This window comes from Arthrobacter sp. TMN-50 (assembly GCF_054511125.1).
The window spans coordinates 453,083-503,121 of the sequence record NZ_JBTNDG010000002.1 but is presented as its reverse complement, the minus strand read 5'-3'; the positions used below and the strand labels follow the sequence as shown (position 1 = coordinate 503,121).

Annotated in this window: 38 protein-coding genes and 3 tRNA genes (1 of these 41 cut by a window edge); 15 read left to right on the top strand and 26 right to left on the bottom strand. The window is 63.4% G+C overall.

What is annotated here, in order from left to right:
- Nucleotides 1-373 precede the first annotated feature (373 nt).
- From glgB to ACX80A_RS06325, 3 genes are read right to left on the bottom strand one after another with little or no spacing between them, the layout of a single operon-like run.
- Entirely contained in the window at nt 374-4,009 is a 3,636-nt protein-coding gene (glgB, locus tag ACX80A_RS06335) for a 1,4-alpha-glucan branching protein GlgB (RefSeq protein WP_459258817.1), read from the bottom strand.
- Nucleotides 4,009-5,775 (bottom strand): maltose alpha-D-glucosyltransferase, encoded by a 1,767-nt coding sequence (gene treS, locus ACX80A_RS06330; RefSeq protein WP_459258816.1) that lies wholly within the window; start codon nt 5,773-5,775, stop codon nt 4,009-4,011. The genes glgB and treS overlap by 1 nt, the downstream gene beginning before the upstream one ends.
- Complete coding sequence (locus ACX80A_RS06325; RefSeq protein ID WP_459258841.1) at nt 5,775-7,832, bottom strand: alpha-1,4-glucan--maltose-1-phosphate maltosyltransferase; 2,058 nt, start codon at nt 7,830-7,832, stop codon at nt 5,775-5,777. The genes treS and ACX80A_RS06325 overlap by 1 nt, the downstream gene beginning before the upstream one ends.
- A gap of 178 nt (nt 7,833-8,010) precedes the next feature.
- Between ACX80A_RS06325 and glgP the strand changes: the two genes are divergently transcribed.
- Complete coding sequence (gene glgP, locus ACX80A_RS06320) at nt 8,011-10,623, top strand: alpha-glucan family phosphorylase (RefSeq protein ID WP_459258815.1); 2,613 nt, start codon at nt 8,011-8,013, stop codon at nt 10,621-10,623.
- Nucleotides 10,624-10,726: 103 nt separating this feature from the next.
- Here the strand turns inward: glgP and glgX are convergent, their stop codons facing one another.
- The 6 genes from glgX to ACX80A_RS06290 form a co-directional block, all read right to left on the bottom strand.
- Entirely contained in the window at nt 10,727-12,787 is a 2,061-nt protein-coding gene (glgX, locus tag ACX80A_RS06315) for a glycogen debranching protein GlgX (protein WP_459258814.1), read from the bottom strand.
- A 22-nt stretch (nt 12,788-12,809) separates the two neighbouring features.
- Complete coding sequence (gene rlmB, locus ACX80A_RS06310; RefSeq protein ID WP_459258813.1) at nt 12,810-13,796, bottom strand: 23S rRNA (guanosine(2251)-2'-O)-methyltransferase RlmB; 987 nt, start codon at nt 13,794-13,796, stop codon at nt 12,810-12,812.
- A 92-nt stretch (nt 13,797-13,888) separates the two neighbouring features.
- Nucleotides 13,889-15,343: a cysteine--tRNA ligase gene (cysS, locus tag ACX80A_RS06305; RefSeq protein ID WP_459258812.1), complete on the bottom strand. Its 1,455-nt coding sequence runs from the start codon at nt 15,341-15,343 to the stop codon at nt 13,889-13,891.
- A 32-nt stretch (nt 15,344-15,375) separates the two neighbouring features.
- The gene (gene ispF, locus ACX80A_RS06300; RefSeq protein ID WP_459258811.1) at nt 15,376-15,885 is read right to left on the bottom strand and encodes a 2-C-methyl-D-erythritol 2,4-cyclodiphosphate synthase; all 510 of its coding nucleotides are present in this window, start codon (nt 15,883-15,885) and stop codon (nt 15,376-15,378) included.
- Nucleotides 15,882-16,607, bottom strand: coding sequence for a 2-C-methyl-D-erythritol 4-phosphate cytidylyltransferase (ispD, locus tag ACX80A_RS06295; protein ID WP_459258810.1), 726 nt, complete (start codon nt 16,605-16,607; stop codon nt 15,882-15,884). The genes ispF and ispD overlap by 4 nt, the downstream gene beginning before the upstream one ends.
- 62 nt (nt 16,608-16,669) lie before the next feature.
- The gene (locus tag ACX80A_RS06290) at nt 16,670-17,152 is read right to left on the bottom strand and encodes a CarD family transcriptional regulator (protein WP_026551934.1); all 483 of its coding nucleotides are present in this window, start codon (nt 17,150-17,152) and stop codon (nt 16,670-16,672) included.
- Nucleotides 17,153-17,416: 264 nt separating this feature from the next.
- Here ACX80A_RS06290 and ACX80A_RS06285 point away from each other — a divergent pair, with 264 nt between their 5' ends.
- On the top strand, nt 17,417-17,962 hold the full coding sequence (locus tag ACX80A_RS06285) for a hypothetical protein (protein WP_459258809.1): 546 nt from the start codon (nt 17,417-17,419) through the stop codon (nt 17,960-17,962).
- 3 nt (nt 17,963-17,965) lie between these two features.
- Here ACX80A_RS06285 and ACX80A_RS06280 read toward each other — a convergent pair whose 3' ends face one another.
- Together ACX80A_RS06280 and ACX80A_RS06275 are read right to left on the bottom strand one after the other, a co-directional pair.
- The gene (locus ACX80A_RS06280) at nt 17,966-18,646 is read right to left on the bottom strand and encodes a response regulator (protein WP_459258808.1); all 681 of its coding nucleotides are present in this window, start codon (nt 18,644-18,646) and stop codon (nt 17,966-17,968) included.
- On the bottom strand, nt 18,643-19,833 hold the full coding sequence (locus tag ACX80A_RS06275; RefSeq protein ID WP_459258840.1) for a sensor histidine kinase: 1,191 nt from the start codon (nt 19,831-19,833) through the stop codon (nt 18,643-18,645). Before ACX80A_RS06275 ends, ACX80A_RS06280 begins: the two co-directional genes overlap by 4 nt.
- 236 nt (nt 19,834-20,069) lie before the next feature.
- Between ACX80A_RS06275 and phoU the strand changes: the two genes are divergently transcribed.
- Nucleotides 20,070-20,729: a phosphate signaling complex protein PhoU gene (gene phoU, locus ACX80A_RS06270; protein WP_459258807.1), complete on the top strand. Its 660-nt coding sequence runs from the start codon at nt 20,070-20,072 to the stop codon at nt 20,727-20,729.
- A 111-nt stretch (nt 20,730-20,840) separates the two neighbouring features.
- Here the strand turns inward: phoU and ACX80A_RS06265 are convergent, their stop codons facing one another.
- From ACX80A_RS06265 to ACX80A_RS06255, 3 genes are all read right to left on the bottom strand, one after another.
- Nucleotides 20,841-21,590: a phosphoglyceromutase gene (locus ACX80A_RS06265; protein ID WP_459258806.1), complete on the bottom strand. Its 750-nt coding sequence runs from the start codon at nt 21,588-21,590 to the stop codon at nt 20,841-20,843.
- A gap of 66 nt (nt 21,591-21,656) precedes the next feature.
- A complete protein-coding gene (locus tag ACX80A_RS06260) occupies nt 21,657-21,980 on the bottom strand; it encodes a DUF2516 family protein (RefSeq protein ID WP_459258805.1) in 324 nt (107 codons plus the stop codon).
- A gap of 9 nt (nt 21,981-21,989) precedes the next feature.
- Nucleotides 21,990-23,174 (bottom strand): trans-sulfuration enzyme family protein, encoded by a 1,185-nt coding sequence (locus ACX80A_RS06255; RefSeq protein ID WP_459258804.1) that lies wholly within the window; start codon nt 23,172-23,174, stop codon nt 21,990-21,992.
- Nucleotides 23,175-23,249: 75 nt separating this feature from the next.
- Between ACX80A_RS06255 and tmk the strand changes: the two genes are divergently transcribed.
- From tmk to ACX80A_RS06230, 5 genes are all read left to right on the top strand, one after another.
- The gene (gene tmk, locus ACX80A_RS06250) at nt 23,250-23,894 is read left to right on the top strand and encodes a dTMP kinase (protein WP_459258803.1); all 645 of its coding nucleotides are present in this window, start codon (nt 23,250-23,252) and stop codon (nt 23,892-23,894) included.
- Nucleotides 23,891-25,054, top strand: a complete 1,164-nt coding sequence (locus ACX80A_RS06245) for a DNA polymerase III subunit delta' (protein ID WP_459258802.1) — start codon at nt 23,891-23,893, stop codon at nt 25,052-25,054. Before tmk ends, ACX80A_RS06245 begins: the two co-directional genes overlap by 4 nt.
- Nucleotides 25,051-26,607 carry an alpha/beta hydrolase gene (locus ACX80A_RS06240; protein ID WP_459258801.1) on the top strand — a complete coding sequence of 519 codons (1,557 nt, stop codon included), beginning with the start codon at nt 25,051-25,053 and terminating at the stop codon, nt 26,605-26,607. The genes ACX80A_RS06245 and ACX80A_RS06240 overlap by 4 nt, the downstream gene beginning before the upstream one ends.
- A gap of 95 nt (nt 26,608-26,702) precedes the next feature.
- A tRNA-Thr gene (locus ACX80A_RS06235) sits at nt 26,703-26,778 on the top strand.
- 237 nt (nt 26,779-27,015) lie between these two features.
- On the top strand, nt 27,016-28,596 hold the full coding sequence (locus ACX80A_RS06230; protein ID WP_459258800.1) for an alpha/beta hydrolase domain-containing protein: 1,581 nt from the start codon (nt 27,016-27,018) through the stop codon (nt 28,594-28,596).
- A 90-nt stretch (nt 28,597-28,686) separates the two neighbouring features.
- Here the strand turns inward: ACX80A_RS06230 and ACX80A_RS06225 are convergent, their stop codons facing one another.
- Nucleotides 28,687-28,887, bottom strand: a complete 201-nt coding sequence (locus tag ACX80A_RS06225) for a carbon storage regulator (RefSeq protein WP_459258839.1) — start codon at nt 28,885-28,887, stop codon at nt 28,687-28,689.
- Nucleotides 28,888-29,146: 259 nt separating this feature from the next.
- Between ACX80A_RS06225 and ACX80A_RS06220 the strand changes: the two genes are divergently transcribed.
- On the top strand, nt 29,147-29,494 hold the full coding sequence (locus tag ACX80A_RS06220) for a flagellar assembly protein FliW (RefSeq protein WP_459258799.1): 348 nt from the start codon (nt 29,147-29,149) through the stop codon (nt 29,492-29,494).
- A gap of 207 nt (nt 29,495-29,701) precedes the next feature.
- Here ACX80A_RS06220 and ACX80A_RS06215 read toward each other — a convergent pair whose 3' ends face one another.
- The 3 genes from ACX80A_RS06215 to ACX80A_RS06205 form a co-directional block, all read right to left on the bottom strand.
- Complete coding sequence (locus tag ACX80A_RS06215; RefSeq protein ID WP_459258798.1) at nt 29,702-30,541, bottom strand: aldo/keto reductase; 840 nt, start codon at nt 30,539-30,541, stop codon at nt 29,702-29,704.
- A gap of 115 nt (nt 30,542-30,656) precedes the next feature.
- Nucleotides 30,657-31,109: a hypothetical protein gene (locus ACX80A_RS06210; protein ID WP_459258797.1), complete on the bottom strand. Its 453-nt coding sequence runs from the start codon at nt 31,107-31,109 to the stop codon at nt 30,657-30,659.
- A 185-nt stretch (nt 31,110-31,294) separates the two neighbouring features.
- The gene (locus ACX80A_RS06205; RefSeq protein ID WP_459258796.1) at nt 31,295-31,540 is read right to left on the bottom strand and encodes a hypothetical protein; all 246 of its coding nucleotides are present in this window, start codon (nt 31,538-31,540) and stop codon (nt 31,295-31,297) included.
- A 408-nt stretch (nt 31,541-31,948) separates the two neighbouring features.
- Between ACX80A_RS06205 and ACX80A_RS06200 the strand changes: the two genes are divergently transcribed.
- The gene (locus ACX80A_RS06200; RefSeq protein WP_459258795.1) at nt 31,949-32,689 is read left to right on the top strand and encodes a GAF and ANTAR domain-containing protein; all 741 of its coding nucleotides are present in this window, start codon (nt 31,949-31,951) and stop codon (nt 32,687-32,689) included.
- Nucleotides 32,690-32,712: 23 nt separating this feature from the next.
- Here ACX80A_RS06200 and ACX80A_RS06195 read toward each other — a convergent pair whose 3' ends face one another.
- From ACX80A_RS06195 to ACX80A_RS06175, 5 genes are all read right to left on the bottom strand, one after another.
- Entirely contained in the window at nt 32,713-33,084 is a 372-nt protein-coding gene (locus tag ACX80A_RS06195) for a DUF1622 domain-containing protein (RefSeq protein ID WP_459258794.1), read from the bottom strand.
- A gap of 8 nt (nt 33,085-33,092) precedes the next feature.
- Nucleotides 33,093-33,638 (bottom strand): hypothetical protein, encoded by a 546-nt coding sequence (locus tag ACX80A_RS06190; RefSeq protein WP_459258793.1) that lies wholly within the window; start codon nt 33,636-33,638, stop codon nt 33,093-33,095.
- A 159-nt stretch (nt 33,639-33,797) separates the two neighbouring features.
- Complete coding sequence (locus ACX80A_RS06185; RefSeq protein ID WP_459258792.1) at nt 33,798-33,986, bottom strand: YbdD/YjiX family protein; 189 nt, start codon at nt 33,984-33,986, stop codon at nt 33,798-33,800.
- Nucleotides 33,986-36,307 (bottom strand): carbon starvation CstA family protein, encoded by a 2,322-nt coding sequence (locus ACX80A_RS06180; protein WP_459258791.1) that lies wholly within the window; start codon nt 36,305-36,307, stop codon nt 33,986-33,988. The genes ACX80A_RS06185 and ACX80A_RS06180 overlap by 1 nt, the downstream gene beginning before the upstream one ends.
- 212 nt (nt 36,308-36,519) lie before the next feature.
- A complete protein-coding gene (locus ACX80A_RS06175; protein ID WP_459258790.1) occupies nt 36,520-37,503 on the bottom strand; it encodes an NAD(P)H-quinone oxidoreductase in 984 nt (327 codons plus the stop codon).
- 62 nt (nt 37,504-37,565) lie between these two features.
- Between ACX80A_RS06175 and ACX80A_RS06170 the strand changes: the two genes are divergently transcribed.
- Nucleotides 37,566-37,653: transfer RNA gene (locus ACX80A_RS06170), tRNA-Ser, on the top strand.
- Nucleotides 37,654-37,891: 238 nt separating this feature from the next.
- Nucleotides 37,892-40,981, top strand: a complete 3,090-nt coding sequence (locus ACX80A_RS06165; protein WP_459258789.1) for an ExeM/NucH family extracellular endonuclease — start codon at nt 37,892-37,894, stop codon at nt 40,979-40,981.
- Between the two features lie 55 nt (nt 40,982-41,036).
- Here ACX80A_RS06165 and ACX80A_RS06160 read toward each other — a convergent pair whose 3' ends face one another.
- Nucleotides 41,037-42,965, bottom strand: a complete 1,929-nt coding sequence (locus ACX80A_RS06160; RefSeq protein ID WP_459258788.1) for an FAD/NAD(P)-binding protein — start codon at nt 42,963-42,965, stop codon at nt 41,037-41,039.
- A gap of 105 nt (nt 42,966-43,070) precedes the next feature.
- On the opposite strand from ACX80A_RS06160, the gene ACX80A_RS06155 reads away from it, so the two are divergent.
- Both ACX80A_RS06155 and ACX80A_RS06150 read left to right on the top strand, forming a co-directional pair.
- Complete coding sequence (locus tag ACX80A_RS06155) at nt 43,071-45,164, top strand: prolyl oligopeptidase family serine peptidase (RefSeq protein ID WP_459258787.1); 2,094 nt, start codon at nt 43,071-43,073, stop codon at nt 45,162-45,164.
- Nucleotides 45,165-45,228: 64 nt separating this feature from the next.
- Nucleotides 45,229-45,316: transfer RNA gene (locus ACX80A_RS06150), tRNA-Ser, on the top strand.
- 84 nt (nt 45,317-45,400) lie between these two features.
- On the opposite strand, the gene ACX80A_RS06145 is transcribed toward ACX80A_RS06150, so the two are convergent.
- Nucleotides 45,401-47,515: a RecQ family ATP-dependent DNA helicase gene (locus ACX80A_RS06145; protein ID WP_459258786.1), complete on the bottom strand. Its 2,115-nt coding sequence runs from the start codon at nt 47,513-47,515 to the stop codon at nt 45,401-45,403.
- Between the two features lie 120 nt (nt 47,516-47,635).
- Between ACX80A_RS06145 and ACX80A_RS06140 the strand changes: the two genes are divergently transcribed.
- On the top strand, nt 47,636-49,042 hold the full coding sequence (locus ACX80A_RS06140; RefSeq protein ID WP_459258785.1) for a phosphomannomutase/phosphoglucomutase: 1,407 nt from the start codon (nt 47,636-47,638) through the stop codon (nt 49,040-49,042).
- A gap of 92 nt (nt 49,043-49,134) precedes the next feature.
- Here the strand turns inward: ACX80A_RS06140 and ACX80A_RS06135 are convergent, their stop codons facing one another.
- On the bottom strand, nt 49,135-50,039 hold the final stretch of the coding sequence (locus tag ACX80A_RS06135; protein ID WP_459258838.1) for a phosphoenolpyruvate carboxykinase (GTP). It continues 925 nt past the right edge of the window; the window shows 905 of its 1,830 coding nt (coding positions 926-1,830); its start codon lies beyond the right edge, outside the window — the gene reads right to left on this strand; the stop codon is at nt 49,135-49,137.

Here is a 50,039-nt window from a genome sequence, read left to right as displayed (position 1 = left end):
AAAAACAACCACACAACACCACCAAAACGGCATCATGCAGCCAAATTCAACCAATCAATAAAACAATCGGTATCAACAAACATGGCACACTATTGAGTTCTCAAACAACAGACACACCCGGCACCAAACAGAACCAAACAGTCCCATCATCGCTCCGGAGCAACTTTTCAAACTTACCCGCTGATCATCTTTGGGTCAAATCGGCTGATCTTCCAATCTCTGGGCCATCGTGCACTCGGAGACGAACCGTAGTTCTGGTGGTTGTCAGCCGGTCGATTCCCTCGACCAGCGCGGATATAAACTCTAGCACCCTTCGGCCGGGGTTGTAAATCGGGTTGCGGGGCCAGTTCGAAAAGCCCGGCCCCGCACCGATCTAGGCCTTTTTCGGAGCCAGGTACACCACCCCTAGTGGAGGTACCCGGAGGTCAGCGTACGCAGGCTGTCCACTCCACGGTCCTTCGACTGCGTTCACGCCGCCAATGTTCCCCACACCGGATCCACCAAACTCTTCGGCGTCGGTGTTCAGTACTTCTTCCCACTCACCAGACCAGGGGAGTCCCACCCGAAATCCCTCGTGCGGTGCACCGGCGAAGTTGGCGATGCACACCAACGGGTTGCCTTGTCCATCCCAACGGATGAAGGACAGGGTGTTGCGGGCGCCGTCGTTCTCGTCGATCCATTGGAAGCCGGATGGATCGTTGTCGCGGACGTAGAGTGCCGGCGTGTTTCGGTAAATGCCGTTCAGCGACCGAACCAGATGCTGCACGCCCTTGTGGGCCGGTGTATCCGAAAGCCACCAGTCCAGACCGTGCTGTTCCGACCATTCGGATTCCTGGGCGTATTCGGTGCCCATGAAGATCAGCTGCTTACCGGGGTGCGCCCACTGGAACGCCAGGTAGGCGCGCACGCTTGCGAGTTGCTGCCACCGGTCACCCGGCATCTTCCGCAGCAGGGATCCCTTGCCGTGCACAACTTCGTCGTGGCTGATCGGCAGGAGAAAGTTCTCGGTGTACGCGTAGACCATCGAGAAGGTGGCTTTGCCGTGATGGTATCCGCGGTTGACCGGGTCTTCAGCCATGTACTCCAGGGAGTCATGCATCCAGCCCATGTTCCACTTCAGCCCGAACCCGAGGCCTCCGGTGTTGGTGGCGCGGGTGACTCCGGGGAAGGACGTCGATTCCTCGGCGATCATCACAATGCCGGGGACCCGCTTGTAGGCGGTGGCGTTGACCTCCTGCAGAAAGTCGATCGCCTCGAGGTTCTCTCTGCCCCCGCGACGGTTCGGAGCCCACTGACCTTCCTCACGGGAGTAGTCCAGGTAGAGCATCGACGCGACCGCGTCTACGCGAAGCCCGTCAATGTGGAATTCTTCCAACCAATACAGTGCGTTGGCGACCAGGAAATTCCTTACCTCACGGCGGCCGAAGTCGAAGATCAGTGTTCCCCAGTCGGGGTGCTCGCCAAGGAAGGGATCGCCGTGCTCGTACAGGGTGCCGCCGTCGAACTTGGCCAGAGCAAACTCGTCCTTCGGGAAGTGGGCTGGAACCCAGTCCATAATGACGCCAATTCCCGCCTGGTGCAGCCTGTCCACCAGGTATTTGAAGTCGTCCGGATGCCCGAACCGTGAGGTGGGTGCATAGTAGGACGTCACCTGGTAGCCCCAGGAGCCCCCGAAGGGGTGCTCTGCAACAGGCATCAGCTCCACGTGGGTGAAGCCCTGCCACTGCACATATTCCGTCAGCTGCTCGGCTAGTTCGCGGTAGTTCAACCCAACCCGCCACGAGCCCAGGTGCACCTCATACACACTCATTGGTCCGTTGTGTGGATCGGTGGCGGCCCGCGCTGCCATCCACTCGTCGTCCTGGAAGGTGTAGCGGGATTCGACCACCCGCGAGCCGGTAAGGGGTGGGATCTCGGTACCGCGGGCCATTGGGTCGGCCTTCTCACGCCACTGGCCGTCGCTGCCGAGGATCTCGAACTTGTAGCGGGACCCGGCAGCCGCACCGGGAATGAAGATTTCCCAGAACCCCGAACTGCCGAGTGTCCGCATAGCGTTCACCGAGCCGTCCCAGCCGTTGAAGTCAGCCTTGACCCGGACAGCCTGCGCGTTGGGAGCCCACACTGCGAAGCTCACCCCGTTGATGTCGCCAAGCACCGACGCATAGTGGCGGACGTGGGCGCCCAGGGCAGTCCACAGGGTTTCGTGCCGGCCTTCGGCCAGCAGGTGCATGTCGATCTCACCCAGTGTGGGCAGGAATCGGTACGGGTCGTCGACCAGTTGCGGCTCGCCGTCGTAAGTCACTTCCAACCGGTAGTCGGGGACGTGTCCAGCGGTTTCTGCCTCGACCGTGCCCACCCAGATGCCGTTGTGTTCGTGTTCCAGCTCGGTCCGCCCGTTGCCGGTCACTACGGTGACGCGCTGGGCGAGACGCCGCAAGGTGCGGATGGTCACTAGCCCGTGCCCATCGAGGTGGGCACCCAGCACGGCATGGGGCTGATGGTAGCGCCCCTCGGACACTGGCTGCAGCACGTCAACCGAGTGTTCGATGCGTCCCCGTGGAGTGGAGGCGGTGTCAGGATTGGGGACGGCATCGGGGGTGGCTGCGTCGGTGCTGACCGTGACAGGAGCGAGTGCCCGGCGCACGTCGCGCACGGGGATATCGACCCAGTCGGGGCGGTTCCGCAGCTCGTAAACCACTTCGTAAAGCGCCTTGTCCAGCCAGAGCGCGAGGAACAAGGGGTCGTCCGCGTCGACCTGGGTTCCGGTCTGCTCCTGATAGCCGGCAGCGAACGCGGCGCCCGCAGCCGCCGTCCACTGATCGGCATTCGCTGTTGCAGCATTGTTGCCGTGGGCGGCTGCCGCACCGGCATACTCGAGTGAACGCATCATCCCGACGACGTCGCGCAGCACCACATCGGGGACGCTGCGTTCGGCGGCGGGACGCAGAGGCTCGCCCTCGAAGTCCAGCACCAGCCAGGTCCCATCCGGCGAGGTGATGACCTGACCCAGATGATAGTCGGCGTGGATGCGCTGCAGCTCGGGCAAAGTCTTTACCTCGCGGATCCGTCCAATGATTTTCGCCACCTCATCCTCGAGAGGTCCGACCGCATCCCGTGCCTCCTGCCAGGCCCACTCGATGCGCTGCACCAGGGTTTCGATGAACTCAGCGCGTTCGCGGTCGGTCGCTGCACGGCTTCCGAATGCCTTGGCCAACTGGGCATGAATTCGCCCAGTCACCCGACCCAATTCGAGCGCCTCAGCGGTGAAGTTGGTGTTATCGGCAGCTGCAACCGATGCGGTGCGCCAGGCGTCGGTGCTGTTGTCGATGAAGTCGCGGAGCACACTGAGGTGGCCGGTCAACCACTGCTTACCGGCGGCGCCCGTATCTTCCCAGCCTCCGGTCACCCAACCGAAGGTGGCTGGCACGTCAACCGATCCAGCGTCGGTGAGCTTGGCGCTCACCTGAACGTCGGGGCTCTCCCCTGGCGCGAGCACCCGGAAAAACTTCACAATCATTGGACCAGATTCCGTCCGCACCACCACCGAGGTGTTCGATTGTTCGCCTTTGAGCACCGTCAACGGAAGGGTCTCAGTGAACGGTTTCTCTGTGGCAAACGAACCTAACGGATGCCCCTTGGTCCGTCCGTCCTCGGTGACACCGCCCGAGCGCATTAGTTCCACCCAGGCAGTAACGAAGACTGGGTCATGGGTGGCGTCGTAGATCCAACGGTGGCCCAGCTCGGAGTGTTCGGCCTCGCCGATCAGTGCGGCCTCGGCGCCCTTAAGCGGGGCATCGCGGTAGCTCAACGGGATCTGGACGACGTCCCGCCGGTGGCCGGAATCCACGGCGATCAGGTGAACGTCAAGCCCCACCTTTCCGGTCGGGTCCTCCAGCCGGATGCCGCCGACCCTTCGAAGTTCAAACTCCCGGCCTTTGGCAGGAAACCACCGTTGACCGGGGAGCCAGGTAGCAAGGAGTTCGGGAAAGGTCGGCGTCAGCTTGGGCATTACTTTATGGCCTCCGGGGCTTGAATGACAGGAAGGGCTTCGGTGTGCGGCGAAGCAACGTTCGAGCTGGTCGAACGCAGGCGGAGCCAGAAGAAGTCGTGGCTACCGAGCGTCAGCGTGAGGGCACCATCGTCACCGAATGCGGGGAACGGGGTGCCGCCGAAAAGGTCTCGAAGGCCCCGTCCGGAGTATTCCGGAAGGTTCAGCTGCGCGGCGACGGGGTGCTGCGACAGGTTGAACACGCAGAGCACTACCTCGGGCTGCTCACCCTCAGCGTTGTCGACCTCCACCTCGCGGATGAACGCCAGGACGGACTCCGCCTCGGTCGGCACATTGCGGTACGTGCCAAGACCGAAGGCGGGGTGCGATCGGCGCACGGCCAGCATTTGCCGCATCCAGTGCAGGAGGGAGCTCGAGCTGGCCAGCTGTGCTTCGACGTTGACGTGGTTGTAGTGGTAGACCAGCGACTGCACCACGGGCAGATACAGCTTTCCGGGGTCCGCCGTCGAGAACCCCGCGTTGCGGTCAGGGTTCCACTGCATCGGAGTCCGTGAAGCGTCACGGTCCTCGAGCCAGATGTTGTCACCCATTCCAATCTCATCGCCGTAGTAAAGAAAAGGGCTTCCGGGCAGGGACAGTAGCAGGGCGTGAATCAGTTCCACTTCGGCCCGTGAATTGTCGAGCAACGGTGACAGCCGACGACGGATACCAACGTTTGCACGCATCCTTGAGTCCGGGGCGTACCAACCGAGCATCGCTTCGCGTTCCTCGTTCGTGACCATTTCGAGGGTGAGCTCGTCGTGGTTACGAAGGAAGGTGCCCCATTGTGCACCAGCAGGGATATTGGGCGTTTCGGCCATCGTGTCGATGATCGGGGCGGCCTTCTGGTCGCGAAGGGCGTAGAAGAGCTTCGGCATGATCGGGAAATGGAAGCACATGTGACATTCCGGGCCTTCGGCGTCACCGAAGTACTCGACCACCTCTTCGGGGAGTTGGTTGGCTTCGGCGACGATAATGCGGCCAGGGTAGTTCTCATCCACCATGGTGCGCAGGTCCTTCAGGAACTCGTGCGTTTGCGGCAGGTTTTCGCTGTTGGTTCCTTCCTCTTCGAAGAGGTACGGAATGGCGTCCGCGCGGAAACCGTCGATGCCCTGATCCAGCCAGAACTTCACCACATCGAAGAGTGCCTCGATGACCCTGGGGTTCTCGAAGTTGAGGTCCGGCTGGTGGGAGAAGAACCGGTGCCAGAAGAACTGCCGCCTAACAGGGTCGAAGGTCCAGTTGGATTCTTCAGTATCGACGAAGATGATTCGCGCATCCTCGTACTTCTCGTCGGTATCGCTCCAGACATAGAAATCGCCGTAAGGTCCGTCTGGGTCGTTCCGGGACTCCTCAAACCAGTGGTGCTTGTCCGAGGTGTGGTTCAGCGGCAGATCGATGATGACCCGGACGCCCCGGGCGTGCGCCTCGGCGACCAGACGCTTGAAGTCGCTGATGGTCCCAAATTCGTCGAGGACGTTGTAGTAGTCGGCGATATCGTAGCCGCCGTCCCGCAGCGGGGACTTGAAGAACGGGGGCAGCCACAGACAATCGACGCCAAGCCACTGCAGGTAGTCAAGCTTGTCAATCAGGCCGGAGAAATCACCTGAGCCGTCACCGTTCGCGTCAGCGAAACCGCGCACCAAAACTTCGTAAAATACGGCCTTGCGGTACCAATGTGGGTCATGCGCGAGACCGGGCGCGTTGAGTTGAAACGGGTTGGCCACTAGGGCTTCCTCCTGAGGTAAAGAATGTGTGCTGGTTCCACATGCGGGTCCAGCCTGACGTAGTTGTGGGTGCCCCAGACCCAACTTTGGCCGGTGATGAGATCGTCCACCCAGAAGGTGCCGTCCTCATTGCAGTCCTCTGGATCAAGGGACAGGGCTTCAAGGTTCAGTGAGACAGTACTTTCCCGCGCGCCGTGTGGATCAAGGTTCACCACCACGATGATCGTGTCCTTGGCTGAGCTGTCTCCGTCGACGTTCTCCTTGTGCTTGGAGAACACCAGGGTGTCCGAGTCTGAGCTGTGGTGCAGTGTCAGGTTCTCAAGATCCCCTAGCGCCGGGTGGTCCCGGCGGATGTGGTTGAGTCTGGTCAGGTAGGGCGCCAGGCTTCTGCCTTCGGCTTCGGCCCGTTTGAAGTCACGGGGACGGTACTCGAACTTCTCGTTGTCGATTGACTCCTCGGCGCCGGGGCGGGCCACATGCTCGTACAGTTCATACCCCGCGTAGACCCCCCACAGCGGGCTGGCCATTGCGGCGAGCGCCGCCCGGATCTTGAACCCTGCCGGTCCGCCGTACTGGAGGAATTCGGTGAGGATGTCCGGGGTGTTCACGAAGAAGTTGGGGCGGAAGTACGGTGCGCTGACCTTGCTGACCTCCGTGAAGTACTCCTCCAGCTCAGTCTTGGTGTTGCGCCAAGTGAAGTAGGTGTAGGACTGCTGGAATCCCGCGCGGCCCAGGGCGTGCATCATCGGAGGGCGAGTGAACGCCTCGGCGAGGAAGACGACGTCGGGGTGCTTCGCATTTACTTCCCTGATCAGCCATTCCCAGAACACCACTGGCTTGGTGTGCGGGTTGTCCACCCGGAAGATCTTCACCCCGTGACTAATCCACAGCAGCACAATCCTGAGCACCTCGCGGGAGAGGCCATCCGGATCGTTGTCGAAGTTGATCGGGTAAATGTCCTGGTACTTCTTGGGTGGGTTCTCCGCGTAGGCGATAGATCCGTCCACCCGGGTGGTGAACCACTCGGGGTGCGAGGTGACCCAGGGGTGGTCCGGGGAGGCCTGCAACGCGAGGTCCAGGGCAACTTCCAGGCTGAGCTCGCGGGCCTGCGCCACGAAGGCGTCGAAATCGTCGAACGTACCGAGGTCGGGGTGGATCGAGTCATGGCCGCCCTCGGCGGCACCGATGGCCCACGGCGATCCAGGATCCCCTGCTCCCGCTGTCAGGGTGTTGTTCGGTCCCTTGCGGTGCGTGCGCCCGATGGGGTGAATGGGCGGGAGGTAGACGACGTCGAACCCCATGTCAGCGACGCCGGTGAGCCGGTCAGCCGCGGTGATGAAGGTACCCGAGGTCCACTGCGCCGTGGCCGGGTCATATGTTGCCCCTTCGGACCGGGGAAAGAATTCATACCAGGAGGCGCGGCCGGCAAGCTCGCGCTCCACCAGGATCCGGTACGGCTGCGATGTGGTGACCAGGTCGCGGAGCGGTTCCCGACCGATGGCGGCGAGAATATCGGCTGACTCGCCGGCGGCGAGACGCTCGGCCACGGGGAGTTCGGTGTTGGCAAGGATTCGCGCCGCCTTCGTAAATGCCGCAGCATCCTTGCCAGTCCGGGACGTTGCGGCGTTGGCGAACAGGGCTGCGCCCTCGGCGAGCATCAGTTCGACGTCGACGCCGGCCCCAATCTTCACCTCAGCGTTGTGGTGCCAGGTGCCATAGAGGTCCCCCCACCCTTCGATGACGAAGGTGTAGTTGCCGGCCGCTGGTGGGCGGAGCAGACCGGCATACCGGTCGAGTCCCTGACCCACCGGTGCCAGGCGCACCCGCTGCACCTCTTTGCCTTTGCTGGAGAGCAGGACCGCTGATACTCCCAGCTGGTCGTGCCCTTCACGGAAAACTGTGGCGCCCACCGCGACATCTGATCCCGGAATCGCTTTGGCGGGGAAAGCTCCGCCGTCGACCACTGGAGAAATGTGGGTGATTGGAATTCGTCCGAACCGCAAATCAGCCCCGTCTATCGGCTTCCTGGCGGTGCGTCCCTTACGTGGTGGCTTGATTGAAGTCGTCACAGGTTAGACGTTAGCGAGTATTTGCTGAGATTGCTAAGGCGCGCGGACGTAACATCCGCGCATTTAACAGTGGGCTTGGGGCCTTACGCAAACGTTTAGTCTCACTTGCTCTCATCCGCGGCTCCACACGGACCCGCACTCGGGAATATGCGCTAGCCTTTCCCGAGTGAAGGCAATCCGCAGATTTACAGTCCGTACCGTCCTCCCTGAAAGCATCGCCCCGCTGGGCAAGCTGGCAGGCAACCTCCGCTGGTCGTGGCATTTGCCGACCACCCGCCTGTTCCACGACCTCGACCCCACAGCGTGGGAGGCGAGCGGTCAGGATCCAGTGGCTTTCCTTGGCTCCGTGACCCGCGAACAGCTGAGCCAGCTCGCCGACAACGAGCGTCTCGTCGCCAGGATCCAGGAATTGGGCGAGGACCTGGACCGCTACCTATCGGAGCCACGCTGGTACCAGTCTCTCGGCGCCGATGCCCCGCGCTCCATCGCCTACTTCTCCCCCGAGTACGGCATCAGCGCCGTCCTTCCCCAGTATTCGGGTGGCCTCGGCATCCTCGCCGGTGACCACCTCAAAGCCGCCTCCGATCTCGGCGTCCCGCTCATCGGCGTCGGTCTCCTCTACCAGGCTGGCTACTTCAAGCAGTCGCTGTCCCGTGATGCGTGGCAGCAGGAAACCTACCCCGTACTCGACCCGGACGGCCTGCCGCTGACCCTGCTCCGCGAGGAGGACGGCACGCCAGCCAAGGTGGTCCTGCCGCTGCCCGCCGGTCGCCAGCTGATTGCTCACATCTGGCGGGCCGACGTCGGCCGCGTCCCCCTCCTACTCCTTGACTCCAACGTGGCCGGCAACGATGAGGCCGCCCGTAACGTCACCGACCGGCTGTACGGTGGGGGCGGTGACCAACGACTGCAGCAGGAGCTGCTGCTGGGCATGGGCGGCGTGAAGGCGCTGCGCATCTTTGAACGACTGACCGGCACCCCGGCACCCGAGGTTTTCCACACCAACGAGGGCCACGCCGGGTTCCTCGGCATCGAACGCATCCGTGAACTGATGGACCCGTCCAACGCGTCGCCGATGAGCTGGGAAGAAGCGCTCACCGCGGGCCGCTCCTGCACCGTGTTCACCACCCACACCCCGGTTCCCGCGGGAATCGACCGATTCGAGAAATCCCAGATCGAGCACTTCTTCGACGCGGGCCTGGCACCGTCGGTTCCGACGGCGAAGGTCCTCACCCTTGGCGCAGAGAACTACGTCGACGGCGACCCTAACAAGTTCAACATGGCGGTGATGGGCCTGCGGTTGGCTCAGCGTGCCAACGGCGTCGCCAAACTGCACGGGGTGGTGTCCCGCGGAATGTTCTCCGGGCTCTGGCCGGGATTCGATACCAGCGAGGTTCCCATCTCGTCGGTCACCAACGGCGTTCACGTGCCCACCTGGGTGGATCCGCTGATCGCGGATTTCGCCATGGAACGTTTCGGCGCCGAGTCGGTCCTGGATCCCCAGTGGTCGAAGGTGTACGACGTCGAGGATGCCGACATCTGGGCCCTGCGCCGCCAACTCCGCTCCAACCTCATTGACGACGTGCGGCAGCGGCTTCGGTCCTCCTGGAAGAAACGCGGCGCCGCAGACGCCGAACTGGCGTGGACCAAGCATGTGCTCGATCCCGGCGTCCTGACCATCGGCTTCGCCCGCCGGGTGCCCACCTACAAGCGGCTGACCCTGATGCTTCGGGACCCCGCCCGCCTGAAGGCGCTGCTGCTTCACCCTGACAACCCGATCCAGTTGGTCATCGCCGGTAAGTCCCACCCGGCCGATGAGCAGGGCAAGCGGATGATCCAGGATCTGGTCCGGTTCACCGACGACCCGGAGGTTCGCCACCGGATCGTCTTCCTGCCCAACTACGATATTGCGATGGCCCGCACCCTGTTCCCCGGCTGCGACGTCTGGCTGAACAACCCGCTGCGTCCGCTGGAGGCCTGCGGCACGTCGGGCATGAAGTCGGCGATCAACGGCGGCCTCAACCTGTCGGTCCTGGATGGCTGGTGGGACGAAATGTACGACGGCGACAACGGCTGGGCCATCCCCACGGCCAACAATGACGCGTCCCCTGAGGAACGCGACGACATTGAGGCGTCGGCCCTCTACGACCTGCTGGAGGAGCAGGTGGCTCCCCGCTTCTACAGCACCGTACGGTCCGAAGGTGCAGGTGCCGCGGGGCCATCGGAGCTGTCCCACGATGGCGTCCCGCACCAGTGGGTGGCCATGATCAAGCACACCATGGCGAATCTTGGGCCTGCCGTGTCCGCCGAGCGAATGCTGCAGGACTACGTTAGTCACCTGTACCAGCCGGCCTGGCGCGCCGGGTGCCTGGCCGCTGAATCCGACTATTCAGCAGCCAAGCACACTGCCGCCTGGCGGTCACGGATCAACGACGGCTGGTCTGCGGTTCAGGTGGAGCATGTCGACTCGATCGGTGTCGCTGAAGATCCCCAGATCGGCGACTCACTGACGGTCAACGCGTACGTCTCGCTCGGCGCGCTCTCCCCCGACGACGTCGCCGTCGAGGTGGCGTACGGACGCGCCTCGGAAAGCGATGAACTCAGCGAGGTGGCCCTGGCCGACTTGCAGGCGTCTCAAAACCTCGGAGCAGGAAGGTACCTGTTCGCCGGCGGAGTGACGATTGATCACTCGGGATCCTTCGGGTACACGGTACGGGTACTTCCCAGGCACGTCAGCCTGGCGTCGAAGTCCGAGCTCGGCCTGGTCGCCAACGCGTAGCAGCCCGTCCAGATAATCACAGCTTGCAGGCCTAACGCCTGCTGAGCATCGGCGGCAGTCGCACCAGAGTTTCCTGGGGTGGCTGCCGCTTTTGCGTGGGCAGCTAGATCCGGTAGACGCTGATGGAGTTGGCGGGCACAACGTCGGCCTCCCCCGACCCTATTCGCGCCCCGCGCCGGCGGTCCTGGTCCGCTGCTGTGGTGTAGCGCAGCTCGAATCTTGTGATGGAGGGGAGCCCGCTGTCCTTAAGTGCGTCCCGCCCGGGCAGGATGATTTTGGTGTCCTCTAGGCCACCGTTGATGACCACCAGGCCATCGAGGATCCCATTGGGTGATCCGAGGAGCAACTGCACCGTCCGCGACGCCGGGGCGGTCCACTGGTCCTGGGTCATCGGCGTGCCCGCCGGGTTAAACCAGTGCAGGTAGGAGCTGTCGTCCCGGGCCGGGTAGCCGTGGGGCTGATGGGCCAAAAATTCACGCCTGATCCGGAGTAGGGAGCGGGTGTGCTCGAGGAGGTGTTGGGCGTCGTCGTCGTGGTCCCAGTGCAGCCAGGCCAATTCGTTGTCCTGGCAGTAGGCATTGTTGTTGCCGCGCTGGGATCGGCCAAACTCGTCACCGGCGGTGATCATGGGAACGCCGAGGGAGAGCAGGAGGGTGGCCATCAGGTTCCGGGATGTCTGCGACCGGGCCGCGGAAATGCTCTCCTGGTCGGTTGGGCCTTCGATGCCGTGGTTGTAGCTGCGGTTGTCGTTATGACCGTCACGGTTCTGCTCGCCGTTGGCTTCGTTGTGTTTACGACTGTAGGACGTCAGGTCTGCAAGCGTGAACCCGTCGTGGGCGGTGACGAGGTTGATGCTGGAAATAGAGGTGCGCCCCGACGGGCCGAAGACGTCGGCTGAACCACTCAGGCATCCGGCCAGGCGCGCCACCGAGCCAGCGTCGCCGCCGGCAGTCAGACTGGCCTGGTCGGTGAGCCAGAAGTCACGCACCGTGTCGCGGAAGCGATCATTCCAGTCTGCCCAGCCCTGCGGGAAGTTGCCGGTCTGCCAGCCGCCCATGCCGATATCCCAGGGTTCGGCGATCAGCTTCACTCCGCGGAGGGCGCGGTCAGCGGCGACCGCTACGAGGAACGGGTGACGTGGGGTGAAGGTGTGAGTGTCATCCCTGCACATCGACACCGCCAGGTCGAAGCGGAAACCGTCCACCTGGAATTCCTCGACCCAGTAGCGCAGCGAATCCAGGGCCAGGGCAATGACGCGTGGATGGGCAAAGTTGAGGGTGTTGCCGCAACCGGTGGTGTCCAGGTAGCGTCCGCCGTCGCCGTGGCGGTAGTACTGTTGGTCGCCGAGGCCGCGCCAGCTCAGGGCCGGTTCATCGGGCGGACCCTCGGCAGTGTGGTTATACACCACGTCGAGGATGACCTCGAGTCCGGCCTCGTGGAGGAGTTTCACCATGCCCTTGAACTCATCCTGGACGGCCGCCGGCCCGGCGGTTTGGGAGGCCTCAGTGGCGTAGCCGGGCTGAGGCGCGAAATAACCGAGGGTGTTATACCCCCAGTAATTGGTGAGCCCCAGGGGCCCCAAGTGTGGCTCGTCGATATGGAAGTGGATCGGGAGCAATTCCACTGCCGTGATACCGAGGGCCTTGAGATAACCGATCATGACCGGGTGCGCCAAGCCGGCGTACGTGCCGCGGAGGTCAGCGGGGATATCCGGGTGCAGCTGCGTCAGGCCCTTGATGTGGGCTTCGTAGACCACCGTGTCACGCCAATGGGTCCGCGGCGGGGCCGAACCACCCCAGTCGAAACTACCGTCCTCGACGAAAACCGACCAGTAGACTGGACCGTCAGCCGTAGCTACCGTGTCGAGGGCCCGCGCGTAGGGGTCCAGGAGCAGCTGAGTTGTCTCTGACCGGGCGGCGCCGACCGGCCAGAAAGCGTACCGCGCGGAGTCTGCGAGCCCGTCCACCACCCCGTGGTGCACGCCGTCGGTGTAATCCGGGAGGGCTGAGGAATGCCAACTGCCGTCCTGGGCCAGGAAGTGCACGGCCAGGGCCGACACACCCGGCGCATACACGGCGACGTTTAGGCTCCGCGGACCTCGGCCCGGGTGCACGCCGAGTGGGAAATCGCTGGACGGGGGACTGAGTTCGAGAGAGAGGCTCATGGGCTGAATTTTTGCGCGTTGGTCAGGCGGAGCGCTGACGTGAGATTTCGTACAGGCTAATTCCCACGGCCATCGATGCATTCAGGGATTCCATTGCCGAGTCGATCGGGATTGACACGATCTGGTCGCAGTTCTCCCGGACCAGCCGTGAGAGGCCCTTGCCTTCAGAGCCCACCACGAGACAGACCGGTTCCCGGCCAAGCGTGAGATCGGGGAGTGAGACATCGCCGTCGCCGTCGAGGCCCAGCACGAAAATGCCCTTCTCCTTGAAGGATTTCAGGGTGGAGTTGAGGTTTCCCGCTTTTGCCACCGGGACGCGGACTGCGGCACCGGCGCTGGTCTTCCACGCCGAGGCGGTCATGCCGACCGACCGGCGTTCGGGGACAATCACACCGTGACCGCTGAAGGCCGAGAGAGACCTGATGATCGCGCCAAGGTTGCGCGGATCGGTAATACCGTCCAGAGCCACGAACAACGGAGCATTGTTGATGTGGCCCTTCTTCCATTTCTGGATGGTGTCGGTAGCGAGGTCGACCGCGTCGGCGTACTCGTAGGGAGGGATCTGCAGCATGATGCCCTGGTGCACTGATCCGTCAGCCATCCGGTCCAGTTCGGTCTTGCCGGTCTCCATCAGCGGGATACCACGTTCGGTGGCCAGTTTCAGGGACTCGCGGATCCGCTCGTCCATCTCGATCCGGATCGCGATGTGCAGCGCCTTCGCGGGAATGCCAGCACGGAGCGCCTCGACCACAGCGTTGCGGCCGGTGACCATCTCTTCGGCGCCCTTGCCACGGGTGTTGCGTGAGGAGCCGGGGTTGCGGTTGCCTGAGTGTTTGGCCGCTGAGCGCTCGGCGAACTGCTTGCTCTTATGCGCCTTGTGATAAGGGCGATCCTCCGCCTTCGGGGTGGGCCCCTTCCCTTCCAGCGCCCTGCGTCCGAGGCCGCCGGTACCGCCCGAGGGGCCCTTTTTACTCTTGCGCACAGCGCCAGGACGTCCGTGAGTGGCCATGAGGAAAACACCTTTGGGTAGAAGATTGGTCACCCCAGTTTACGCGGGGAACACGGCTGGCTTCACCGGCGTCCTACCCGCGAGAGAAAAGGTCAGTATTTCAGGCTCCAAGAGGCACCGTCGGCCGTGTCCTCGATGACGATTCCGGCGCTGGTAAGCGCGTCCCGGATGGCGTCGGCCTGCTCCCAGTCCTTGGCTTCCCGGGCGATCGTGCGCTGCTGCAACTGGGACGCGATAAGAGCGTCCAGCGCAACGTGCTCGGACCTACGTATGCCCTTGCTGGGGTCCTGGACATCGTCGAGTCCCAGCACACCGGTCATCGTCATGACGTCGACAAACGCCTTCTGGGTTGCGTCGCTATCCCCGGCCGCCAGCGCGGTGTTGCCCACCCGGACGGTGTCATGCAGCACCGCCAGAGCCTGCGGCACGTTGAGGTCGTCGTTCATGGCGTCCCTGAAGGCTTCCGGAGCACCGGGAGAATTGACCCTGAACCCGTTCGGGAACTCCCGCGCGCCGGCTTTCGCCAGGAACCCGTCGATGCGTTCGACGGCTGCGGCCGCCTCCTGCAGGGAGGTAGGCCGGTAGTCGAGCACCGACCGGTAATGGGCCTGACCGAGGTAGTATCTGACCACGCGGGGGCTGGCAAGGGCGAGCATCTCGGCCGGGCTCACCGTGTTGCCGAGTGACTTGGACATCTTTTCGCCCTCGAAGGTGACCATCCCGTTGTGCATCCAGTACCTGGCAAACGGGTGTCCGGCAGCCTGGGACTGGGCCATTTCGTTCTCGTGGTGCGGGAACCGCAGATCCAGTCCGCCGCCGTGGATGTCGAACTCGGCGCCAAGGTACTTGGTGACCATGGCCGAGCATTCAAGATGCCAGCCAGGTCTTCCGGGCCCCCACGGGCTGGGCCACGCGGCAGTTTCCGGCTCGTCCGCTTTCCACCCTTTCCACAACGCGAAGTCACGTGGGTCCCGTTTCCGGCTACCAAACTGGGGTTCGACGTCGGCAGCGCTCTGCATGTCGTCGATGTTCTGGCGGGTCAGCGAGCCGTAACCCTTCCAGGAGCGGACGTCGAAGTAGACGTCGCCCGAGTCGTCGTCAGCCGGGTAGGCGTGACCTCGGTCGATCAAGAGTTGGATCAGCGAGTGCATTTCCGGGATGTGGCCGGTGGCGCGTGGCTCGTAGGTCGGACGACGGACCCCAAGCGTGTCGTAGGCCCGCTGGAATTCGAGTTCGTAGCGGTAGGCGAGCGCCCACCACTGTTCACCGCGCAACTGGCGCGGCAGGGCATCATCGTGCTCGGATTCCTTGGCGCGGGCCAGGATTTTGTCATCAATGTCGGTGACGTTGCGGACTGCGGTAACTCGGTAGCCGCTGGCGCTCAGCCAGCGGGTGAGCTGGTCGAATGCGATCGCTGAGCGGATGTGGCCCACGTGCGGCATACCCTGCACTGTGGCACCGCAATAGTACAACCCGACCTCCCCCGGCTTGACGGGCACGAAGTCACGGATCCGCGCTGTTGCGGTGTCATAGAATCTCAGGCTCACCGGTCCAGATTAGCTGGTTTCGACGACCGGCTTCATCCGACGCGGGTTTCGGTCCCGTCACTGACGAGCACGACGACGGCAGTAGCCACCGCCGCGATGCCCTCACCTTTTCCGGTAAATCCGAGCCCGTCGGTGGTGGTGGCTGACACGCTGACCGGAGCGCCAGCCGCGGCGCTGAGCACAGTTTCGGCTTCCGCCCGGCGGGGTGCGAACTTGGGCCGGTTGCCGACCAGTTGCACCGCCACGTTACCAATCTCAAACCCCGCGTCACGCACAATCCTGGCCGCTTCGGACAGCAGGCTCAGTCCCGAGGCGCCAGCAAATTCGGGCCGGTCGGTGCCGAAGTGGGTGCCTAGGTCGCCCACGCCCGCGGCGGAGAAAAGCGCGTCAGCTGCCGCGTGAGCCACGACATCACCGTCGGAATGGCCACTCAAACCAGTCTCCCCATCCCATAGCAGACCGGCGAGCCAGAGGGGCCGGGGAGCCTCGGCAGGGGTAAACGCGTGAACATCTACTCCGATGCCAGTGCGCGGCAGATTCATGGTTGTGCCGTTTCTATCGAGGTGCGGGTCAGGATCTCAGCGAGCTGCAGGTCCTGGACGGTGGTGATTTTGAAGGCGGCATCGGCGCCGTCGACCACCTGCACCGGGATGCCGAGGCGTTCCATCAGCATGGCGTCGTCGGTCACCGCGGCCCCGGGGTCCTGATGGGCGCGGCGGAGGGCTTCTACCGTGAAGCCCTGGGGGGTCTGGACTGCCCGCAGGGTGTCCCGAGGCGGGGTGCCCGTCACCAGGGCCCCTTTCACCGTCTTGATGGTGTCGACAACGGGGATCGCGGGGATTACCGCGTCGGCGCCAGAGTGCAGCGCGGCTGCGACCCGCCGGAAGACCTCCGGTGGGGTGAGGGCGCGAGCGGCGTCGTGCACGAGGACGAGGACAATCCCGGGTGAAAGAGCAGCGAGACCTGCCGCCACCGAATCGGGGCGGGTAGCGCCGCCGTCGACCAGACGGATTTTCACGTCAGTCGGCACGGCAACAATGGCTTCCCGAAGGGTCGTGTCGCCCGCGGGGACGACGACGCAGATCTCGGTGGCCACACCGGCGTCGAGCACACCCTGCAGGGAGTGGTGGAGGATGCTGCGGCCTGCAATCTGCACCTGGGCTTTGGGGATACCGCGGCCGAGTCGCTGACCGGAGCCCCCCGCAACAATGATGACACCAACTTGCCCTGCACTGGGGCTTGGCCCGGAACTCGTTTCTGACACCCCATCACCCTATGCCAGGACAAGAAAAAGGGACCGCCCACCCGGGCGGTCCCTCACTCACTTCAGGAAGCTAGTACTTCGTCGAGAACGCTTGCGGCCTTCTCTTCGTCAGTCTTCTCTGCGAGCGCCAACTCGGAGATAAGAATTTGCCGCGCTTTGGCGAGCATCCTCTTTTCCCCTGCTGACAACCCACGGTCATGATCACGGCGCCATAGGTCGCGGACTACCTCCGCAACCTTGATCACGTCACCTGAGGCAAGTTTTTCAAGGTTCGCCTTGTAGCGGCGCGACCAGTTGGTGGGCTCTTCAGTGAACTCTGCCCGCAACACATCAAAGACGTGCTGGAGGCCTTCCTTGCCCACTACATCGCGCACCCCAACGAGGTCAACGTTTTCTGCTGGAACTTCAATGGTTAGATCACCCTGAGCCACCTTGAGCTTGAGATACATCTTCTCTTCGCCCTTGACGACGCGCATCTTGATCTCTTCAATCTTTGCTGCGCCGTGGTGAGGATAAACTACTGTTTCGCCGACCTCAAAAACCATGTGGACTTTCCCCTTTCCCGCAGGTCAGTTTATCACGAATTCGACACGCCGACGGCGTGTTTTCGCAGGTCAGCCCCGCCTTGAGGAAAATGTTGACTAAGATTCGCCTCTTGACGAATCAACGTTTAAGTGATTCACGTCGCTTCACAAGTGTTCTACGCAGGCTCTGACGCTCCCTCGTCGGGTTGCTTTTCCCGATAGGCTGTAAGCAAAGTTCAACTAGCAGTTTCCCCAAGCTGATCGACCACCGTAGGAGTTTGCGCTGTGAAGAGTGACCGAATCAATCCCCTGCAGCACACCCCGGCCAAGCGCAGCCTTGCTATTGGTGTGGCACTGGTCGCTGTCCTGGGCGCAACCGGTTGCAGCGTGACCAGTAAACAGGCCACCACCATCCAGTACGCGGCGTCAGACGGCATTGTCGACGAGGTGGGCCCCCTGGAGTTGCGCAATATCATGATCATCACCTCCGATGAGGGCGAGCCCGGCACCATTCTCGGAACGGTGTTCAACCCGACCGACTCCGCAGTGCAGTTAACCATCGAGGGCGACAACGAGACGGTCGACGTCACTGTTCCCTCCGAGGGGAAATGGATCTTCGAGGATGAGACGACTGACGACGGGGTCCTCGAGGGCATCAGCGAAATCCCCGGCGCCCTCGTTGACCTTGCCTTCGTGGTGAACTCGGAAACCGTGGAGTTGCGGGTTCCAGTCCTGGACGGCACGCTCGAGGAGTACCGGGAGTACGTGCCGGGCGGTTACACCCCCGACCCCACCCCGACGCCCGAGGAAACCGGCGAAGAGGAGGAGTAGGCCTCAGGACTCGTACTTGTAGCCCAAGCCGCGGACGGTTACGAGGTGGCTCGGGTTGGACGGGTCGGCTTCAATTTTTCCGCGGAGACGTTTGACGTGCACGTCGAGGGTTTTGGTGTCACCTACGTAGTCCGAGCCCCACACCCGGTCGATGAGCTGACCCCGGGTCAGTACCCGTCCGGCGTTACGCAGAAGCATCTCCAGCAGCTCGAACTCCTTCAGCGGCATGGAGACGGGGTCACCGTTCACGCTGACCGTGTGCCGCTCAATGTCCATCCTCACCGGACCGGACTGGACGGTGCTGGAAATCAGCTCGTCGGGTTCGGCCTGTCGCCGCAGGACCGCCCGGATCCGGGCCACCAACTCCCGTGAGGAGTATGGTTTGGTGACGTAGTCGTCGGCCCCCAATTCCAGGCCAACCACCTTGTCAATCTCGGAGTCCTTGGCCGTCAGCATGATGACCGGGACGCTCGAGCGCTGGCGCAATTGCCGGCACACCTCGGTGCCCGACTGTCCGGGGAGCTGCAGGTCAAGCAGCACCAGGTCTGCACCGGCCCGGTCGAACTCCGCAATGGCTTCGATTCCATCGTCCACCACTGCGACCTCGAACCCCTCCCTACCCAGCAGATAGGACAGGGGGTCACTGAAGGACTCTTCGTCCTCGACGATCAGAATGCGGGTCAAGCGCTTACTCCTTGTTCGCGGGCGGAGGATCCGCCCTGCTTCTCGCCGGCGTGACCGGCTGACTTCTCGGAACGTCGGTCGCTGCGCTTGTCACCGGTGACAGCCCGTGTCTCCGAGGACTCAGCGTCGGCCTCCATCTCCGGCAACCGGACTGTGAACGTGCTGCCCTGGCCATGCTGGGACCAGACGGTTACCTCGCCGCCATGGTTAGAGACCACGTGCTTGACGATGCTCAGGCCCAGGCCTGTGCCGCCGGTCTGACGGGACCGCGCAGCGTCGATACGGTAGAACCGCTCAAACACACGCTCCTGCTCTTCGGGGGTGATCCCGATCCCCTGGTCTGTTACCGAAATCTCGGCAAGTCCCTCGCGGGACCGCAGGCCCACTCCCACCCGGGTCCCCTCGGGCGAGTATCGGATGGCGTTGTCGATCAGGTTGCGGAAGGCCGTCATCAGGAGGTCCGGATCCCCATAGACCGGCTCGCCGATCCGCCCGCCCACCACGATGTCGATCTGCTTGCTCTCTGCGGGCAACCGGTTCCGGTCAACCGCCTCGGCGATTACCGTGTTGATGTCGACCGGCCTGCCCCGCCGCACAACGTCAGCACCCTGCAGCCTGGAGAGTTCGATGATGTCCTGGACCAGTGCGGACAACCGGGCGGATTCCTTGTGCATACGGCGGGCAAACCGACGGACCGCTTCCTCATCCTCGGCCGCGTCGTCGAGGGCTTCAGCAAGGAGCGAAATGGCGCCGACTGGCGTCTTGAGCTCATGCGACACGTTTGCCACGAAATCGTTGCGGATCTCCTCGGTGCGGGTGATCTCCGTGCGGTCGTCGGCGAGGATCAGGACGTACTCTTCCCCCAGGGACGCTACCCGGGCCAGCACGATGATCGTCCCCTGACCCAGCGGGCCGCGCGGCAGTTCCAACTGCTTCTGCTCGATCACACCGTCCCGGCGCACCCGGGCCGTCAGTTCCAACAGTTCAGCGTGCACCACGGTGTGCCCGCGCACCAGCCCGAAAGCGTACGCTGCCGGGCTGGCCCGCACTACTCCGTCGATGGCGTCCACGACCACGTAGGCACGACCAATGATGGACAGCACCTCGGCTGCACCATCCGGCAGGGTTGGCTCATCGACAAACAGAAGAGAGCGCCGCTGGATTTCGCTCAGCCGGAAAGCAGCCATGCCGAAGATGCCCAGGGCGACACCCACCAGTCCGGCGATCAGAATAAGAAGAACGGAGTCCACCCGCCTAGCTTATGCGTACCGCTCGCGTCGGGGTGGGTGTTCCAGTGGCAATAGGGAGGTGGTTCAACTAACGTTCATCCAAAGGTGCAGAACAGTTCATCACCGACTGAGACTGTGCTGTGTGGGACTGTGCATAGACGTACGCAGTCATCTCTATGGAAAGGATGCCTCCCGTGCGGAAGGTTTTTCAGGCAGAGCTTCACCAGATCGGTGAACAGCTTATCGAAATTTCCCAGCTGGTCTCGGTTGCACTGGACAAGGCAACCACCGCGTTCGAAACCGCGGACACCGAACTCGCCCAGGACGTGATCGCCGCCGACGCACGCATCGATTTCCTTCAGAACGATCTCGACGAGCGCGCCATCGACATCCTCGCTCTCCAAGGCCCCGTCGCCAGCGACCTGCGGATGATCGTGGGCGCACTGCGGATGAGTGCGTCGCTGGAACGGATGGGTGACCTGGCGCGCCATGTGGCTCAGCTCGCCCGGCTGCGGTACCCGGAACATGTGATTCCCGCAGCGATCCGCTCCACCTTCGTTGAGATGGCCGAACTGGACAAGCAGATCGCCACAAAGGTGAAGGAGCTCCTCGAGACCCGCAACCTTCAGCTGAGCAACGATATCTATGCACACAACGCGCGGATCAACGAGCTCCATGCCGGTGTCTTCAAGTCGATCGCCGCCGCGGATTGGGACGTTTCGGCGCCCATCACAGTTGATGTGACCCTCGCTAGCCGTTACTTCGAGCGGTTCGCCGACCACGGCGTCTCCGTAGCCCGCAAGGTCACCTACCTGGTGACCGGCGAATGGCAGCCCACCGCGCCCCTGAATTAGACGCAGCACAACCAGACAAAGCGCTGCTACGCACACCGAACAACGACGACGGCCGGTCCCCGCGGGGGCCGACCGCCGTCATTGTTTTTCTAGCGGTAAAACCGGTCGAGCCTAATGCTTGCCCTGGTTGGCGACCGCCTCGATGGCCGCCGCAGCGGCGTCGGCGTCCAGGTAGGTGCCGCCCGCTTTGACAGGGTGCAGGTCCTCGTCAAGTTCGTAGATGAGCGGGATGCCGGTAGGAATGTTCAGTGACGCGATGTCGGCGTCGCTGATGCCGTCCAAATGCTTCACCAGTGCCCGCAGGGAGTTGCCGTGCGCGGCGATCAGCACAGTCTTGCCCGACCGGATGTCCGGGGCAATGTCGGATTCCCAATACGGGAGGAACCGGTCCAGCACGTCCTTGAGGCATTCGGTGCGGGGTACGGAGTCGCCCAGGTCCGCGTACCGTGGATCGGTCGCCTGGGAAAATTCGCTGGAATCCTCGATCGGCGGTGGCGGGGTGTCATAGGAGCGGCGCCATTCCATGAACTGGGCCTCACCGAATTCCGCGAGGGTCTGGGCCTTGTCCTTGCCCTGTAGCGCACCGTAGTGGCGTTCGTTGAGCCGCCAGTGGCGTTTGACGTCAATCCAGCTGCGATCGGCCGCTTCGAGTGCAAGGTTGGCGGTGATGATGGCACGCTTCTGCCGCGAGGTATACACAATGTCGGGTAGCAACCCGGCCTCGACCAGCAGTTCGCCACCGCGAATGGCTTCGGTGCGGCCCTGCTCAGTGAGCGGCACATCAACCCAACCGGTGAACAGGTTCTTCTCGTTCCACTCACTTTGGCCGTGGCGGAGCAGGATCACTTTGTAGGAAGTCATGGGTTTAGTCTGCCGCATGAGACCCACTTAGATCATCTGCTGTGCACTTCTGTTACCGGTGAGCCTTCACCACGGGCCGTAAGGACCGCTACCACCGCGAACTTCCGAGACGGCAGGCTTCACATCGGCCAGGTATACACAGGCGGCGACAACGGCGACAATCTGCAGCAGCCCGAAGAGACCGGTGGAGGTCACGAGCACGGTGAGCACGCCGACGGCGGCAGCGCCACCGGTCATTGCGGTCCAGAAGCCCTTGGTGCGCTTCGAGGTGGCCTCGAAGTTCGCAGCGGGTCGTTTCACGCAATCAACAAGCGCCCAGATCTCAATTCCGAGCGCCACCAACCCGAGCGCCAGGTACAGGTAGTTCCTAATCTCATAAGCGATGTCCACGGGTCCAGCCTATCGGGTGGAATCGCCGTGTGGTCGCAGCGGGGCCAGTGCCTGCTCCAGATCGGCCCAGAGGTCTTCGGGATTCTCGATCCCCACCGAAAGCCGCACCAGCGCCTCCGGGACGGTGACCGGTTCCCCCGACTGCCGCCGTCGTCGTTCAATCAGCGATTCGACGCCGCCCAGCGAGGTGGCCGGCAACCAGAGCCGCACGGCTGCGACGAGCGCTTCCGCGGCCGCTACATCCACCAGTTCGATGCTGATGATGGAGCCGAAGCCGTTGAGCTGCTCGGCAGCGCGCTGGTGGCCGGGATCGTCGGGGAGTCCTGGGAACCGGACCCGGGTCAGTGCCGGGTGGGACTGGAGTTTGCCCGCAAGATAGCTGGCACTCGCCTGCGACCGTTCCACCCGCAGGGCCAGCGTGCGCAGTCCCCTGAGCGCCAGCCACACCTCGAACGGTCCGGCGATGGCTCCGTGCAGGGTGCGGTGCCGGAGCAGTTGCGCGTGGACTTCGGCAGCCGAGGTGGCGAGAGCGCCGAGGATGACATCGGAATGCCCGGCCAGATATTTGGTGACCGAGTGAAGCACCACATCGGCGCCGAATTCCAGGGGCCGGCAGACCAGCGGAGTGTTGAAGGTGTTGTCGACGACGACCGTGACCCCGGTGGCCTTCGCGGCGCCGATGATGGTGCGCAGATCGGCGACCTCAAGCATCGGGTTGGTGGGGCTTTCCAGCCACAACATGTCGGCGCCCACCAGGTGGTCAAGTACCTGGTGGGTGTCGGCGACGTCGACAGTCTGCAAGGTGAACCTGCCGCGAGAAGCTTCGTCCTCGGCGAGGCTCAGCGAACCGGCGTAGGCATGCCGGGGCATCACGACGACGCCGCCGGTCGGCACCAGCGACAGCGCGGCAGCAGCAGCGCCGAGCCCCGAACTGAACACCAGCGCCGGTAGGGCTGCGCCCTCCAGTTTCCCGAGCGCCTCCTCGAACGGGTCCCAGGTGGGGTTGGACATGCGGCCGTAGATCCGGTCTCCAGCGACCGGATCCACTGCCTCGTAGAACGTCGACGACAACACGATCGGCGGATTCACTGGCGCGTCGTGTTGTCGCGAAGGGCGTCCCGCGGCCACCACGATCGTGTCCGGGGCGAGCCGGTGGTCGTGGTGGTGGGCGTGGTCGTCGTCGTGGTGGGTCATGGATTCAGCGTATCTGTGATCGGGGTGGGACTCACCCGGGACTGTTGTGTCGGTGATCCTCGATAGGCTGGGCACGTGAGTACACCATCCCCGCGCCGGACGTCCGGGCTGTTCATTGCCTTTGAGGGCGGCGACGGCGCCGGTAAGTCGACCCAGGCCGGCCTGCTCGCTGCCGCCCTACAGGAGCGCGGCCGTGAGGTGCTGCGGACTCGGGAGCCGGGTGGCACAGTCATTGGGGAGAAACTCCGCTCGCTGGTGCTGGACCATGGCCAGGGTGCCATCGACCCCCGGACCGAGGCCCTCATCTTCGCCGCGTCACGGGCGGCCCACGTCCACCAGGCGATCCTGCCCGCCCTGGAGCGGGGTGCCGTGGTCGTCTGCGACCGGTATATCGACTCCTCGGTGGCCTACCAGGGGGCCGGGCGCGGGCTGGGTACCGACAGCGTGCTGGAGGTGAACCTGTGGGCCGTCGAGGGGCTGCGACCTGATCTGACGGTGCTGCTCGACGTCGAACCGCTCGAGGGGCGGGGGAGGCGCACCCAGAACGGCGCCGAGGACCGGCTGGAATCCGAACCGGACACCTTTCACTCGCTGATCCGTGGTGCATTCCTCGATCGGGCGGCAGCCGACCCGGCGCAGTACCTGGTGCTACCGGCGCGGAAACCGGTCGACGAGTTGGCTGACGCAATCCTCACGGCAGTTGAGGGGCAGCTGGCGTGAGCGTCTGGACGTTCCTGATGGGCCAGGAGCAGGTCGTGGAGCAACTGCAACGCGCGGCATCGGCGGACCAGCCCAATCACGCCTGGCTGTTCACCGGGCCCCCGGGGTCGGGGCGGTCCAATGCTGCCCGGGCGTTCGCAGCGGCACTCCTGTGCGACAGGGTGCAACTGGATGAGCGGGGATGCGGGGAGTGTCGGGCCTGCCGGACCGCGCTTGCTGGTTCCCACGCGGACATCACCAACGTCACCACCGAAAAAGTGACCATCAGCATCGACGAGGCGCGCGAACTGGTCCGCAAGGCGCAGGACAAACCGTCGACCGGCCGCTGGCGGGTCATCATCGTCGAAGACGCTGACCGGATGCAGGAGCGCAGCACCAATGTGTTGCTCAAGGCCATCGAGGAGCCGCCGCCCCGGACCATCTGGTTACTGTGCGCGCCGAGTCCCGGCGACGTCCTCGTGACGATCAGATCCCGGTGCCGGGCCGTCAACCTGCGTCTACCGCCGGTGAAGGATGTCGCTGACCTGCTGGTCCGCCGCGACGGCATCGACCCGGCAACAGCCGAGGCCGCCGCCCGGGCGGCGCAAAGTCACATCGGCGTCGCCAAGCGGTTGGCCACCGACGACGGCGCCCGCGACCGCAGGAACCAGATCGTCAGGCTGCCGCTGGATCTGAAGACCGTCTCCGGAGCGATGAAGGCGGCGGCAGACCTGGTCAAGCTCGCCGAAGCCGAGGCCCAGAGTTCTTTCGAGCAGCGCGACGCCCAGGAGAAATCAGCCCTGTTGGCAACACTAGGCGCCCCGGAAAGCGGCACCCTGCCGCCGGCCATCCGGGGGCAGGTGAAACGCCTGGAGGATGACCAGACCCGGCGTGCCAAACGCTCGAAGAACGACTACTTTGACCGCGCGTTGACCGACCTGACTTCGTTTTACCGGGACGTGCTGATGCTGCAGGTTTCCAGCGGTCGGGACCTGGTGAACGAACCTTTGCGGCCCGAGCTGGAGGCGTTCGCACGGAGGGGAACCCCGGAGGGGACGCTGCTGCGGATCGAGGCAATCAACAAAGTGCGGGACCGGATCGTTAATACCAACGTTGCCCCGCTGCTCGCCATCGAGGCGATGGCAGTCAGCCTCCTCCCCGAAAAGGATTACACCGCGTGAGACGAACTCCCTCTAGCCGCCTGGTCTCGGCCGCCGCCGTCCTCTCCGGTGCACTGGCGCTGTCCGGGTGCCAGCTGCTGTCCCCAGGGTCCGGGGATGGCCCGGACACGGGGGTGGAATCGGCGGGTACCGATGTGGTGGGCGAGGTTCCCGCCGGACTGGAGGACTTTTACACCCAGGACGTGGTGTGGGAACTGTGCGAGGAGTCCTTCGCCTGCGCCACCATCGAGGTTCCGCTGGACTACGCCGACCCCTCGCGCGAGTCAATCAACATTGCGCTCATCCGTAGCGACGCGACCGGCGAGCCCCGGGGTTCCGTGCTGGTCAATCCGGGCGGGCCGGGCGGCTCGGGGGTCAACATCGTCAGGGATGCGCTCACGTTTGTTACCAGCGACCGCCTGCGCGAGGCGTACGACGTCGTCGGCTTCGACCCCCGCGGGGTGGGGAAGTCCTCGGCAGTGGATTGCCAGACGGATGAGGAGCTCGAAGCGGACCGGTTGGAGTATCTGGAGCCGGGGGTTTCCGACGCCGAAGCGCTGGAGACGCTCACCCGTGAGGCCGAGGAGTTCGCTGCCCAGTGCGCCGAGCGGACCGGCGAGCTGCTGGGTTTCGTTGACACGGACAGTGCGGCCCGGGATCTGGACATCCTGCGGGCGGCCGTTGGGGATCAGCAACTCAACTACCTTGGGTTCTCCTACGGCACGGCTTTGGGCGCAGCCTACGCCGAGTTGTTCCCCACCACCACCGGTCGGCTGGTGCTCGACGGGGCGGTTGATCCGTCGTTGAGCAGTGAGGAGATCACTCTGGGTCAGGCCCGCGGCTTTGAGGCTTCACTGCGCAGCTATGTGGCCGACTGTCAGCTGGCCGCCGACTGTCCGCTCCCCGCCGGGATCGAGGAAGGCGTGGAAGTAATCCAGGATTTGTTCCGCTTGGTCGAAGAAAGCCCGATGACGGCTTCGGATGGTCGGCTGGTCACCATCGGCACCTTCTTCACTGGGTTTATCCTGCCGCTCTACGACAACAACAACTGGACTCTGCTGACAGGGGCCATCGATCAGGCGCTGCAGGGCGACCCGTCGGCGATGCTGCAGCTCGCTGACCTGGCCGCCGAGCGCGAGCCGAACGGCAGCTACGCCACCAATAGCACCGAGGCGTTCACCGCAATCAACTGTCTCGACTACCCGATGACCAGCGATCCCGCCCAGTTGAAGGCCGACGCCGCAGAGCTGGCCGCCGCCTCACCCACTTTCGGACCTTACCTTGCGTACGGTGGGCTGACCTGCGACGCGTGGGCTTTTGAGCCGGTGTTGGAGCGGGCCCCAGCATCGGCCCCCAATGCTGGGCCGATGCTGGTCATCGGCACCACGGGGGATCCCGCGACTCCTTATGACTGGTCGCTGGCGTTGGCCGACCAGCTGACGACGTCGGTCCACGTCACCTGGGACGGCGAGGGGCATACCGCCTACGGGCGGGCCGGGTCCTGTATCGGGGATCTGGTAGATTCCTACTTCATCGACGGCACAGTGCCGGAGGATGGCGTCAGCTGCGACTAAAGCCTGCGTCAAGCGCTTTTGACCGCGTGCGACCGCTCTTATAGAGTTGACGCTTGTGGATTGGGCCGTGCCAACGCGCGTCCCGTGAAGCTTCAGCCTCCTTAGCTCAGTCGGTAGAGCGTCTCACTCGTAATGAGAAGGTCGCCAGTTCGACTCTGGCAGGAGGCTCCACTATGAACCGCTACCGGGGTCGAGCTGAGAGCTTGCGGCGACCGTTGAGACCGGAAGGCTCTGGACCCATACCCCTGATGGCGATTGTCGCCGGAACTCCAGTCTGGGGTCTTCCCGATCCAGTGCACACATGTTCAGTATGCTTGCTCCGAGCAAGCAGGTTTCCTACCCTTAGGGGGGTCAGCGTGCAATCAGCCCTGACCTCCATCGAACCTGAACGAACACAAGGGAGTCTTCGTGAAGAAATCCAAAAGCATCTCAGTGGCGCTTTCTCTGTCACTGACCATTGGAGTGGTCGGGGCGGGAACTTTACCAGCCCAAGCCAAAGGCGGCGATGACTCAGGGAAGAGAAATCATGCTGCTCCCCTACCCGCAGAGGAGCGAGTCACGCCGATACCGGAAGTGACGCGGCTCTCCACGACTGCGGAGTCCTACCCCTTTGGGGCAGCGGATCACCAACTGATCCCAGAAGACCTGTCGAAGCAGGGCTACGTGGAGGAAGAATACCTCGCAAGCGGCAACGCTAACGTCTATTCGTGGCCAGCTCCCGGACCTGCCGTCATCCGCACCGAAGATGCCCCGTACACCACCCGGGTTCTCGTTCGAAAACCGGCCAACGACAAGCATTTCAGCGGCAACGTCGTCGTTGAAATGCTCAACCCCTCGAATTTGTTCGATCTCAACATCGGGTGGGCTGTAGCCCACGAGCAAATCGTGAACAACGGGGATGCCTGGGTGGGAATTACCGCCAAACCGATATCTGTTGACGCACTCAAGAATTTCGACGCCGAACGATACGGTTCCTTGTCCTTCGCAAATCCTCTACCACTGGATGACCCTCGAAACTGCACGACAGTAGCTGCGGACAGTTCGAGGACAACCGAGAACGGCTTGATCTGGGACATTTACAGCCAGGTGGGCACCTGGTTGAAAAGCGATGCCTCCTCGAATCCACTGACCTACGGGGGCGAGTCTGGTCTCGTCGATAATGCCTACGGACTTGGCTACTCCCAAACTGGAGGCTATCTGGCAAACTACATCAATGGGGTGCAGCCCCACGTCATTGAGTCGGACGGAGCCCCGATCTATGACGGGTACATTGTTGGCGTAGCTGGTGGCGCCTTCGCCGGGGCGTACCCGATGAACCAGTGTGAAAGTGCGCCCGCAGCGAATGACCCGCGCCGTCAGTTTGAAAACGTCGGCGTTCCAATCATCCGGCTCATGTCCCAGTCTGACTACCTTCGCGGCATCGGCTCCCGACGCCCAGACAGCGATGCGCCAAACGACCGCTACCGGCATTATGAAATGGCTGGCGCCGGGCACGCCACTCCCGATGAACTGTATTTTTCTGCTTCTTCTGAAGACATCGTGGCCGCGGGGCGAACGGTCCCCCCGATGAATTGCAATGAAGGACCCCGCAGCCGTTTCCCGAGCTCCATCTTCTTCAATGCCGCCTTGCAAAACCTGGATCTATGGGTGCGGGAGAACATTGCTCCGCCGCGGGCGGCACCGATTCTGGTAGCGAACGGTGCACCCGTGCTTGATGAATTTGGCAACGTGCAGGGAGGGTTGCGCTCCCCCTTCCTGGATGTGCCGACGAGCACCTGGTACGGCACCGCGACGGGAGCTTCCTTCTGCTTCATCGCAGGATACGAACGCCCGTTCAACAAAACAACCATTGACAACCTGTATCCAAATCACGGGTCCTATGTGAAAGCGGTGAAGGAAAATGTCAGGGAGCTGAATGATCAGCGCTTTTTGACTGACGAGGACGCCCGGGCACTCCGCAAGGAGGCCGCGCAGGCGGACATTCCATAAATACCGGAACGATCTGGTGACCGGTGGTTCTCCTTATGCGCCGCCCGCGGACTGCGCATAAGGAGAACCCCAGTAAGGTGTTCCGCCGCGCTACGGAGGATCAGGGGGCGTCGTTGGCATGCCCAGCAGGGCCTTGATCCGCGCTTCAGCCTCGGGATCGGGCTGGGCGGCAGCGAGATTGGCCTCGACGACGGCGCGGAGCACTTCCTCCCGCTGAATTTTCACGCCGCGCGGCGCATCGATGCCGATTCTGATACCTTGGGTCGTTATCGGCGTCGAGCCGTGAAGCACTGGCCATCGAGGTAGCGGCGCTGCGGGATCAATTGTTCCGCCAGGCCAACTCCACACACCGGGTCCGTACCATTTACGCCGGCAATTCGGATGCCGGGGGTGGCTTTGCTTTCACCGAGGCGCCGAACCATACCGGTGTCAGCCCCGTCGAGCGACGGGTTGATTCGGGGGTAACTGCGCGCTTAGACATGGATGGCGCGGCGGCCTTCGGCACCGGGGACGCGTCCGTGTTCCGGCCGATCTTCATGGACTTCCTGCGGTGAGTGCAGCTCTGGCCTTCACTACTTCCCCGCCCGGACTCGACCCGCTCGTCAACTTCTCGCTGGATAAGGTTGACGGCGCCGACGGGCTATACGCGCTGCAGGCCAGCGAAAACGCAGCGCTGCGGCTGTTCGTGCTAGACGCCGCCGTGTACCTGCCGGGCTACCTGCCGGCCGTTTCGTCGTCGCACCTTGATGCGCTGGACCCACCGGAAGGCGAGGCTCTCACCTTTTTGGTGGTCGCTAACCCCGGCGAAAATGGCACCACGGTGAATCTGCTCGCACCTATCCTGGTTAACCCGGCGACGGGGTACTGCACCCAGGTCATCCTGGAGCGGGGCGAGTAGCCCGTTCGGGCCGGATTGGCCGACTACGCGTAGCAGTAGGCCGACGTCGTCATGCCTGGTGCGTCCGACGACAACGCCTTCCGGAAACAGGGCCGTTCCGGTGAGCAATCCGGACGGACCGCGTTAACCTGGACATCGGCGAGGGAAATTCCCCTCACCGATGTCCAGATCGGTCACCGGAGCGCGCCCGGCGAGCGCTTTTGGCGGTCAGGCGAAGTCTGCAGTCGCCGGATCCGCCCCGATGCGTCCGTCGGCACCCTTGTCGAGAGCGTTAATGGCGTCGATGTCGCCGGCATCGAGAGTGACATCGAGCGCGTCCCAGTTCTCAACGATCCGAGACTCAGTGACGGATTTCGGGATCACGACATTGCCGACCGCGAGGTGCCAGGCGAGGACGACCTGCGCCGGGGTGGCGTTGTGCCTGGAAGCGATCTCCACCAGGGCTGGATCGTCGAGCAGACCCTTGCCCGAACCCAGCGGTGACCAGGACTCGTGCAGAATCCCCTTCTCTTGGTGGAATGCCTTCAGCTCAGCCTGGTTGAAGAACGGGTGCGTTTCGACCTGGTTGATCACTGGGACAATGCCGGTGGCGTCGATGATTTCCTGCAGCGCCTCGACGGTGAAGTTCGAAACACCGATGGAGGTGACCCGACCCTGCTTCTGCAGCTCGATCAGAGCCTTCCAGGTATCAAGGTACTTGCCCTGTTTGGGCTGTAGCCAGTGGATCAGGTAAAGGTCAAGCTTCTCCAGCCCCAACTTCTCCATCGAGGTGTCGAAGGCTTTCAGGGTGCTTTCATAGCCTTGATCGGCGTTCCACAGCTTCGTGGTGATGAACAGATCGCTACGGTCGAGACCGGAAGCGGCGATGGCCCGGCCAACACCGGCTTCGTTCTGATACGCGGCTGCAGTGTCGATATGACGGTATCCGGCTTTGAACGCCCGCCCGACGACGTCTTCCGCTGTTGTGTCGTCAACCTGCCACACTCCGTAGCCGAGCTGGGGAATGGTGGCGCCGTCATGAAACGTAAGATTCGGTGAGGTAGTCATAATTGCCTTTCGCCGTAATTACTGAATGCGATGTCACTAGGTGAACGGCCTGCGTGCCCGGATTATTTCATCAGTCCGCCTTTCAGCGCCGAAAGCGTTCAGCGGGGCGAAGTGTTTATCGGGCCGCTAATTGGCGCTCGGCCTCGGCGATATCCTCTTCCACCAGTTCGGCCCGCCTCCGCACATTCTCCAGGCCAGCGGATGCCAGTCCCCATCGTTCGCCGTCGAGCCGCGCCATCGCTGCGGCCTCCGCCGTCGTCGCGAGGGAATTACCCGCTCTCGACAGAGCACGGTGCACCGGGGTAAGCGCGCCGGGAATGTCCAAACCCTCACTCGGCGATGACGCCTGCGCGGCTACACAGATCACCCGGACGCGCTCCAACAGCGGCCCGAGCTCGTTGGCGAGAACGGCGAGCTGATTATAGACGTCGTCGTCACCCACGCCCTCAAGGATCTGGTGATAACGATCCAACCCCCGGCGGAACCGGTCGTGTGCCCGCCGCCAGACGCCGGTGCCCAGCTCCGCGTCGTCCTTGCGACCTTGCCGTGCTGCTGTGAAAAATCCCATCGTAGCTAGGTGTGAATGAGATCGGTCAGTACGTCAACCCGCTCGGGGTAGCCATGGGGAGTGGCGCCCGGGTAACCAGGACCCTGATATTCACTCATGGGCCTATCGTCTCACGGTAACCACGTCCGACAGCCCGGGTAGTCCCCCCATCGGGTCACCCGGGCCGTCTCCGCGAGCAAAATCGGTCAGTCGCCGATGCGCTCCAGCGGCGGGAGGGTCGCTTCGCAGCCCTCCTGCTCGCGGCGGTCGAGTTCCTCGGTGAGTTCCTCGAGGCGCCCCTCGGTCTCAGGATCCGGCAGCCCGTACCGCACATACTCTGAGTCGAGTTCGCGATGGATTCTGCTGTTGAGAAGTTCTACTTCTGTGCTTTCCAGCTGCGTCAGGTCCGCCGGGAATGGTTGGTCGGGAGAATGGCGGGTGGTGTCGTTCATTGGGTCCTTCCAGGACGGCTCAAGACTAAGAGGTGCCGCGAGTGCGGCGCGGCCAGACGGTGAAGTCATCAGTCTGGCCGGAGGTCAGGGCGGCGTCTATAGGGGGGGTATTACGGGGGCACGGCGCAGGAGGGATGCCAGCGGTGCTGAGGAGTGTGGGTGGTGTTGCTGGAGCATTTTAGCTGGAGCCCAGAGAGGCGATCCGCGCAGCCTGATGGCCATCGAAACCCTGCTTTGTAGGAGAAGTTATCGTGGCTGTCTGCTCAACCTGACTAAGACTATATCTCATCCTGGCTTACCCATCGCCGTCCGCCCGGAGCTGACCAGTCATCCTTGCCGCGCGCACCGGTTACAGTGGAGTCCGTTACATATCGGGGCGTTCAGCGACGTCCGAAAGTAGAGGACGCAATGACAGATATCCCACGGCTGGAATCGGACGTTCACAATGTTTTGCTGGACATGGTGATGGACAGTGATGATGTGAACACCTTCCTGACGGGGCTCACCCAGCTTGCTGCGACCACCCTCACCTCGAAGGCAGCCGGTGAGGTGCTGTGCGGCCTGACCTTGCTCCGGCCCCGAACCATGGCGACAGTCGCCAGTAGTAGCGAGCTGGCCCGCAAGACCGATGAAATTCAGTACGCGTTCGACGACGGTCCTTGCCTGCGGGCGGCGCGGGAGAACATTACGGTCCATGTCCAGAACATTCCCACCGACGCGCGTTTCCCCGACTACCGTGACGCTGTCGCTGAACATGGCATCCGGTCAGCGCTGGGGATCCCCGTTCCGCTGGGCGGAGACGCGCGCGCAGGGCTGGACTTCTATTCGACGGTCTCCCACGCGTTCGACGACGGCGCCGTAGCAGCAGCTGAGGCTTTTGCCCTTGAGGCCTCAAAATCGCTGCGACTCGCCGTCCGGATGGCCCAGCTCAGCGACGCCAGCAAGCATCTGGAAGCCGCCATGCAGTCCCGCACGGTGATCGACCTGGCCGCAGGAATCATCATGGCTCAGAACCGGTGCTCGCAAGGCGAGGCGGTGAAGATCCTGAAGGCCGCATCCAGCGCCCGCAACATCAAGCTGCGCGACGTCGCCAGCGCTGTTGTCGCCTCAGCAAATCAGGCCCCTACCGCTACGCACTTCGACAGGTAGGTGTTCGTCCGCTGTTCTGTGCGCTAATCCTGGGTCACAGTCCTTTCGGCGGGAGTAGCTTTTTGCCAGGGCCACCGCCCGGATATTTCGAGCTCCAACGAAAAGCTCAGGAAGGTCCTGACCACGATGATTAGCGCCAAGACGCCTACCGAGTCAAAAGTTGGCGTCACAGCGACGGTGCGAATGATGTCCGCGGCAACCAAGAGTTCAAGGCCGAGAAGGACCGATCTACCCAGCCTGCGACGATAGGTTTTGTACGTTTCTTCGCCTTTTCCTCCGCGAAGGGCCATTGAGGCGGCAAGCGATGTGGCAACCACCACTCCTGCCAGAATTGCCAATACCCCTGCAATTTCCACCGCTTCTGCAGTTCTTCCAATGACGTCTTTGAAATCCATGGTTCTGTTTACTCGCCCGTTAGCTGACGTGGTCGCGTACCCAGGGTGATCAGCGCAGTGATCAAAGAGAGAATGAACATGCCCGCCTTGAGCGCAGTCAGGGTTGAGGCGAAGGCTACCGTTTGCGTTGTGACGGTTGCGGATCCGAAGAGGGCTTCAAGTGCCAGGTTCTCGGCAATGTCTACAATCGCGTACAGGGTTGGGACAGCGGCATAGACCCAACGGAGCTTGCGCCCTCGCGCGATCTTAAAGATCAGGAGGATGAGCGTGGCGGAAAATACGAGGGGAAACAGCGTGTCCCACAGATAGTGAGACGCGCCATAGCGTTCGAGGAGTTCGTCGGTCATCAAAGCGCGGACTGCTTCGATGTCTTCGACGTCGTAGCCAAGGAGCCGCGCTTCGGGGAGAGTCTGCCCACCCAGGGCGCGCTCAATGGAGGCCAGTTGCAGCCAGTTGATGGTGGCAAGTACGGCAGTCAGAACGAGGCCAAGAACTACGATCCAGGCTTTAGGTCCGGTGCGGGATTTCTTGTTGGGCGAGCTGTCGGTTTCCATCACCCATTATGAGCATCTCGACAGTTCCTGAGTACAACTCCGCGCCGATGCTGAGCAGATTCGCACTGCTGCCCGCTAGCCAGGCTCGTTGGCTGAGCATAACCATTGATGCTCTGCGAACAAACCCGGTCAGCGGGCAGCTGTGTCGGGTCGTGCCGCCTAACAGCAGCGGCCCTCCGGATTGGCGTCCTGGCGGTCGGTTTTGTCCCGCCAGAACGCCTTCTCGGTCATCGGCGGCTCAGCGTCGTGGGTCGCCGCGTGGTGGTCGAGGTAGGACTGGTAGGCATTTTCACCCATCACTCCCTTGAACAACCAGACGGCCCGCCGGGCCCGTTCCAGGACGCTCATTAGTGGCCGGTCCTTGCCGGCAGCTTGCTAGCCGGCAGAGCAGCCCACTGCTTCTCCAGGTCCTTCTCAGCGGGGGTGGCGAGCATTCCGGACGGTGCGTAGATCCGCGAGGGAACCGCCTTGTCCTCGGTGTTTGGCCCGCCGCCATTGCGGTATGCCTTCACCGAGGCGACGATCGCCGTGGTGATCACGATCAGCGCGAGGGTGACGAAGACGATCGACAGCACACCCTGGATGAAGGTGTTGCGGACCACCGCTTCCATTGCAACCACTGACTGTGCGGCTCCGAAGCTCTCTTCGCCTGCTGCGAGCGCATTGCGGAAGGCGAAATGGTTCGCCCAGTAGCCCACCGACGGTACCGGCGAGAAGATCTTCAGGAACGACGCCGAGATGGTCACCACTGCGGCGAAGGCCAATGGCAGCGCTGGGATCCACAGGAACTTGAAGGCTCCCTTCCGTGCACAGATCGCCATACACACGGCGAGTGCGATAGCCGCCAAAAGCTGGTTCGCGATGCCGAAGAGCGGGAACAGCGTGTTAATTCCGCCCAGCGGGTCGGTGACCCCCATGATCAGGATGGCCCCCCAGCCGGCTACCATTATGGCCGTGCAGATCCATGCGCCGGTCCTCCACGAGGTGTCGCGGAACTTGGGAATGAAGTTACCAATGCTGTCCTGCAGCATGAACCGGGCGACGCGCGTACCGGCGTCGACGGCTGTCAGGATGAACAGCGCCTCGAACATGATGGCGAAGTGATACCAGAACGCCATCATGCCGGAGCCACCTATGAAGGACTGCATGATCTGCGCGATACCGACGGCCAGGGTCGGTGCGCCGCCGGTGCGGGACACAATGGATTCCTCGCCCACGTTGTTGGCCAGCTGGCTCAACATTTCGGGGGTGAGGTTTACCCCTGCCAGTCCCAGCCCGTTGACGAAGGCGACGGCGCCCTCGATGGTTCCGCCGGTGGCGGCCATCGAGGAGTTCATCGCGAAGTAGATGCCACGGTCGATCGACAGTGCCGCGACGAGAGCCATGATCGCGACGAAGGATTCCATCAGCATTCCGCCGTACCCGATGAACCGGGTTTGGCGTTCCTTCTGGATCATTTTCGGCGTGGTTCCGGAGGCGATCAGCGCGTGGAAGCCGGAGAGCGCTCCACACGCGATGGTGACAAACAGGAAGGGGAAGAGCGTGCCTGGCACGACCGGTCCGTCGGAGCGGCTGGCGAATTCACTGACCGCGGGGACGCTGATTTCCGGGCGGGTGATGATGATGGCGACCGCCAGCATCACAATGGTGCCGATCTTCATGAAGGTTGAGAGGTAATCGCGGGGTGCGAGCAGGAGCCAGACTGGGAGCACTGCGGCGATGAAGCCGTAGATAATGATGCCCCAGGCGATGGCCACGCGGTCGAGGCCGAAGATGGCAACGCCCCACGCCGTTTCGCCGATCCAGCCGCCAGCGATGATTGCAGCCATCAGCAGCACGAAGCCGATGATCGACACCTCGGTGACCTTACCCGGGCGGATATACCGGAGGTACACGCCCATGAAGAGTGCGATGGGGATGGTCATCGCGACGGAGAAGACGCCCCACGGGCTTTCACCGAGGGCGTTGACGACCACGAGCGCGAGGATGGCGACGATGATGATCATGATGGCGAGAGTTGCGATCAGGGCAGCGGTGCCACCGATCAGTCCGAGCTCTTCGCGGGCCATCTGCCCCAGGGAGCGGCCGCCACGACGCATGGAGAAGAACATGACCAGGTAATCCTGGACGGCTCCAGCGGCGATGACGCCGAAGATAATCCACAGGGTTCCCGGCAGGTAGCCCATCTGGGCTGCGAGGACCGGACCGACCAGCGGGCCAGCGCCAGCAATGGCGGCGAAGTGGTGTCCGTAGAGGACCCGGCGGTCCGTCGCAGCGTAGTCCTTGCCGTCCGCCTTGTACTCGGCGGGGGTTGCCCGCCGATCATTGGGCTTCAGGAGGTTGCGCTCGATGAACTTCGAGTAGAAGCGGTAAGCAATGAAATAGGTGCACACAGCGGCGAAGACAAACCAGATGGCGTTGACCGTTTCGCCGCGCACTATTGCCAGCATGGTCCAGCTGAATCCGCCGAGCAGGGCGATACCTACCCACAGGGCAATCTTGGCTGGGGTCCACCGACCTTCTTCGTCCTCGGCTAGTGTCGGGTCGAGAGCCGTAGGTGGAAGATCGGGATCCTGCACCAGGACGACGCCGTCCGGGCCGTCACCGTCGGCTGGGCTATGCGTAGCGTTATGCGCAGCGCGACCGGGACTATTGTGATGCTCACTCATGGTGCTCCCTTGGATTTGAGTGTTTGAACCTGCCGAAGTTAGCAATGTGATGGTCGTTACGCCACAGTTTAGCCACCGACCACGCCCGCCCGTCTGTAAGCGGGTACTATTTTGCGCCCAAGGGAGGCGTGGACGCGGGATCACGGGACTATTTCCCACCGACCGTGCCCGATCACTGGGATTGTCTAGACTATCCCGCCGATGGACGCCGGTCAGCGGGAGGGAGCGACGGTCAGCAGGACCTTCCCGGCGTGCTGACCCGAATCGAAGTACCGGTGCGCTTCGGCTGCCTCCTCCAGCGGGAAGGTTCGGTCCACCAGCGCCTTCACTGCCCCAGACGTGACCAACGGCCAGACCTGGTCCCTCACAGCAGCCATAATTGAAGACTTCTCAGCCACCGGGCGTCCGCGCAGCGTGGTGCCGGCCACCGACGCGCGTTTGGTCATCAGCGCCCCGAGGTCCAGTTCGGCCTTCGCGCCACCCTGCAACCCAATGACCACCAGCCGACCACCGACAGCGAGCGCAGCCACGTTCTGTGCCAGATATTTAGCGCCAACGACGTCGAGAATGACGTCCACACCCACGCCCGACGTCGCGGCGGCCACCTCGGCGACGAAATCCTGCTCCCGATAGTTAATGCATGTGCCGGCCCCGAGGCGCCGGGCAACGTCGAGTTTCGCTGCGGACCCTGCAGTGACGATCGGAATGGCCCCGAACGCCAGCGCCAACTGGATGGCCATGGTGCCGATACCACCGGATCCCCCGTGGATCAGGACCCGCTCCCCCGGTTGAAGGCGAGCGGTGAGAAAGAGGTTCGAGTAAACGGTTGCGGCGACTTCCGGCAACGCGGCAGCCGTGACCAGGTCAACCCCCGGCGGGGCGTGAAGGACCTGCCCCGCCGGCACTGCCACCCGCTCCGCGTAGCCTCCGCCGGAAAGCAAGGCCACCACCTCATCGCCCACGGAGAAGCCGGACTCGCCAGCATCGGCAATCCGCCCGGAAACTTCCAGTCCCGGGTACTCCGAGGCCCCCACCGGTGGAGGATAGTTGCCTTCACGCTGCTGCACATCCGCGCGATTCAGACCGGCCGCGACGACGTCGATCAGCACCTCTCCCTGCACCGCCGTCGGCGCAGGAACCTGAGACTCCGCGAGCACATCCGGCCCGCCCGGTCGGGTGATCACTACTGCTTTCACAAGGTCCTCCGCTGGACTGGTTTTTGGTTGAACTGGAAGCTACGTGAAACACTACTCACTTGGGAAGGTTGTCCGAGCGGCCGATGGAGCTGGTCTTGAAAACCAGTGTGCGGTAACCCCGTACCAAGAGTTCGAATCTCTTACCTTCCGCCCGTAATAAAAAGTTGGCCCCGGTAGTTACCGGGGCCAACTTTTTTGTTTACCGCAATCTCCTGGCCCCTTCACTTCCCGTAATCTCTCGTTCACTATTGTCTGGTTTGCTCAATACCGACCCGAAAGTTATCTGGATCACAATTACCAGAGTCTTGGGTCATATCCGTCTGCAGCTTTATCCTTCGGGCGGACTCACTCGCGGCTGTCACCAGCCAAAGCCAAGGAGAACTAGCGAATGAAAAATTCGTCATGGAAGGGCGGGCTCGGGGCCGTGATCGCGGTGGGACTACTCGCCTCACCGGTCGTTGCGCTTCCTGCCTATGCCGCGCCGAACGGCGTTGTCATCAACGAGGCCTACGTCAATGGGGGCAGCGCGAACGCCCCGTACCTGAACAAATTTGTCGAACTCCACAACACTACGAATCAACCGGTCGACGTCACCGGCTGGTCACTCCAGTACCGTGCAGCTGGCACCTCCACTGCACCGACTGGGGTGTCGACGCTCAGTGGAATCATCCCGGCAGATGGCCACTACCTCATTGGCGGCACCAGCAATGCTGACAACGGTGCTGCGCTTCCCGCAACGGATGCCACCATTGCGGCCAGCTTCGCTGGCGGCGGCGGCACACTGATTCTCTCGAACGAGGCTGAGGCAATCGATCCGCTGCCCACAGGTTCGATTATCAATAACCCTGCCGTCGAGGATCTACTGGGTTATGGCTCCTCGAACACCTTCGAGACAGCTGTTGCGACCAAACCGGACAGCAACTCCGATCCTCGGTCCTTGAACCGAACGGAATTCGCCGACACCGATGACAATTCCGCCGACTTCTCCCTCCGCGAAGCAGTCACTCCCACTAACGCGGACGGCGAGACCGGCAGTGTTGAGCCCCAACCTGAACCCGAGCCGCCAGTTGCTGGTGCAGTAATCCCGATTGCCGATATTCAGGGCACCGGAGACGCCTCGCCGCTCGCGGGAGACACTGTCACAACCCGCGGCGTCATTACCGCTAGCTACCCAACCGGAGGGATTGACGGCTACGTGATCCAGACCGAGGGCACCGGGATCGAAGCGGGCGCAGCCTCCGACGGCATCTTCATTTACTCCCCTGCCACCGTCGCCGACGTCGCGATCGGTGACCATGTTGAGGTGACCGGGCAGGTCGGAGAAAACTTCGGCGTTACCCAGATTGAAGTGGTGGGCGGCGCCGCCACGGTGCTCACCGAGCCAGCCGAGGAGGTCAAGTCCCTCATCACGCCGTGGCCCGCCACCAACGCGGACCGTGAAGTTCTTGAGAGCATGCTTGTGCGGCCCACCGGCGATTTCACCGTCTCCGACAACTATGACCTCAACCGGTACGGCGAGATCGATCTGGCCTTCGGCACCGAGGCCCTGGTACAGCCCACCGAAATTGCTCCCCCTGGCACTGAAGAGAACGACGCTGTGCGGGCCGACAACAGCGCACGAGGAGTCACCCTCGACGACGGCGCCCTAGTGGACTTCGTCCGGACCACTGACCAGGCCCTGCCCTACCTGACGGTCGAAAATCCGGTCCGGGTCAACGGGTCAGCGACCTTCACCTCCGACGTCCTAGTGGACTTCGACTTCGGCGTGTGGAGGTTCCAGCCAGTCACTCGCCTCACGGCAGAGAATGCCGCCGAAATCCAACCAGTCACCTTCGCCGGCGAGCGACCAGGCACCCCCACTGATGTGGGCGGCGACATCAAGATCGCTTCGTTCAACGTTCTGAACTACTTCAGCACCACCGGCGATGAACTGACCGGTTGCACGTATTACAACGACCGCGCGGGCAGCCCGATTACCGTCCGGAGCGGTTGTGACGCCCGAGGCGCAGCCAACACCGACAGCTTTGAGCGGCAGGAAGCCAAGATTGTCGCGGCGCTGACCAACCTCGACGCCGACATGGTCTCGCTTGAAGAAATCGAGAACTCGGCGGCGTTCGGCAAGGAGCGCGACGAGGCCCTCGCCACCCTAACCGCCGCGCTGAACGAAGTCGAGCCGGGCGTCTGGGACTTCGTCCCCTCCCCTGCCGGGATTCCCGTCAACGAGGACGTGATCCGCAACGCCTTCATCTACAAAACTGCTGCGGTCGAGACGGTGGGCGACTCGGTCATTCTCGACGACGACGTCGCGTTCGCTAATGCCCGCAAGCCGTTGGCTCAGGCCTTCCAGGTCGCAGGCGACGACGAGTCAACAAAATTCCTCGCCATCGTGAACCACTTCAAGTCAAAGGGTTCCGGCTCTGGGGAGAACGCAGACCAGGGCGACGGGCAGGGAGCCTCGAACCCTGACCGTATCGAGCAGGCAACCGCTCTGGTGGACTTCGCCGAAACCATGCAGGAAGAGGCAGGCACCGAAAAGGTTTTCCTGACCGGTGACTTCAACTCATACTCTGCCGAAGATCCCATGCAGGTGTTCTATGAGGCCGGGTACATCAACCAGGGCGTTGAAACCGGGAAATACTCCTACGTCTTCGGTGGACAGTCCGGGTCACTCGACCATATCCTCGCCTCGCCCGAAGCCGATGCTACTGTCACCGGCGTCGATATCTGGAATATTAACGCGGTCGAATCACTGGCACTTGAGTACAGCCGGTTCAACTACAACACCGTGAACTACTACACAGCTGACCAGTACCGCGCCAGCGATCACGACCCGGTGATCGTAGGTCTAGATTTTGACGAACCCATTGAGTTCACTGACATCGCCGGTAACGAACACCAGGACCACATCGAGTGGATGGCCGAGAACGGTCTCTCCACCGGCTGGCTGGAAGCCGACGGCACCCGGACGTACCGCCCGCTAGCGAACATCAACCGCGACGCAATGGCCGCGTTCCTCTACCGCCTCGCCGGGGAACCTGACTTCGACCTGCCCAAGGAATCACCGTTCAGCGACGTCGACTTCCCCGCCAACGAAGCCGACCGCGTAGAGCACTTCGACGCGATCATGTGGATGCACCAATCCGGCCTCTCGACCGGCTGGCCCGAAGCCGACGGCACCCGCACCTTCCGCCCGGTCACCCCAGTCAACCGGGACGCGATGGCGGCATTCATGAAACGCTTCGCCGGGGAAGTTTGCCTCGACGCGACAGCCATGAACTACGCCAACCCAGCCGGACCCCCCTTCTCGGACGTGCCCGAAGGCATGATGTTCGAAAAGGAAATCTCCTGGATGAAGGACACCGGCATCTCCGAAGGCTGGGGCGACGGCACCTACCGCCCCGTCACCCCAGTAGCCCGTGACGCAATGGCAGCCTTCGTCAACCGGCTCGACGACACCTTCGGAACCTGCGGCAAATAACCCCAAACAGGCTAGACCGACGGCGGGCCCCTACGGGGTCCGCCGTATCGGTTAACTACTGGCTGGCGAGGATTGCTGCGGCAATGTCATCGGCGTCGCGGAGCGTCCGCCCCCCGGCGTCGACCGATGTGTGCGCCTGGGCGGCGATCGCTGTCCCCCACTGGGCCGAGGCGAGCTGCAAACCCAGCACATACAGGTGGGACTGGGGGCGGCCGGACCCGTCGATAGCGCGGTAAGGCGGTTGCGTGACGTCCAGTCCGGGTGAGCTGACCGGCACCCCGTCGGCGGCCATCATCATTCTGGGCCGGACCAGCCCGTCGTCGAGCAGCTGCCGCAGCAGCGGGGACAGGGTGCTCACGGCCCGGTTGGGCGGCATCATGGCATCCACCAGGTGGCTGGCGGATACCCTGGCGCCCTGAACCCACGGTGAGGATGCCTCGAACCGCTCGGTATCCTCATCAACAACGAACGTGGGATTAGGTCCCACAAACTGCACCACGCTGGCCCGCACCAGGGCAGCCAACTGCGCGATCCTGATCGATGGTGGCCCACTGGCCAGCCCCTCCACCAGGGGCTCGAACCATCCGCGAAGCTCTGCCATCCACGACTGGTCGGTCAGCCCGCCGTCGGCCACCACCTGTTTAATGACGGTTCGGCCAGCATTCATCGCGCCTATCGCCATCTTCAGCGGGCTGTCCTCGCCCCGAGCGGACTCGGCAACGTCCTCATCGAGATACGCCAGTACCGCGTTCTGATAATCGTGGGAGGTGGCAAAGCGGCGCCCGGCAAACGGGTGGGCGAGCCCTTCAACATTCAGGTGATGCTCTGCTGGCACCTCGGTGGTGAGGAGCGTCTCAAGCGCCGCTGTCCATTCCGGACCGTTGACGGCGATAGCCGCGTTAAGCCGGGCAAGGAACCCGTGCGGGTCGGCCAGGAGCCGTTCCCCTGACACCCTCGCCAGAGTGGTGTAATAAGCGCTCATCACGTCGCGGTGCAGAAGGGGCCAAATGTCGTGGTCGAAGCCCGGCAGGATCCCCTGGTCAGCAAACGACCGCAGGGCCGGTAGGGTGCAGTAGTTCAATGACACGCTCCGCGGGAGGTAACTATCCAACTGCGCCTTCGCCCGGTACGGGACCCCCCGCCGGGACGCCGCAACGATCCTGGGCTCCCGACCGGACAATTGATACGCCAGACTCCCGCCGTCGTCGTGGACAAAGAGCCCTCCGCGTCCCTCGGTCAGCTGAATCATGACGTCGAAAAAGTTCAGGCCAAGGCCCCGAACGAGGACCGGCTTCATGGCTGGAAGCCTCCTCCAGTCAATATCGGCGGGGACAGCCGGCGGCCAGTACGCGAGACTGTACCGACCCGCACCGTCACGCAGGGCGATTTGGTCAGGGCTGAGCTGCGCCGGAACATGCCCCAGAGCCAGGACGACGTCGTCCACCGCAAGTTCCGAACCGTCGCCCAGTCTCAACCGAAAGCCGGTCCCGTCCGGTACCAACGCCAGCGCTTCGGTCCGGTGGTGGGTCACGACGACGTCGGCCGGGCAGCGGTCAATGAGTTGCTGGTAGGTCCACTCCAGGTACCTGCCGTACAGCGCGCGGCTGGGAAAGTCTGAACCGCCGAGCCGCTTCAGCTCCCGGTGATCGGCGCTGGAAAGCGACCCATCCGGCTGGTCACTCATCGCGACCCGCCAGTCATCGAACGAATGATCCACCACCGACGGAGCGAGTCCGTCGGCACTCGCTCCAACGGGGACCACTGTCGGGAAGAGAGACGGCGTGTTCATCAGGAAGAGCCTGGACTGGTCAGAGCGCCAGACGTGTCCGGGACCGGGGAGTTCAGGGTCAATTAGGTGAATGTCCAGGGGCCCGTGCTGGCCTGTCGGGGCCGCTTCCCACTGGGAGATGAGCCGTTCCAGCACTGACGTACCGCGGGGGCCTGCACCCACCACAGCTACCCGTTGGTTACGACCCGTGTGCATCAGCTAAGGGTATCCGCTGGGTCGGGGCGGGAAGGAACTGGGCTGGCCGGAACCGGGCCTGTTGGCTGGTTCGGCGGTCCCGGCGGGCGTGCATAGGATGGAAATATGACCTTCACCACAGACCAGCGCCCCGGTGCGACGCCCGACGACGAGTTCCTTTGGCTCGAAGACATCTACGGCGATTCGCCCCTCGACTGGGTTCGCGCCGAGAATGCGGTCACCGAGCGGTTACTCGTCACCGACGAATTCCGCAACATGGAGCGGGATGTCCTTGAGGTTCTCGACTCCACTGACCGCATCCCGATGGTCTCCAAGCGGGGCGAGCACTTCTACAATTTCTGGCGCGATGAAGCGCATCCGAAGGGGTTGTGGCGCCGGACCGGCTGGGACAGTTACAAATCGGCCCACACCGAGTGGGAGGTGCTGCTGGACCTCGATGCGCTCAGCGCTGACGAGGGCGTCGAGTGGGTGTGGGGCGGGGCGATGTTCCTGCGTCCCGCCGATAGCGCACCGTACCGGCATGCCCTGATCGCGCTCTCCCCCGATGGAGGTGACGCCCGGCGGTTCCGGGAGTTCGACGTCGTCTCCCGGGCCTTCGTTGCCGGTGGCTTCGACATTCCGGCCGCCAAGAGCCGGATCAGCTGGGCTGGACCGGATGCTCTGCACGTGGCCACCGACTTCGGCCCCGGATCAATCACCGCCAGTTCCTATCCGCGGACGGTGCGCACCGTGCGCCGCGGTCAGTCGTTGGCCGACGCCGAGCCCTACTTCGAAATCCCCGTGGATCACATGATGGCGGTGGTGATGCGGGATCAGACGCCCGGGTTCGAGCGTGACATCGCCGTCGACACCATCGACTTCTACTCCAGCCGCACCCATTTGCGCTGCGACGACGCGTGGGTCCAGTTGGACGTTCCGGACGATGTCAATGTTTCACTCCACCGACAGTGGCTGACTCTGCGGCCCCGCACCGACTGGGCCGTGGACGGCACGGTGTTCCTGGCTGGGTCACTGCTCGGCATCGATCTCGACTCTTTCCTGGCGGGCAGCCGGTCGCTGACCACGCTGTTCCAGCCCGATGCGCAAACCTCGCTGCAGTCCTGGAGTTGGACGAGGGACTACCTTCTGGTCAACCTCCTCAACGACGTGTCCTCCGAGATCAGGGTCCTGGAACCGTCCCGGCAGTGGCGGATGGAGGCCCTCGACGCCTGCCCGCCGCTGCACTCGGTGGACGCGTTCGCTGTTGACGATGAGGCCGACGAGGCCGGGAACGACTACTGGCTCCTGGCCAGCGGGTTTCTGACCCCGACGACTCTGCTGCGTGGGACCGTCGGCGGGACGCACACCCAGGTGAAAGCGTCGCCGTCGTTCTTCAACGACGACCGGTTCACCGTTGAGCAGCACTTTGCGGTGTCCAAAGACGGGACGCGGGTACCGTATTTCCAGGTCGCGGTGACGGATCTGGCGCTCGACGGCAAAAATCCCACCCTGCTCTCTGGCTACGGTGGGTTTGAGCACGCAATGACCCCCGCCTATTCGGGAGTCATCGGCCGGGGCTGGCTGGAGCGGACCACTGAGGCCGGTCGGCATGGAGTGTACGTGGTGGCGAATATCCGGGGCGGCGGAGAGTACGGTCCAGCCTGGCACCGGGCAGCGCTGCACGCCAATCGTCATCGCGCCTATGAGGACTTCGCCGCGATCGCTGAGGATTTGGTGATACGCGGCGTCACCCAGCCGGCGCTCCTTGGCTGCACCGGTCGCAGCAACGGTGGTCTGTTGGTGGGCAACATGCTCACCCATTACCCGCACCTGTTCGGTGCCATTTCCTGTGGTGTCCCGTTGCTGGATATGCGCCGGTACACCAAACTTTCGGCGGGCTACTCGTGGATCGCCGAGTACGGCGATCCCGATAAGCCTGAGGAATGGGAGTACGTGCAGACCTTCTCGCCGTATCATCAGCTGCGTTCGGGGGTCGGCTACCCGAGGACACTGATCTGGACGGCGACCAGCGACGACCGGGTGGGCCCGGTGCAGGCACGAAAGATGGCGGCCCGGATGAAGGCCCTCGGGATCGGCAATGTGTGGTTCCATGAGGCCCTGGAGGGCGGTCATGCGGGGGCGTCCGACAATCGGCAGGCAGCCCGCATGCACGTGATGTCGCAGGAGTTCATGTGGAAGGCGTTGACCGGCGGGCTTTAGCCGCGGCCGGTTTTGCTCTTGCCCGCTTCTTACAGGTAGCCTTGGGTGGCTAGTAATAGCCGCTGGAGACGTGCCAGAGCGGCCGAATGGGCTTCACTGCTAATGAAGTGTGGGCCTAAAGCCTACCGGGGGTTCAAATCCCCCCGTCTCCGCGATTTCACCCAGACACCCCGGTTCTCGACTGAACCGGGGTGTCTGTTTTTGCCTGGATCGCCCTCGCCCATGCACAAGCCCGCTCAGGCCTTCAGGCCCAGCACAAAAGGCAACACTTCCTGCGCTCCGCCATCCCGCAATGCCTTGCCCGCCACCGTCATCGTCCACCGGCTGTCCGCCAGGTCATCCACCAGCAGCACCGGGCCCGGGTTGGCGGCAAACCATTCCCGCCCTTCGCCGGGCACCGCGAACCGATCCCAGACGGCTGCGAGGCGAAATGCACTGTTGCCGCCCGGCGCTCCCGTGGGCCAGCCACGCGGCGTTTGCAGGGCGCCGAGATAGGGGATCCGGCCTACCCCGGCGAGGCCCTCAGCCAGCGACTGCACCAGCAATGGTCGTCGTCGCGACGGCACACTGACTACCGCTACCGGGCGGTTGTCCCAGCCCCATTGAGCCAGCACCGAGATGCACGCTTCGATCGCTAACGGGCCGAGCGGCTGGTCTTCAGCCGTGTCAGCCAGCAGCTCCCTGAGCTGGTTGCCCCAGCCCAGGTCGGTGAGCCTGGCCAATGCGCGGCCCGCGCCGTTCGCCTGGTCGGCGGGGATACGTCCCTTGACCGGTACGCCGAGTTTGTCCATGCCGCTGGGCCACTGGCCCCTTGGATCCAGTTCCACACCTACCCTGCTCAGGGCCTTCTGGGCACTATCGGAGGCATCGTGGGCCACGTCATCCGAGTACCACGGGCCGGCGCAGTTATCGCATCGTCCGCACGGCGCCGCGGTAGGGTCGTCGAGCGCCGCGGCGAGGTACTCCATCCGGCACCGCGAGGTGTTTTCGTAATCCAGCATGGATTTCTGCTCAGCGACCCGGGCTTTGGCGATCCGCTCGTACCGTTCGCTGTCGTACACCCATGGGGTCCCCGTGGTTTCCCAGCCGCCCTGCACCTTTCGCACGGCCCCGTCCACGTCGAGGACCTTCAGCAGCAGCTCCAACGGAGTTCGTTTGAGGTTGACCTGCGCCTCCAGAGCGGGCGTGGACAGGATTCCGCCGGCGCCCAACGCCTCCAGGACCCGGGTCGCCCTCTCCTCGGAGGGCATGGACGAGGTGGCGAAGTACTCCCAGATTTCCCGGTCCTCGGTACCGGGGAGCAGCAGCACATCGGCGTTGGGTGTGCCACGGCCTGCCCGACCCACCTGCTGGTAGTAGGCCACCGGAGATGAGGGCGCACCGAGGTGGACCACAAACCCCAGGTCCGGTTTGTCGAACCCCATACCCAGCGCACTGGTGGCGACCAGAGCTTTGACCTCGTTGTTCTTCAGTGCGGCCTCAGCCGATTCACGATCGGCGGGGTCGGTGCGACCCGTGTAGGCAAGGACCCGGCGACCGTTGGCGCGCAGCAGGTGTGCGGTGTCCTCGGCCGCTGCGACGGTCAGCGCATAGATGATTCCGCTGCCCGGCAGGTCGTCGATATGGGTCAGCAACCACGCCAGTCTCGAGCGCGGGCTGGGCAGTCGGAGCACGCCCAACCGCAGGGAATCGCGTGCCAGGGTGCCCCGCAGAGTGAACACTTCGGTGCCGTCGGTGCCCAGCTGCTCTTCGACGTCGCTCACCACCCTGGAGTTGGCGGTCGCGGTGGTGGCCAGGACCGGCACTCCCGTCGGCAGTTGGGTGATCAGGTCGCGTAGCCGCCGATAATCCGGGCGGAAGTCGTGGCCCCAGTCGGAGATGCAGTGGGCCTCATCGATCACCAGCAGACCGGTGCGCCGGATCAGGTCGGGAAGGTGGCGTTCCCGGAACGCCGGGTTGTTTAACCGTTCGGGAGATACCAGCAGAACGTCGACCGAATTGTCGTCTAGCTTGGCGGTGATCTCCCGCCAGTCCGTCTGGTTGGCTGAATTGATCGCTTCAGCACGCACACCGGCCCGCGCCGCCGCGGCGACCTGGTCCCGCATCAGGGCGAGCAACGGGGACACGATCAGCGTGGGCCCCGCGCCGCGGGAACGCAGCAGCAGGCTCGCGACGAAGTAGACGGCCGACTTCCCCCAGCCAGTCCGCTGGACCACCAGGGCCCGCCGCCCTCCGTTCACCAGAGCCTCGATTGCCTCGAACTGGCCGTCGTGGAACTCGGCATCCTCACTGCCCACGAGGGTCCGCAGAATCTCGGCTGCCTGATCATGAAGTGTGGTGGTATCAACCATGAGCCCTAGTATTGCAGCCCACCCTGACACTTGGGCCGGTGGATTCTTTGATGTGGAAAACCCTCCCGCCCATGCCTCCACACGCCTTGCCTGACCGGGGGCAACGGCTAGACTCTCTCCGTGAGTAAATCCTTTGATCTTTCAGCGTCCTTCAAGGCCTACGACGTGCGCGGCATCGTGGGCGAAAGCATCACCGTGGAAATCGTCGAAGCGGTAGGCGCTGCCTTCGTCGACGTGATCGGCCTGTCGGGGACGACAGTTCTGGTGGGCGGCGACATGCGGCCATCCTCACCGGAATTCAGCAGCGCTTTCGCCCATGGCGCCACCCGCCGCGGGGCCGACGTCGTCCTCCTGGACCTCATCTCGACCGACGAGCTGTACTACGCCAGCGGCACCCTCGACGCTGCGGGGGTCACCTTTACCGCCAGCCACAATCCGGCCGAGTACAACGGAATGAAAATGTGCCGTCCCGGCGCTGTGCCTGTGTCATCGGAGACCGGGCTGGTGGAAATCCAGGCCCGTGCCGAGCAATACCTGAACGACGGATCCATTCCCGCGGCCGGCCACACCGGCACCATCGGGGTCCGCGACGTGCTCCGCGGCTACGCAGAGTATCTGCGCTCCCTGGTGGACCTGTCCGGATCGCGCCCGTTGAAGGTCGTTATTGATGCCGGCAACGGGATGGGTGGTCTCACCACTCCCGCGGTCCTGGGCGATTCGCTGCTGCCGAAGCTTCCCCTGGACATCATCGAGCTGTACTTCGAACTCGATGGGTCCTTCCCCAATCACCCAGCCAACCCGCTGGAGCCGGCGAACCTCAGGGACCTCCAGGCAGCCGTAGTCAGCAATCAGGCGGACATCGGGATTGCCTTCGACGGCGACGCCGACCGTTGCTTCGTGATTGATGAGCTCGGTAACCCCCTGTCGCCAAGCGCCGTCACCGGGATGGTCGCACGCCGGGAAATAGTGCGGGCGCAGGCCGCGGGGGAAAACGCACCAGTTATCATCCATAACCTCATCACGTCGCGGGCCGTGCCCGAATTGGTGGAACGGTTGGGGGCGCGTCCCGTCCGCACGCGGGTGGGGCACTCGTTCATCAAGGCGGTAATGGCCGAGGAAGGTGCCGTGTTTGGCGGCGAGCACTCAGCCCACTACTACTTCAAGGATTTTTGGAACGCTGACACCGGCATGTTGGCGGCCATGCACGTGCTCGCCGCGCTGGGCGAGCAGCCCGGGCCGCTGTCTGATCTGGGCCGTGACTACGAGCCGTACTTCTCGTCGGGTGAGATCAACTCTCGGCTGGACGATGTCCCGGCGGCTGTTGCCCGGGTCCGCGAGGAATTCGCCAACGACGGCGTCACTGTCGATGAACTCGACGGTCTCACCTTTACCGCTGATGACGGGTCGTGGTGGTTCAACCTCCGCGCGTCAAACACCGAGCCTTACCTGCGCCTGAATGCTGAGGCTGTTGATGCTCAGATTCTGGCCACCCTCACCGAAGAAGTCCTGGCCCAAGTCAGGCAGTAGTTCCTTCCCAATGATCGGGTGCGGTGGGTGGGACTGTCTGGACAGTCCCACCCACCGCTGGAAATCAGTGGGAAATCCGGAGCCAGGTCCGTTTAGACAGCGAACCGCTCCTTGAGCCCCCGCAGCTGATCCTCAAGCTCCGGCGGGAGGGACTCCCCGAACCGTGAGTACCACTCCTCGATGCCCTGCATCTCGGCCGCCCATTCCTCGGGATCGACCCGCACCGCTGCGTCCACCTCAGCGGGTGTCATGTCCAGCCCGGTCAGGTCAAGCGAGTCTCCGGTCGGCACGAAGCCGATTGGTGTCTCGACGGCCTCGGCAGTACCTTCCAGCCGTTCGATGACCCACTTCATGACCCGCGAATTCTCGCCGAAACCTGGCCAGGCGAAACCGCCGTCGGCGGTGCGCCGAAACCAGTTCACCAGGAAGATTTTCGGCAGGCGTTCCTGATCGGCCTTGCTGCTCAGGGTGATCCAGTGGCGGAGGTAATCACCGGCGTCGTACCCGATGAACGGAAGCATGGCCATCGGGTCACGACGCACCCGACCCACCTCGCCCGCGGCTGCTGCTGTCGTCTCGGAGGACAGGGTGGATCCCATGAAAATGCCGTTGGTCCAATCGCGGGACTGGGTGACCAGGGGAACGGTGGTCTTCCGCCGACCGCCAAAGAGGATGGCCGAGATTTCGACACCGTCGGGGTCGTTGAATTCATCGGCGAGCATGTCGATCTGGTCGATTGGCGTGCAGAAGCGCGCGTTCGGGTGGGCAGCAGTCTTGTCCGACGACGGCGTCCAGTCGTTCCCCTGCCAGTCGGTGAGGTGATCGGGCACTTCGGCGGTCATTCCTTCCCACCACACGCCGCCGTCGTCAGTCAACGCGACGTTGGTGAAGATGGAATTGCCCTTCGCGATGGCGCGCATCGCGTTGGGGTTGGTGAGCCAGCCCGTGCCCGGTGCGACGCCGAACAGTCCGGCTTCAGGGTTGATGGCACGTAGCT

Coding starts and splice junctions, on each gene's coding strand:
- ACX80A_RS06195 (WP_459258794.1), bottom strand. CDS start 33,084: ATGGATTTCAAAGACGTCATTGGAAGAACTGCAGAAGCGGTGGAAATT.
- ACX80A_RS06180 (WP_459258791.1), bottom strand. CDS start 36,307: ATGAGTGAGCATCACAATAGTCCCGGTCGCGCTGCGCATAACGCTACG.
- ACX80A_RS06190 (WP_459258793.1), bottom strand. CDS start 33,638: ATGGAAACCGACAGCTCGCCCAACAAGAAATCCCGCACCGGACCTAAA.
- glgB (WP_459258817.1), bottom strand. CDS start 4,009: ATGCCCAAGCTGACGCCGACCTTTCCCGAACTCCTTGCTACCTGGCTC.
- ACX80A_RS06265 (WP_459258806.1), bottom strand. CDS start 21,590: ATGACTTCCTACAAAGTGATCCTGCTCCGCCACGGCCAAAGTGAGTGG.
- ACX80A_RS06155 (WP_459258787.1), top strand. CDS start 43,071: ATGACCTTCACCACAGACCAGCGCCCCGGTGCGACGCCCGACGACGAG.
- ACX80A_RS06210 (WP_459258797.1), bottom strand. CDS start 31,109: ATGGGATTTTTCACAGCAGCACGGCAAGGTCGCAAGGACGACGCGGAG.
- ACX80A_RS06200 (WP_459258795.1), top strand. CDS start 31,949: ATGACAGATATCCCACGGCTGGAATCGGACGTTCACAATGTTTTGCTG.
- ACX80A_RS06205 (WP_459258796.1), bottom strand. CDS start 31,540: ATGAACGACACCACCCGCCATTCTCCCGACCAACCATTCCCGGCGGAC.
- ACX80A_RS06185 (WP_459258792.1), bottom strand. CDS start 33,986: ATGAGCGTCCTGGAACGGGCCCGGCGGGCCGTCTGGTTGTTCAAGGGA.
- ACX80A_RS06290 (WP_026551934.1), bottom strand. CDS start 17,152: ATGGTTTTTGAGGTCGGCGAAACAGTAGTTTATCCTCACCACGGCGCA.
- ACX80A_RS06215 (WP_459258798.1), bottom strand. CDS start 30,541: ATGACTACCTCACCGAATCTTACGTTTCATGACGGCGCCACCATTCCC.
- ACX80A_RS06275 (WP_459258840.1), bottom strand. CDS start 19,833: ATGGCTGCTTTCCGGCTGAGCGAAATCCAGCGGCGCTCTCTTCTGTTT.
- ispF (WP_459258811.1), bottom strand. CDS start 15,885: ATGAATCTGCCGCGCACTGGCATCGGAGTAGATGTTCACGCGTTTACC.
- rlmB (WP_459258813.1), bottom strand. CDS start 13,796: ATGGCCACTCACGGACGTCCTGGCGCTGTGCGCAAGAGTAAAAAGGGC.
- glgX (WP_459258814.1), bottom strand. CDS start 12,787: ATGAGCCTCTCTCTCGAACTCAGTCCCCCGTCCAGCGATTTCCCACTC.
- ACX80A_RS06145 (WP_459258786.1), bottom strand. CDS start 47,515: ATGGTTGATACCACCACACTTCATGATCAGGCAGCCGAGATTCTGCGG.
- ACX80A_RS06255 (WP_459258804.1), bottom strand. CDS start 23,174: ATGACCCACCACGACGACGACCACGCCCACCACCACGACCACCGGCTC.
- ACX80A_RS06160 (WP_459258788.1), bottom strand. CDS start 42,965: ATGCACACGGGTCGTAACCAACGGGTAGCTGTGGTGGGTGCAGGCCCC.
- ACX80A_RS06165 (WP_459258789.1), top strand. CDS start 37,892: ATGAAAAATTCGTCATGGAAGGGCGGGCTCGGGGCCGTGATCGCGGTG.